Genomic DNA, 57,381 nt, shown 5'->3' with positions numbered 1-57,381 from the left:
GCTATCCCGGCCACCAAGCCATCATCAAGGCCTTGCTCAACGACTTCAACCTGAAGAACCGGCGCGAGGTGCTGAAGGACCTGTTCGAGCACGCCTTGCCGGCGACGCTTCAGGACGTGGTCATCGTCTTCGTGACCGTCTGCGGCTGGCGCGAGGGCCGCTACCTGCAGGAGACCTACGCCAACAAGGTCTATGCCGGCGTGGTGGCCGGGCGGCGGATGAGCGCCATTCAGATCACCACCGCCGCCGGCATCTGCACGGTTCTCGATCTCCTGGCCGAGGGCGCGCTGCCCGCGCAGGGCTTCATTCGGCAAGAGGAGATCGAGCTTGCCGCCTTCCTCGCCAATCGCTTCGGCCGGGTCTACGGGCAGGACGCGTTCGACCAGAGAAAGGCCGGGTGATCCGCCTCACGGGTCCGGCCGCGAGCCCTCCGCCGGGCGGCGGCTCTCAGGAATTGGTCTCCAGCCGGTAGCGGCTTCCGGGGTAGAGCAGCCGCACCGTGGAGACGAGCCCGGCCTCGCACCATGTGCGGCGCCGGACCAGAAGGCAGGGCTCGGTCTTGCCGATGCCGAGAAGCTTGCATTCCCAGGGGTAGGCGGCGATCGCCTCGATGAACTGCTGCGCCCGCACGATGGGCGCGACGGCCGAGAGATAGCTGTTGGGCGTGATCGCGGTGAAGTCCTGGGTGAGATAGTCCGGCGCGAGGCGGGGATTGACGAACCGGTCCTCGATCTGGATCGGCAGGTCGTCTTCCCTGTGAAGGATCACGGAGTGGACGACGCGCGCGCCGATCTCCAGCTCCAGAACGTCGGCCAGTTCGGGGCCGCAGATCTCCTCCTGCAAGAGGACGACCTGGGGCGAATGCGCGCCGCCACGCGCGCCGATCTCGTCGGCGATGTTGGGCACGCCCTGGAACAGCGAGCTGCGCTTCTTCGGAGCGACGAAGGAGCCCTTGCCGCGAATGCGCACGACGACGCCCTCCGCCGCCAGCTCGCGCAATGCACGGTTCACGGTCATCCGGCTGATGCCGAGCATGTCGACGAACTCGTTCTCGGAGGGCACACGATGGTCCGTCTGCCATTCGCCCGTGTCCACGCGGCTTCGGACATAGTCCTTCAGCTTCTCGTAGAGCGGGACCTGCTGCTCCGACTGGTTTTCACGCGCCCCTTCCGTCGACAGATCGATGTCCTCCCCGCGCCTCATGCGTCGATTCATATAGAGACAAGTCGGCAGGTTTTGACCAGCGCCCGCTTGCGACGGACATCGAAATGCGCAATGTTGTATAGGCAACTTCTCCTGGCGCTGGAGCTTTCATGCCTTCACCGACCTCGCGCTTCCATTGTCCGATCGCCCTCCTGCCGGGAGGCTGGGCGCGCGATGTCGCGATCGAGGTGGGCGCGGACGGGCGGATCGCCTCGGTGTCGTCGGGATCGACTGCCGAAGGGGGCGAGCGCCTGCGCGGGCCCGTGGTTCCCGCCCTCGCCAACCTGCATTCCCATGCCTTCCAGCGCGCCATGGCGGGTCTGGCCGAGCGGGCAGGGCGGGGCGACGACAGTTTCTGGACCTGGCGCGCCGAGATGTATCGAACGCTTGGGCTGATGACGCCGGACGACATCGGGGCCATCGCCGCCAAGCTCTATGTCGAGATGCTGAAGGGCGGCTTCTCGCGCGTCGCGGAGTTTCATTACCTCCATCACGGGGTCGACGGCGCGCCCTATGCCGATCCCGCCGAGACCTCGCGCCGCATTCTCGCGGCCGCCGCCACGGCCGGGATCGGCCTCACGCATCTTCCCGTCTTCTACGCCCATTCGAATTTCGGCGGCGCCGCGCCGGGCGAGGGCCAGCGGCCTTTCCTGCACGATGTCGACGGCTTCCTGACGCTCCTCCAGACGCTCGCTCCCGCCTGCGAGGCGTCGGGCGCGACGCTGGGTCTGGCGATCCACTCGCTGCGCGCCGCGACGCCCGAGGAAATCCGCGCGATTTTGGCGGAGGAACGCAGCGGAGGCCCGATCCACATTCATGTCGCCGAGCAGGAGCGCGAGGTCGAGGAATGCCTCGCCTGGAGCGGACGGCGGCCGGTGGAATGGCTCTTGGACGAGATGGCGGTGGACGCCCGCTGGTGCGCCATCCATGCCACGCACATGACACCGGAGGAGACGGCGCGCCTCGCCGCGTCCGGCGCCGTCGCGGGCCTTTGCCCGGCGACCGAAGCCAATCTCGGCGACGGCATCTTTCCCGCCACCCGCTATCTCGCCGCCGGTGGGCGACTGGGGATCGGAACCGACAGTCATGTCGCGACCGGCCTCGCCGAGGAGTTGCGGCTTCTCGAATACGGCCAGCGGCTGCGCGATCGCCGGCGCAACCGCCTCGCTTCCGGCCCGGGCGCGTCGGTCGGGCGCACGATGTTCGAGGCGGCGCTGGCGGGCGGGGCGCAAGCGACGGGCGTCGCGGCATCCGGCATTCGCGTCGGCGCCCCGGCCGATCTGGTGGTGCTCGACGGCGCGAACCCGTTCATCGCCGCGGCCGCCGAAGGGCGCGAGGGCGACGCGATCCTCGACCGCTGGCTCTTCGCCGTCCCGGACGTGGTGCGCGACGTCGTCGTCGGCGGCCGGTTCGCGATCCGCGAGCGCCGCCATGCGGCCGACGAGGCGATCGACGCCGCCTTCGCCAAGGCGCTGCGGAGGCTGCAATGACGGCGGCGGCACCTTCTGCGATGGTCCATCTCGACCGGCCCCTGTCTCCCGCCGAGATCGCCCGCGTGGCGCGTGGGGCGCCGCTCGCGCTGACGGAAGCCGCTCGCGAGCGCATCGCCCAAGGCCGGCGGATCGTCGTGGCTTTGTCCGAAAAGGGCATTCGCGGCTACGGCATCAACACCGGCGTCGGGGCGCTTTGCGACGTGATCGTGGATCGCCCGCTCCAGCAGGCGCTGTCGCGCAATCTCCTTTTCAGCCACGCCTGCGGGCTGGGTGAGCCGCTGGGGCGCGAGGAAACGCGCGCCGTGATGGCGGCCGAGATCAACGGTTTCGCCCACGGCGCCTCGGGCGTGCGGCTTGAGGTGGTGGACGCGCTGATCGCTCTGCTCGACGCCGACATCCTGCCGCTCGTCCCCTCGCGCGGCTCGGTCGGCTATCTCACCCACGCGGCGGCGATCGGCCTCGTGCTGATCGGGCACGGCGAGGCCATGGCCGGGGCGGAGCGGATCGACGGCACGGAAGCGATGGCGCGGATCGGCCGCGCGCCGCTGGTTCTGGAAGCCAAGGAAGGCTTGAGCCTCGTCAACGGAACGCCCTGTTCCACCGGGCTCGGCTGCCTCGCCCTCGCGCGCCTCGAAGCGCTTCTCGACTGGGCGGACGCCGCCGCCGCGATGACCTACGAGAATCTGGGAAGCCAGGCGGGCACGTTCGACGCCGAGACGCTGGCCTTGCGCCGCTGCGAAGGGCTGCAGGCGGTGGGGCGGCGGATGCGCGAGCTGCTCGCCGGCAGTCCGCTCCTGGCGGAGCGGGCGGGGCGTCGCACGCAGGACCCTTTGAGCCTGCGGGCGGTTCCGCACGTTCACGGCGCGGCGCGCGACGTATGGTCGGCGACTGAGCGCGCTTTGGCGGACGAGCTGGCGAGCGTGACCGACAATCCGGCCGTGTCGGGCACGCCGGAACAACCCGTGGTGCGATCCGAGGCCCATGCCGTGGCCGCCGCGCTGGCGCTGGCGCTGGACGGGCTGGCTGTCGCCGCCGCCGAGGTCGCGGCGATGGCCGAGCGGCGGATCGACCGGCTGGTGAACCCGCTGGTGAGCGGCCTTCCCGCCTTTCTGGCACAGGAGGGGGGCGTCTTCTCCGGCTACATGATCGCGCAATACACCGCCGCCGCGCTCGTCGCCGAGAACCGGCGTCTTGCCCAGCCCGCGAGCCTCGACGGCGGCATCACCTCCGCCTTGCAGGAGGATATGCTGACCCACGCGACACCAGCCGCCACGAAGCTTCTCGCGATCCTCGATAATCTCGGCGACATTCTGGCGATCGAGCTTTTGTGCGCTAGCCAGGCCTACGAGCTTCAGCCGATCGCGGACCGTGCGCCGGGCACGCAGACGCTCTACCGCCGGGTGCGCGCGGTCGTGCCGCCCTATGCCGACGACCGGCCGATGAACGCCGACATCGCGGTGATGCGCGCGCTTCTTCGCGCCCCGGCCTTTCCAGAGGACTCCGCATGAGCCAACTCCTGACCAATGCGCGGCTGGCGACGCTGCGCGAGGATGCCGACGGGCTGGGTGTCGTCGAGGACGGCGCGATCCTGATCGAGGCGGGGCGTATCAGCTATGCCGGCCCGCGCGCCGCGCTTCCCGGCACCGAGGGCGCGGACGTGGTGGATCTCGGCGGGCGCTGGGTGACGCCGGCCCTGATCGACTGCCACACCCATCTCGTTCATGGCGGCACCAGAGCGCGCGAATTCGAAATGCGCCTCGCCGGCGCGAGCTACGAGGAGATCGCCAGGGCAGGGGGCGGCATCGTCGCCTCGCTTGCCGCCACGCGCGCGCTCTCGGTGCGCGAGCTGGCCGAGACCGCGCTGCCGCGCCTCGACGCGCTCCTGGCGGAAGGCGTCTCGACGGTGGAGATCAAGTCCGGCTACGGGCTGGAAATCGAGGCGGAATGCCGGATGCTGGAGGCCGCGCGGCTGCTGGCGAGCCTGCGCCCGGTGCGGATCGTGACGAGCTGGCTCGCCGCCCACGCGACGCCCGCCGACTACAAGGGCCGCAACGCCGACTATCTCCGGGAGGTCGCGATACCCGGCCTGCGCGAGGCGCATCGGCGCGGGCTGGTGGATGCGGTGGACGGGTTCTGCGAGGGCATCGCCTTTTCGGCGGAAGAGATGACCGATGTCTTCGAGGCGGCGCGCGCGCTGGGCCTGCCGGTGAAGCTTCATGCCGAGCAATTGTCCCATGCCGGCGGCGCGGCGCTGGCGGCGCGCTTCGGGGCGCTTTCGGCCGACCATCTCGAATATGCGACGGCGGAAGACGCGGCGGCCATGATGGCCAGCGGCACGGTCGCCGTGCTCCTGCCCGGCGCCTATTACTTCATTCGCGAGACGCAGGCGCCGCCGGTGGACCTGTTCCGCCAGGCCGGCACGAAGCTGGCGCTGGCGACCGACTGCAACCCCGGCACCTCGCCGCTGACATCGCTGCTTCTCACCATGAACATGGGCGCGACGCTGTTCCGGCTGACGGTGGAGGAATGTCTCGCCGGAACGACGCGCGAGGCGGCGCGCGCGTTGGGCCTCCTGGCCGAGACCGGCACGATCGAGCCCGGCAAGTCCGCCGATCTCGCGGTCTGGGATGTCGGAAGCCCGGCCGAGCTGGTCTATCGCATCGGCTTCAATCCCCTCCATGCCCGCTATTTCCAAGGAAAGAGGTTCGGTCGATGAGCGTCTTCGAACGGCACCAGGGCACCTCGCCCGTCGTCATCGCGTTTCCCCACACGGGAACGCTCGTTCCCCCCGAGATCGAGGCCAAATTGAACGCGGAAGGGCGGCTCCTCCGCGACACGGACTGGCATATCGAGCGCCTCTACGACGGGCTTCTGCCCGGTGCCACGACGGTGCGGGCGACCTTCCATCGCTATGTGATCGACGCCAATCGCGACCCGTCGGGGGCGAGCCTTTATCCCGGCCAGAACACGACCGGCCTCATACCGGTCATCGATTTCGACGGCCAACCGATCTGGCGCGAGGGCGAGGAGCCGGACGAGGCGGAAACGGCGCGGCGGCTCGCCGCCTTCCACAAGCCCTATCACGAGGCGCTGTCTACCGAGATCGAACGGGTCAAGGCGCTGCACGGCTACGCCATTCTCTACGACTGCCATTCCATCCGCTCGCACATTCCGTTCCTGTTCGAGGGACGGCTGCCGGATTTGAACATCGGCACGGACGAGGGGCGAACCTGCGCCCCCGAGATCGAGCAGGCGGCACGCGAGATCTGCGCTGCGGCAGACGGCTTCTCCAGCGTGCTCAACGGGCGCTTCAAGGGCGGCTGGACCACGCGCCATTACGGGCGGCCCAAGGAGGGCGTCCACGCCATCCAGATGGAACTGGCGCAAGCCACCCATCTCGAAACGGAAGCCCCGCCCTTCCGCTACGACGAGCGACGGGCCGAGCGGCTGCGCGCTGTGCTTTCCACGCTTCTCCACCGCATCGAGGCGCTCGGCGCCACTCTGAAAGGCTGATCGGCCATGTCGCTCCCGAACCCGCGCCACAACGCCCGCACCGTCCGCGCCGCGACCGGCACCGAGCTCACCGCCAAGAGCTGGCTCACCGAAGCGCCTCTGCGCATGCTCATGAACAATCTCGATCCCGATGTGGCGGAGAACCCGCACGAGCTGGTTGTCTATGGTGGCATCGGCCGCGCCGCGCGCACCTGGGACGATTTCGACCGCATCGTCGCGACGCTGCGCGACCTGGAAGCGGACGAGACGCTGCTCGTCCAGTCCGGCAAGCCGGTGGGCGTCTTCCGCACGCACAAGGACGCGCCGCGCGTTCTCATCGCCAATTCCAACCTCGTGCCGCATTGGGCCAATTGGGATCATTTCAACGAGCTGGATAAGCGGGGGCTGGCCATGTACGGCCAGATGACCGCCGGTTCCTGGATCTATATCGGCACGCAGGGCATCGTGCAGGGCACCTACGAGACCTTCGTGGAGGCCGGGCGCCAGCATTACGGCGGCAGTCTCAAGGGCAAATGGGTGCTGACGGGGGGCTTGGGCGGCATGGGTGGAGCGCAGCCGCTCGCCGCCGTCATGGCCGGCGCCTCGTGCCTTGCCATCGAGTGCAACCCGGACTCGATCGAGTTCCGCCTGCGCACCCGCTATGTCGACGAGAAGGCGGAGACGCTGGACGAGGCCATGGCGATGATCGAGCGCTGGACGGCGGCGGGGGAGGCGAAATCGGTCGGGCTGCTCGGCAACGCGGCCGAGATCCTGCCCGAGATGGTCCGGCGCGGCATCCGCCCCGACATCGTCACCGACCAGACCTCGGCGCACGATCCGATCAACGGCTATCTCCCCGCCGGCTGGACCATGGGCGAATGGCGGGCCAAGCGCGAGAGCGATCCGAAGGCCGTCGAGAAGGCGGCCCGCGCCTCCATGCGCACCCATGTCGAGGCCATGCTCGCTTTCCACCAAGCCGGCGTGCCGACGCTCGACTATGGCAACAACATCCGCCAGGTGGCCAAGGACGAGGGGCTGGAGAACGCCTTCGACTTCCCCGGCTTCGTGCCGGCCTATATCCGCCCGCTCTTCTGCCGGGGCGTCGGCCCGTTCCGCTGGGCGGCCCTGTCGGGCGACCCGGAGGACATCTACCGCACCGACGCCAAGGTGAAGGAGCTTCTCCCCGACAACGCCCATCTCCACCGCTGGCTCGACATGGCGCGCGAGCGCATCGCCTTCCAGGGCCTGCCGGCGCGCATCTGCTGGGTGGGCCTGGGCGACCGGCACAGACTGGGCCTCGCCTTCAACGAGATGGTGCGCAATGGCGAGCTGAAGGCGCCGGTCGTGATCGGCCGCGATCACCTGGACTCCGGCTCGGTCGCTTCGCCCAACCGCGAGACGGAGGCGATGCGCGACGGGTCGGACGCGGTGTCCGACTGGCCGCTGCTCAACGCGCTGCTCAACACCGCGTCCGGCGCCACCTGGGTCTCGCTCCATCACGGCGGCGGCGTCGGCATGGGCTTCAGCCAGCATTCCGGCATGGTGATCTGCGCCGACGGCAGCGAGGACGCTGATCGGCGCCTTGCCAACGTGCTCTGGAACGACCCCGGCACCGGCGTCATGCGCCATGCCGACGCCGGCTACGAGATCGCGCTGGACTGCGCCCGCGAAAAGGGTCTGCGCCTGCCGGCGATCCTTCGGTGAGCGAAGGCGGCATCCTGCGCGCCGCCGATCATCGGCGCATGCCCTGGAAGAACGGCGGCGGCGAAACCATCGAGATCGCCGTCCATCCGCCGGGAGCGGGCCTTGCCGATTTCGACTGGCGGATCAGCATGGCTGATGTCGCGAGCGACGGCCCTTTCTCGCGGTTCGAGGGCATCGATCGCACGCTCTCGATCCTCGCCGGCCACGGCATGGATCTCGAGATCGAGGGGCAAGGGCACTGGCGCCTGACGGCGGGATCGTACCCGCTGTCCTTTCCCGCCGACGCGCCGACATTCGCCCGCCTGCATGACGGGCCGATTCGCGATCTCAATGTCATGACGCGGCGCGGAGCGTGCACGCATCGCGTTTCGTTCGTGCCGAGCCTCGGCCCCGCCATCGAGCTTGGTGGGCGCTGGGGCTTCCTGATCCCGCTGAGTCCTTGCCGGGTCGTGATGGACGCTGCGGAAGTCGAGGTCGTGGCGGGCGACGCGATCGCCCTGTCGGCGCCCGCCCTGTCGCTTCGCCTCTCGGCCTCGGCGCCCGTTCCCGCCTACCTCGTCGAGATCGACGACTGACACCCGGCGCTCCGCCGCCGATCGAACGAACAAAAAGGGGCGCCGCGATGCGACGCCCCTTTCGTTTGTCTGCCATCGGAACAAGCTCAGTCGAGCTTGTGCGTCGCGAGCCACTCGCCGGCCACCACATCATAGCTTTCCTGCGACGCGAGGCGGCCGTTCATTTCGATCAGGTCCTTGGTCGTCAGGGCGGCGGACACCGCGTCGAGCGTCTTGGTGACGGTGTCGTCGACCTTGGCGGCGGCGATGACCGGAACGATGTTCTGGGCTGGGAACAGGTTCTGATTGTCGTCCAGCGCGACGAAATCGTTCGCTACGATCGCCGGGTCGGTCGAGAACAGGTCGGCGACCTGGACCTGGCCGTTGGCGAGCGCGGTCACGGTCAGCGGACCGCCGACGTCGAGCGCCTTGAACGACTTGAACTCGAGGCCGTAGACGTCCTTCAGGCCGACGACGCCTTCCTTGCGGGTCTTCCATTCCGGCGGCCCGCCGAGCACCAGGTCGCCGGCATGGGGCTTCAGGTCGGCGATGGTCTTGAGCTTGTACTTGTCGGCGGTGGCGCGCGTCACGGCGAGAACGTCGCCGTCCTGCGCGGGCGAGGGTGTCAGCATCGAGACGCCCTTGGGCAGCGCGGCCTTGAGGGCGGCGGCGACATCCTGCGGCGAATGGGCGGTGGCGTTCTTGTCGAGATAGCTGAGCGTGGCGCCGGCATATTCCGGCAGGAGGTCGATCGAGCCGTCGAGGAGCGCCGGCATGTAGACCTCGCGGCTTCCGATGCTGGCGCGAATGTCGGTCTTGAGGCCCTTGGCGGCGAGCGCCTTGGCATAGATCGTCGCCAGTAGCTGGCTTTCGGGGAAGTCCGCCGAGCCGACGATGATCGTGTTGGTGTCGGTTCGCGCCGGAGCGTCGGCTGCGAGCGGATTGCTCTGCGCCAAGCCGGGCAAGGTGGAAAGGGCCATGAGCGCCAGCGCGCCGACCGCGGGCATCATTCGGACTGCCATGCTTGGGTTCTCCTTGTTGCTGAGGAAGTGCGGCTTGCGGCGCCGATGTCAGGAGCGCGCGCGAACGATGCGGCGGGTCAGGCCCGGCGAGACCGACAGGCGCGAGACGATGCCGATCAGGAGATCGACGCCGAGCGCCAGAAGCCCGACCAGAACCGCGCCGGCGGCCATCTGGTAATAATCGTTCTGGGCGCGGCCATCGATGATCAGCCGTCCGAGCCCGCCGAGCGAAACGTAGGCGGCGATCGTCGCCGTCGAGACGATCTGAAGCGTCGCGCCGCGAAGCCCCGAGAAGATCAGCGGCAGGGCGCAGGGCAGTTCGACCCCGAAGAGGATGCCCAGCGGCCGGTGCCCCATTCCGCGCGCCGCGTCCACCGCCGCCGGATCGACGGCGGCGATCCCGGCATAGGTGCCGGTCATGATCGGCGGCACGGCGAGCAGAACGAGAACGATGAGGCTGGGAACGATGAAGGCGAGATCCGACGCGAAGACCGGACCGAAGAGGATTACCAGGAGCACGATAAGCCCCAGGCTGGGAAGCGAGCGGAGCGCGTTGGCGAGACCCGCGATCACGACGACACCCTTGCGGGTGTGACCGACATAGAGCCCGATCGGCATCGCGATCAGAGAGGCGATGAGGAGGGCCAGGATACTATAGGTGAGATGCTGAACGAGGAGGACGGGAACGCCGTCCGGTCCGCTCCAATGGGTGGGATCGAGAAACCAGGCCAGCATGGGTCAACGTCCTTTCGGCTGCCATGGCGTCAGCCGGTGCGCCACGAGAAGCACGAGCGCGTCGAGAAGCGCGGCGAGAAGCAGGCAGAGAACGATGCCCGCGATGATCGGCGTCAGGAAGCGCAGTTGAAGACCCTGCGTGAACAGGAGGCCGAGCTGCGGCGTGCCGACCAGCGCGGCAACCGAAACGATGCTGACATTGGACACGACGGCAACGCGCAGGCCCGCCGCGATGACGGGCACCGCCAGGGGAAGTTCGACAAAGAGAAGACGCGGCAGGCGGCGATAGCCCATCGCACTCGCCGCTTGCAGAACGTCCGGCGAGACGGAGTCCAGCCCGTCGCTCACCGTTCGCACCAGCAGGGCAAGGGCGTAGATGGTGAGGGCGACCACGACGTTGAGCGGGTCGAGGATGCGCGTTCCCAGAACCAGCGGCAGCAGCACGAAGAGAGCGAGCGAGGGAATCGTATAGAGAAGTCCGGCCGCGCCGAGGAAGGTGGAGCGGAAAAGCCCGGAGCGCTGCGCCAGCCAGCCCAGCGGCAGGGCGAGGAGAAGGCCGATCAGCACGGGCAGCACCGAGAGCCCCAAATGCCAGAGAAACAGGTCCGCGATGCGCCCGGACTCGCGCCAGAGCCAGTCGAACTTCATGAGCCTGCCTCCGAACGGCTCCGCCGGGCGCCCTCCACGGCGGCGACGACCTCGCTCAGCGTCGCCGTTCCCACGAGTTCGCCGCCCGGTCCGACGACGACGCCGCGCCCGGACGGGGCGCTCAAGGCCGCATCCAGAACATGCCGCAACGTGCTCCCCTGCGGCGCCAGCGTACCGCTGAGATTGAGGTCGCCCTCGCGCACGGGGCCCGTCAGAGAAGCGCTGTCGGCCCAGCCGAGAGGCCGGCCCGCCGCATCCGCCACCAGAACCCACCGGTCGATGGCCGCCGCCCGCACGGCCTCGGGCGTTGCGCCCAGAGTCACGGTGGGCTCGGCGCAGAGCGACAGAGCGGCGTCGAATTCGGCGAAAGACAGGAAACGGTAGCCACGGTCCCGGCCGACGAAATCGGCCACGAAGGCGTCCGCCGGCCGCGCCAGCAGGGTCTGCGGCGTCGCGACCTGGGCCAGGGTTCCGCCGGTGCGCAGCACCGCCACCTGATCCCCCAGCTTCAGGGCCTCGTCGATGTCATGGGTCACCATGATGATCGTCTTGCCGATCTCCCGCTGGAGCCGCAGAAACTCTTCCTGCAACTGCCCGCGAACCACCGGGTCGACCGCGCTGAAGGGCTCGTCCATCAGCATGAAATTCGGGTCGGAGGCGAGCGCACGCGCCACGCCGACGCGCTGCTGCTGTCCGCCCGACAATTGCCAGGGATAGCGATGGGCGAAGGCCTGCGTCAGCCCGACGCGCTCCAGGAGTTCATGAGCGTCCTTCAGCGCCTTGGGCTTGGCGACGCCGTTCAGCCGCGCCGTCGACGCGATGTTCTGAACCACCGTCAAATGCGGAAACAGACCGGCGTGCTGGATGACATAGCCAATCCGGCGCCGGAGCAGGGCCACGTCCATCCGGTCGGTGGGCTCGCCGTCGAGGAGGATCGTGCCGGAGGTCGGCGTGATCAGCCGGTTGACCATGCGAAGCGACGTCGTCTTGCCGCAGCCCGACGGGCCGACGAAGACGGTCAGCTTGCCGTTGGGCGCCTCCAGCGAAAGCCCGTTCACCGCGATGGCGGCGCCGGGATAATGTTTGCTGACATTGTCGAAAACGATCATGCCAGCCACCGAACTTGGGCATGGGTGCGGATGCTGCCGCGGGCAGCCGTGCCACTTGGAGAAACGTCGAGCGTCATGGCGCCTCACGAGACAGCTTGTCTATACATGCTGGCACGATCGCGAGATGTGAGCAAGCGCCCCTGGCTATCAAAAAAGCGGAGGCGTTGGCTGACGCGATTTTAAGCTGGGACAGCGCCGATGCGCGAACTCGGCGGAGACGCAACAAAGGCCGCAGCCTCAATGGTCACGGTTGAGGGGGTTTCGTCGGCTACGATGGGGTGGCGATGTGCTCATGCCAGCGCTTCGCGTATTGCACGGAGGTCGAGCAGGCCGTGCGGCGCTTCACAGGCTATCATCGTCGCCGGATCGATCGGCTCGTCGCGGACGGGTGCGAGCCCGGCTCCCTTGCCGACCGATGGCCCGATGCCAGCCTCGACCGACTCGCCATCGGGTCGGCAGCCACCATCTGATCGGGCACGTTCTCCGAGCGCCGAGACAAGGGCGACGCCTGCGCCCGTTCGCCCGTCTGAGCTTCGCCGTCAGGACGGAAAATGGCAGGCCGCCAGCGTGTTTCCGCCCTTGGCCTCCAGCAGGGGCCGCGTCGTCCGGCAAACATCGCGCGCCTTCGGGCAGCGGGGCTCGAAGCGGCATCCGGGCGGCGCCTTCAGCGGGCTCGGCAACTCGCGCACTGGCGCAGCGGCGCGATCGCGTGTCTTGCGACCGCGCGCGTGCGGCTCGGGAATCGCGTCGAGAAGCATGCTCGTATAGGGATGGCGCGGGTTCTCGAAGAGGGAATCCACCTCGCCGATCTCCACGATGCTGCCGAGAACCATCACCGCGACGCGGGTCGAGATCTGCCGCACCACCGCCAGATCGTGGGCGATGAAGACATAGGTCAGGTTGTGGCGATCGCGAAGATCGCAGAAGAGATTGACGATCTGCGCCTGGACGGAGACGTCCAGCGCCGACACCGCCTCGTCCGCGACGATGAGCTTGGGCTTCAGCGCCAGCGCGCGGGCGATGCCGATGCGCTGGCGCTGGCCGCCGGAGAGCTCGTGGGGATAGCGCCGGGCGAAGTCGGCGGGGAGTTCCACGCTGCGCAGAAGCTCCTCGAGCCGGCCCTCGATCTCGCCGCCCTTGGCAAGGCCATGGACCCGCAGCGGCTCGGCCAGCAGATCGCCGATGCGCCGTCGCGGGTTGAGCGAGGCGTAAGGGTCCTGAAACACCATCTGGAGCCCGGCCCGCAGGGGGCGCAGGCGCGACAGGGATAGGTCGCCGATCTCGGTGCCGTCGAATTCGAGCCGCCCTTCGGATAGATCGTGAAGCCGCGTCAGGCAGCGGCCGAGCGTGGACTTGCCGCAGCCGGATTCGCCGACGAGCCCCAGCGTCTCGCCGGGCATCACGTCAAAGGAGACGTTGTCGACGGCGGTCAGGACGCGGCGCCGCGCGGCGATCAGGGACTGGCCGACCGTGTATCGCTTGGTGATGCCGCTGGCGCGCAGCAGCGGGCGGGGAAGGCTGGGAGCGGGCGTAGCGCCGACGGGGCTCATGCGGCGAGTCCTTGGTCGCGCCGGAAGCGCGCCTTGGCGGCGTCCGGCAGGAAACAGGCGACGCTCTGCGCCCCTTCGGGCACGAGCGGCGGGCGCGCCGCGCAAGGCGCGAAAGCGTAGACGCAGCGGGGCGCGAAGGCGCAGCCTTCGATCGGCGCGCCGTTCGAGGGCGGCAGGCCGGGAATGCCCGTCAGGCGCGGCGGGCGCGGCCCGCGCAGCGGCGGGATCGAGTTGAACAGACCATGCGTGTAGGGATGGCGGGGCGCGGAGAAGAGCGCTTCGACCGGCCCGCTTTCCACGATCCGCCCGGCATACATCACGGCCACGCGGTCGGCGATCTCCGACACGACGCCGAGATCGTGCGTGACGAAGACGATGCCGGTGCCGTGGTCGCGGCGCAGCCGGTCGAGAAGCGCGAGGATCTGCGCCTGCACCGTCACGTCGAGGGCCGTGGTCGGCTCGTCCGCCACGATCAGGCTCGGCTCGCAGGAGACCGCCATGGCGATCACGACACGCTGGCGCATGCCGCCCGAGAGCTGGTGCGGATAGCGCGCGAAGACGCCGACAGGGTCGGGGATGCCGACTTCGGCGAGAAGCGACAGCGCCTTCTCGCGGGCAGCCTTGGCCGAGAGGCCGGAATGGGCGCGGATCTGTTCCACGATCTGCGCGCCGACCTTGTGAACCGGCGTCAGCGCCGTCATCGGGTCCTGAAAGATCATCGCGGCCTTGGCGCCCCGGATGCGGCGCAGGCGCCGAGGCGCCATGCCCACCAGTTCCTCGCCGCCGAGCCGCACGGAGCCGGACAGCTCGGCATTGGGGTCGAGGATCAGGCCGAGGATCGACAGGAGCGTCTGCGTCTTGCCCGAGCCGGATTCGCCCACGAGCCCCAGCACCTCGCCGCGCTCGACGTCGAAGGACACGCCGTCCACGGCGCGGACCAGCCCGCGCTCGGTGCGGAAGGCGACCTTCAGGTCGCGGATCGCCAGAAGCGGCTCAGTGGGCATCGCGGACCCTCGGATCGATCACGGCATAGAGGGCGTCCACCAGCGCGTTGGCGGCCACCACGAAGAAGGAGGCGTAGAGAACGGTGGCGAGGATCACCGGCAGATCGAGCGTCTGGAGCGCGTCGTAGGTCATCTTCCCGACGCCGCGCAGGCCGAAGACCACCTCCGTCAAGAGCGCGCCGCCGCCGATCAGCGCGCCGAAATCGAGGCCGAACATGGTGACGAAGGCGACCAGCGAGGAGCGAACGCCGTGGCGCAGGAGAATGCGCCCTTCCGAAAGGCCCTTGGCGCGCGCCGTGCGCACGAAGTCTTCCTGCATGGTCTCGATGAGATCGGCGCGAAGGATGCGGCCGTAAAGGCCGATATAGAGAATGGCGAGCGTCACCCAGGGAATGAGCAGCGCCTTGAACCAGCCGACGGGATCGGTGAGCAGCGGCTTGTAGCCGAGCGGCGGCACCCAGGAGAAGAGAAACGTGTGATGCAGCCGGCTCTGCGAGAGGAGGTTCATCACCTCGCCGACCCAGAAGACCGGCATGGACACGCCGACGAGGCTGATCGCCATCAGCGCCTTGTCGGCGACGCTGCCGCGCATGGCGGCGGCCGCGACGCCGACGACGAGGCCGCCGAAGACCCAGAGCACGGCGGCGCCGAGAACCAGCGAAAGCGTGACCGGAATGGCCTTGGTCACGGCGGGCACGACCTTCTGCCCGCGATTGACGAAGGAGGTGAGGTCCTGCGTGATGAAGAGCCGCTTCATCATCAGCCCATATTGAACGGGCAGCGGCTGATCGAGCCCGAAGCTCTGACGGACCTGTTCGAGCGTCTGAGGCGAGGCGTTGCGCCCGGCGATGCGGGCGGCGGGGTCGGCGCCGGGCGTCGCGAAGAAGATCAGGAACACGATCACGCTGATGCCGAACATCACGAAGACGAGCCGGCCGAGGCGGGAGAGGATCGCGAAGAGCATCAGGCGATCCTCACCTTGGCGCGTGGATCGAAGGCGTCGCGCACTCCGTCGCCGAGGATGTTGAGCGCCAGAACGGTCAGCGCGATCGCAAGGCCCGGCGCCAGCGCCACGATGGGCCTGGAATAAAGAAGGCCCTGCCCATCCTGGATGATCGTGCCCCAGGAGGCGTCCGGCGGCTGAACGCCGATCGACAGAAAGGACAGGGAAGATTCGGTGATCATGTTGAGCGCGAGCAGGATCGGCACCATCACGATGACGCGCGGCACGACGTTGGGCAGGAGGTCCTTGAAGAAGACGCGCCAGGGCGGCACACCCAGCGCGGTGGCGGCGGCCACGAATTCCGACTGCATGAGGGACAGGGTCTGGCCGCGGATCGGGCGCGCGACATAGGGCACGTAGACGATGCCGATGATGGCGATCGGAAGCCAGAGACTGCCGGCCTTGACCTCGATCGGGCCGATCGTGACGCCTTGCGCGATGAGCACGATCGAAAGCGAGATCGCGAGGAGATAGATCGGGAAGGCCCAGAGCACGTCCAGAATCCGGTTGAGGACGCCGTCCACGATCCCGCCGAAGAAGCCGCAGGCGAGCCCCACCACGACGGCGAGCGTGAGGGTGAGGATCGTCGCCGTCCCGGCGATCAGCAGCGAGTTGCGCCCGCCGTAGAGCATGCGCGCGGCGATGTCCCGCCCCTGGTTGTCGGCCCCCAGCATATACGGCCCCCAGCGCCAGGTCGGGCCGATCGGCGTCATGCCGAGGCCGAGCCCGGTGGTGGAAGGCTCCAGAACCGGCCGCGCCTGTCCGTCCAGCCTGATCTGGCCGTTGAGATTGGTGGCGAAGGGATTGGTGCCCGACACATGCGAGGCGTAGAGCGGCGCGCAGAGGCAGGACAGCGCGACCAGAACGAGAACGAGAAGCGCGACCATCGCGGCGCGGTCCCGCTTCAGGCGCCGCCACGCGATGGCCCAGGGACCGGGCGAGGCGACGGGAACTGGCGCCTGCGCGAGGCCGGCGGCGGGAACGGGATGGGGAAGACTGCGATCGGTCACGGAGCGCCGGAAAATAGGAGGCGAATGGGCGCGGCTCGTCCGAGCCGCGCCTTGGGTCGGAGGATTTACTGAACCGCGAGCTTGGAGAAGATCGCGTAGAACTGCGGGCTGAAGGTGAAGTTCTGCACCCGCGAGGAGACGAAGTCGACGCGCTTGGGCGTGAAGAGGACGGCTGCGGGCGCGGCGTCGGTCACCATCTTGTCGACTTCAGTCCAGACCGGCAGGGCGGCCTTGGCGTCGCTCACCCCGGCGGCGAAGGCCTCCTTCATCTTGGCCTCGACCGCCTCGTCGCAGAATCCCGCGATGTTGACCGACGCGTCGGAGCCGGGATGGAACGAGGCGCAGGAGAACAGGACGTTCAGGAAGTTGGACGGCGAGGGGTAATCCTGAAACCACTGCGAGATCGAGATCTGCACCTTGTTGTTGGTGTTCTGAATGTAGGTGAACTGAAGGTTCTGGGAGATCGGCTGGACGCTCGCCTTGTATCCGAGTTCGGTGAGCACGTCCTGGAGATAGACACCGACGGCGCGGGACACGACCGTGTCCTCGGCGATGATCTTCACCTCCTGACCGGCGGTGCCGCTTTCGGCCACCAGCGCCTTGGCCTTTTCCATGTCGGGCGCCGACCATGTGGTGCCGGGCGCGGCGGTGTAGGGGCAATAGGGCGTGTAGCCGGGGAAGCCGGGCGGCAGGATCTGGCAGGCCGGCTGGGCGAGGTTCGCGCCGCCGAAGAGCTTCACCAACGCGTTGCGATCGATGGCGAAGTTCACCGCCTGCCGCGCCTTGGCATTGTCGAAGGGCGCGAGGCGCGTGTTCATCGGCGCGTACCACATGGCCGACAACGGATGCAGCGACACTTGGGCCGCATATTGCGTGCCGATCTCGGCCAGACGATCGGGCGGGGGCGCGTCGAACATCCAGTCGGCGTCGCCGTTCTGGATCGCGGTCACGGCCGCTTCCTCCGTCAGGCCGAAATCGTAGGAGATCTCGTCCACCATCCCTTCGGGCTGCGCCTCGGCGCTCCATTCCTTGAAGTTCGGGTTGCGCGCGAGCTTGAGCGCGGCGTTCGGATCGTAGGACTGGATGGCATAGGCGCCCGTGCCGGGGATCGGCGTCGTGCCCTGGTCGCTCGAAGCGGTTCCGGCGGGCACGATATAGGCATGCGGCACGGCGAGCTTCTGGAGGAACTCGCCGTCCGGCGCGCTGAGATTGATCGTGACCGTGCCGGCGGCCTTGTCGGCGACGACGCCGCCTTCGAGCGTGCAGTCGGCGGGCGCCGCCAGACACTTATCGGCCCCGACGATGCCGTTGTAGAATGTGCCGGCGGTCGGTCCCGACACTTTGAAGATGCGCTGGAAGGAGGCGACGACATCGTCCGTCGTCAGATCCTGCCCGTTGGAGAACTTGATGCCCGGCCGCAGCTTGAACCGGTAGGTCTTGCCGTCGTTCTCGGGCGTCGGCAGCGCCTCGGCGAGATCGGCCACCACCTCGAAGCCCGTCTGGTCTCCGGCCTTGCGGAAGGTCACCAGCCCGTCATAGGCGATGTAGAAGATCTGCCATTGCTGCAGCGTGTAGTTGATATGGGGATCGATCGTGCCGGCGGCGGCGCGGGCGAGAAGCCGCAGCGTTCCGCCCTTTTCCTGGGCGAGCGTCGGGGAGGCGCCCCAGGCCGTGAGGACGGCTCCGCCCGCGAGCAGGGCGGCAAGAACACGAGGTCTCATCAACGACATCGCCGATCTCCTTATCCTGAAGCCCGGCCGTTTGGCGGGCGTCGAAGCTGATCGCAGCGTGGAGCCTGGAGCGACCTCGCGCCAGCTATCAAAACTCATAGGGTGCCGGAGGGCTTAAGAGGCCGCACCCAGAAGCCGGTAATGGGCCGCGCGGGCGACGGCCTGGAACCGGTTGCGCGCGCCGAGCTTGCGCCCGGCGCTGTTGAGATGCAGCGTCACGGTCGGCACGGAGCGATCCAGCCGCCGCGCGATCTCCTTCGCCGTCAGGCCTTCCGCGCAAAGGCTGAGGCACTGAATCTCGCGCGGCGACAGGCGCATGGCGCGCGAGCGGCGCGTGTCCGGCGAGAACCCGGTCTGGACGATGTCGTGGAAGGTCTGGCCGAGAAGCCCGATCGCTGGCGCAAGGCGCGCTGCCGCTTCTCCGAAGTCGCGCTCGGCATCGACGCAGATCGCCGTGAAGGTCGCCAGATCCCCGCCGGGATGGTGGATCGGCACCGTGACGCCGCAGGAAAAGCGCATGTCGCGCATATAGCCGAGAACCGGCCCGTGCCGCTCGCACAGGACCGTTTCCATGATCCGGCTCTGCGGCCCGAAGGCCGACCAGACGAAGGGCGCGGCCGAAGACAGGGCGGCGTCCTGCACGGGGTCGAGCTGGTAGAACCCGTCCCGCCACAGGCGCATCATGTCGTCCGGCACCCGGCGCGCTTCCAAGATGTTGGGCGTGATGAGAACGCCGTCATGGCTGCGCGGAACGGGCGTGTAGTCGTAGATGACGGAGGTGAAGCCCGCGCGCTCCACCAAGTCCAGGGCGGCGTCCAGCGCGGGATCGAAGCCCATGCCGGGCAGGAGGCGGTCGGAAAGATCGGACAGGATCGACATGAACCGATGGTGGCACCGCGATCACATGCCCGTCAATTGTGCGCGCTCATTTCGAGGGCATATTTCCGCGCCCGAGGGCTTGGGACCCTCTTCTTTTCGATAGGTGTCGGACGGCTTTCCAAGCGGCGTAGGATCGGCTCGCTTCAAAGAAGGAAGGCGCCATGTCCGTCGCAGCCGACACCGTTGAGGGTTTTGCCGATTACGGTCCCTACAAGACCTGGTACCGCGTCACCGGCGATCTCGATGCCGCCCCCCTGCCGCTGGTGATCGCCCATGGCGGGCCGGGCTGCACGCACGACTATGTCGACAGCTTCAAGGAGCTGAGCGCCAACGGCCGGGCCGTGATCCATTACGACCAGATCGGCAATGGTCGCTCGACCCATCTGCCGGACAAGGGCGGCGACTTCTGGACCGTGGACTTCTTCCTTGGCGAACTCGACAACCTCCTCGACCATCTCGGCATTCGGAGCCGCTACGCTCTCCTTGGCCAGTCCTGGGGCGGAATGCTGGGGTCGGAGCACGCCGTTCGCCGACCGGCCGGGCTGAAGGCGCTGATCCTCGCCAACTCGCTGGCTTCGATGGACCTTTGGGTCGCCGGCGCGGCGCAGCTGCGCGCCGAACTGCCGGCGGAGGTGCAGGAAGCGCTCGACCGGCACGAGGCCGCCGGCACCACGCAGGACCCGGAATACCTGACGGCGAGCCGCGTCTTCTACGACCGCCATGTCTGCCGCGTCACCCCCTGGCCGGACGAGGTGGCGCGCACCTTCCTGGCGGTGGAAAGCGATCCCACAGTCTACCACACGATGAACGGGCCGAACGAGTTCCACGTCGTCGGCACCATGCGCAACTGGACCGTGATCGATCGCCTTCCCCTCATCGAGGCGCCGACGCTGGTTTTCCGGGGCGCCTATGACGAAGCGACGCCCGAATGCGTCCAACCCTTCATCGACCGCATTCCGAGCGTGGAATCGGAGGTCTTTCCCCAGTCGAGCCACATGCCGCATGTGGAGGAAAAGGACGCGTGTCTCGCCCGCGTCGAAGCCTTCCTGCGAAAACACGACGGGTGAGGGGCCGCGCGGAGCGTTTAAGGAGTCTGCCGCCTTCGGCTGACGGTTCCCTCTAGAGACCGCAGCCGAAGGCCGCGCCCATCGCGACGAAAGTATCGAGGCGCTTTTCGTCCTCGATCAGGCGGGGCGCCGGGCCCGAGCGAAAGAGTCAGTGCGCGAAGTCGGGCTCAGAGCGCAGGAGCTGGCGCTTGACGCTTTCCAGATGGAGGCGGGCGCTTTCAGGATCGCCCTCGCGCATCTGGCGCGCGGCACGGGCCGCGATCTCGGGCGCGATGGGCTTCAGCGGACGGCCGAGCGACATGGCCTTCACCTGCACTTCGGCCGCGCGTTCGAGATAGTAGAGATCGTCGAAGGCCTCAGCGATCGTCGGCCCCAGCACCATGACGCCGTGGTTCTTCAGGAAGACGATATCGGCATCGCCCATCGCGGCGGCGATGCGATCGCCCTCGCTCTCGTCCAGCGCCAGACCGTTGTAGTTTTCGTCCACAGCGGTGCGGCCGTAGAATTTCAGCGAGGTCTGCCCGGCCCAGACCAAGGGCTGGCCTTCCACCATGGAAAGCGCGGTGGCGTTCGGCATATGGGTGTGGAAGGCGGCGGTGGCGCGCGGCAGCGTCTTGTGCAGCCGGGCGTGGATATAGAAGGCCGTCGCCTCGGGCTGGCCCTGGCCGGCCACGACATGCCCCTCGAAATCGCAGATCAGAAGCCGGGAGGCGGTGATCTCGTTGAAGGCCCAGCCATAGGGATTGACCAGGAACAACTCGTCATGGCCTGGCACCATGGCCGAGAAATGGTTGCAGATGCCCTCCTGAAGGCCGAGCCGGGCGGCCATGCGGAAACAGGCGGCGAGATCGACGCGGGCCTGGCGCACCGCCTCGTTGTCCAGCGACTGGTTGCGCAGAAGCGCGGGCATGGCGGTCTTGAGGTCGAGTTCGTGAGCCAAGGGCAAACTCCTGGAAAACAACAATAGGCGGCATCGTGCGTGCCTGGCATGACAGCTGGATGCGGCAGGAGGCGGGCAAGCCACCCGGCCTCGGTGCGGGGAAGCCTAGAGCCGGTTCATGACGCCGGCGAAAGTACCGACCCGTTCGGGATGGACTCGGCCTCGATGGCGTCGAAGCCACGGCGCGGCAGATTCGTGGACGGCGCGCTCGGGCGTTTCGAAGCCTTCGCCATGATGCCGGCTTTCGAAGCCGACCTGACGGCAGGCGGTGTCACGAAACCGGTTCGGCTTCGCGGCCGACGTCGGAAAAGGTGGGACCCGCCTCGGGCTCCAGCGTGCCGCGATAGGCGACGACCAGTCCGACGAGCGGCGCGCGGATCGTGATGTCGAAGGCGAACCGGCCGTCGATCTCGGTCTCGAAGCTCTCGCCCGAAGGCAGCAGGGGTTTCGGCATCGGGATTTTCCAGACCGACCACCGTCGCGGCACGAAGAAGAGCCGATTGCCGGCCCGAACCAAGGCTATCGAATAGCGCGCGACCCCGAACCGCTCGATCAGCAGATATTCGTCGCGTCCGGTCCCGACGGATTGATGCGACCGGAACGTCGACCCGCCGATGGTCCGCGTCCACCGCTCGCCGTCCCGCTCCGGGGCAAACGTAACCGTTGCCGGCGCTCGCTCGGCCGTTGCCGGGAAGCCGAAAGCCGCGCAGAGAAGGCGGGCGAGGATGCCGCTTCCCCGCCGCACGCTGGCCGACCCGGTCCAGCGTCGTTCCGCCGAGCCCGAATGCAGGTCGCGGACGGGAGCGGGCAACTCGTCGAGGGCCGGCCCCAGGATGCTGCGATAGATCGTGCCGCCGTCATGACCGTCCCGAAACCCGGAAACAATGGTGCGGCGTTGGAAAACCGCCTCGTAATCCTCCAGTTCCAGCGCGCGAACCGCCGAACGGGCCCCGCTTTCCGGTCGCTCGCCGCTCATCCGCTTTCGAACGAGCGCCTCGATCGCCATGGACGGAATGAGCGGGCCGTCGTCTCCTTCAGCCAGAAGATGCCAGCTGCGCACGACATCGCGCCCCGCCGCGCGGCCATGCGCGCGCACGATCATTCCGCCGCGATGCTCGCCGAAGCGAAGCCGGTTCAGGACCGCATGAAACAGTTTCGCAAAGGGCGTGAGAGGCGGCAGTCCGAAGCGCGCCCTCGACTTGGCCAGGATGTTGAGCATCCGGTGCAGGACTTCCGGCAGGGGGGCGGCCCCCATCCAGATGTCTCCGATCGACGGATGCTCGGGCGGGATGACCTGAAGATCCGGCACGTCGACCAGCGAGAAGCGCAGGTTTCGCAGCGGCAGGCGACCCGGCACGGCCACCGTGAAGCGGCGGCTTTCCGTGAGGCCCGGGGCGCTGGAAGCCTTGCCGTCGCGCAGCAGCTTCACCGGCCCGCCGGCATAGCCGACGACGGCGCGCATGACGTTGAGCCCGATCCCGGCATAGGGCGACGGCGCGATGCCACCCTCCACGGCGTGGATCTCCATCGTCGCCGCCATCTTTCGAAGAACGGCGGCGGTCAGCACGGGAAAGCTGCTGACACCGGATAGAACGGCGACGCCCGCCGCCTTCGCCCGCTCGTCGAAGGCCGAGACGCCGAAGACGAAATCGGCCCCGTCGGCGAAATCGAGATAGTCGATCCCCGCCGCTATGCAGCACTCGATCACGTCATAGGGGTCGGAACCGTAGTCCTGAAAAGGACCCGAAGCGTCCACCACCAGGTTCGGTTTCTCCGCGTGCAACGCCTCCGAAATATCCGTCCGGTCGAGCGCGAGAGGTCGGACGCGAGCTAAGCCTCGATACGACGCGCAAAAAGTCTGCGCGCGCTCCAGGCTGCGCCCGCAGACGAGCATCTCCACGCCGTCGACATCGCCGAGGAGCTCGACCAAACGTCCGCCGAAGACGCCGTAGCCGCCCAGGATCAGAACTTTCATCGATGCGCGTTCCCGCCTGGAAAAATCTGCGGGAGACCGCGTGCGGAACGCTTCACAGGATGCGGTCCCTGTATCGTTGCGGAGCCACCCAGCACGTGTCCCGCCGGCCGAACAGGCGATAGCGATGGCGCGCGACGAGGAGGTAGACGGGGTCGCGCAGCGCGGCGGGCACGATCCGAAACACCCGCACGAGCGACCACGGGAACCCGAGCCGTTCGTAGATGCTGAGGACGGCGTCGCTGTCCCGGCGCATCCGCTCCCCGTCCACGACGAGCAAGCTGGCGGGATCGTTCGGGTCCATCCCGTGCCGGCGATAAAGGGACCGCCCGACCTCGCCCTGCATGGAGGCCAGACGGAACACGGCCTTTCGGTCCCGCTCCAGGACGAACCGGGCGTTGGCCGAACACAGGACGCATTCGGCGTCGAAAAGGATGATGGGACCGGTGGCGGGCGTTGCTGGGCGGGGCGTGGTCATCGTGCCCGACCTATAGCCGATTTCGGCGGCATGAGAGAAGTGGACCTCCCTAACGTCCCCGCTTGTCGCCCCATCGCCGGAGGCGGCCCGTCAACGGATCATCCGAGCCCATCGGCCGCCAACGGCGAAGCACAACCTTCGAACCGGGGCCGGCGCCGCCGATGTCGTTACGCCGAGAGCGCTGCCGGCGGCGGCTGGTCCTGCGCCAATCGCGCCGGCTTCCCGACTAGATAGCCCTGGACGGCGTCGCAGCCGATGTCGCGCATGAGTTGGAGCTGCGCCTCCGTCTCCACGCCCTCCGCCAGGATCGCGACGCCGAGGCGGCGGGCGATATGGGTGATGCCCTCCAGCACGGCCAGGGAGTGCGGGTCGGTCTCGGCGGTCGCGACGAACGAGCGATCCACTTTGATGCGGTCGAGGGGGAAGTCGCGCAGGTGCGCCAGCGAGGAGTAGCCCGTCCCGAAATCGTCCATCGCCACCGTGACGCCGAGCCGGCGGATGGCGTTCAACGTCTGGGCGATACCGACGCCGTCGCGCACGATCGCGGTCTCGGTCAACTCGATTTCCAGCCGCCGGGCCGGCAGGCCGCTTTGCGCCAGCGCCTGCGTCAGATGGGTCAGGAGAAGCGGCGACTGGAACTGGACGGGCGAAACGTTGACCGCGACATAGATCTCGTCCGGCAGGTCCGCCGCCTGCCGGCAGGCCTCCTCCAGCACCCAGGCGCCGATCGCGACGATCTGGCCGGTTTCCTCCGCCAGCGGAATGAAGCGCGCCGGCGAAAGCGCGCCAAGCATTGGATGATCCCACCGGATCAACGCCTCGTAGCCGATCAGCCGGTCGTCACGCAGCGCCAGGACCGGCTGGTAGACGAGATGCATCTCGCCGCGCTCGATGGCGTGCCGCATGTCGGCTTCGAGCTGCCCCCGCTCGGTGATCGCGTCCAGCATGCCGTGCGTGTAGCAGCTCACCAGGCCGCGCCCCTGCCGCTTGGACTCGTAGAGCGCGACATCGGCGAACTGCATGAGATCGGCAGCGTCGCTGGAGTCCTCGGCGCAGCCAATGCCGATGCTGCACCCGATCTCGACCGTCAGCTCGTCGATGCGGAAGGGAGAGGAGATCGCGGCGATGACCGCGCCGGCCACCGCGAGGCCCTGCGGCTTGTCGCCATAGACAAGGACGGCCATCTCGTCGCCGCCCTGGCGCGCCACGAAGCCGATCTTCCCGGCGATCTCGGTCAGGCGCTCGGCCACCTGGATCAGGAGCTTGTCGCCGACCGCATGGCCATGCGTGTCGTTGACCGACTTGAAGCGGTCGAGATCGATCAGAAGCAGATGGAAACGCCGCTTGGCGGAGACGTCGCGCTCCAGGCGCGCGCTCAGCGCGCGGCGGTTGGCGAGCTTGGTGAGCGGGTCGCTGAAGGCGAGTTGCGCCACATGGCGCTGCGCCTCGCGCTCCTTGGTCACGTCGTCGAAGGTGATCACCGTGCCGCCCTCGTCGAGCGGGCGGATCTCGAGTTGCATGATGCGACCATTGTCCATGGGATAGTCGATCTGCGTGAAGCGGGCGAGGCTGCGCCATTTGTCGAGACGCGCGCTGGCCTGCTCCCGCCGCGCCGCCGACCAGCCGTTGCCGTCGGCCACCCGCGCCACGATCTCGTTCACCGTCAGGCCGGTGAGATCGGTGTCGGGCTGGAAGCCGAACACTTCGAGATAGCGCCGGTTGTAGAGGCGCGCGCGGCCATTCGCGTCGAGAAACAGCAGGCCGTTCGACATATTGTTGAGCGCGGTCCTCAGAACGGCGGAGTGGGCCTGCTCCTGCGCCTCGAAGCGCTTCGCCATGAGGATCGTCAGGAAGGCCCCGAGAAACACGACGCCGGAACCGATGCCGACGAAGACGCTGAGCGTGATGTTGTCGTGCGGCCCATTCCCCGCGCCCGCGACGCAGTCCAGCCGCGTTCCGGCAAGGGCCATAAAGTGAGTCCCGGCGACGGCGGTGGTGAAGAGCGCGCAAACGGCAAAGGACGCTCTCGTGCGGGGAGACAATCCGCAGGCCATCGCCATGCAGCCGACCCCGATCGCGGTGCTGAGGCTGCCGATGAGAGAGGAATGCGTGACGACACAGAACTGGACCGCCGCCATTCCGGCGTGATGCATGGCGCCGATGCCAAGTCCCGCCGCCGCTCCGGTGAGAACCCGCAGGCGCCGGGATTTGCAAAGCGCGGATAGGGCAAGCGGGGCGCCGACCAGCAAGACGCCGAGGACGACGGAGAGCATCGTCATGCGCCCGTCGAAACCGGCGTCCCTGTCGGGCCGCCAGCCGAGCATGGCGATGAAATGCGTCGTCCAGACACCAAGTCCGGCCACAAGGGCCGTTCCCGCCAGCCAGCGCCTCCGGGGGCCGGGCCGGGCCTGCGCAACGCCGCGCATCAGCTTGGCGACGAGCCAGCCGGCCACGATGCACAGGACGAGGGCGGCGAGGACGAAGCCGAACGAATGGTCGCCGGCCAGTCCGACGAGGGCTGGGATCATCGCCGAGCTATGGACGACGATCCCTCGCATTCGCGTAAATTAATAGGATGAACAGATGGTTCGTCTTCCAGACGGTCTCTGTCGGTGACGAACCCTTTCCGCGACATGACGCAATCAACGGCCTTTCATGGCGCGTTCGTCCTGTCCCATGGCGGGATCGAGGCTCAAACTCCCGCGATCGGGTTCGGAATGGGTCCGACCTTATCGATCCCGTTTTGGCGCCCCGCAAGGTGTCGGGACCGAGGTCGGACCGATCCGTCCCGATCGGAGGAAGGGAGCAGACAGGTTTTCGAGGCAGCGTCCGCCGGACCCACCGGGCCGAGGCTCGCTGACATCATCGAACAGGCGCGGACGGCGGAGCCTCGTGTCTCCGCCCGCGCGTTCGCAACATCGGTTTGAAAGAGGATTGTATGGCCGTTATTTCAGGAAACGACGTGTTCTCGCATGCGATGATCGGCGCCGCCGACGTCGCGGTCTCGACGAAGTTCTACGACGCGGCGCTGGGCGCCCTAGGCGTCAAGAATCTAGGACCGTTCGGCAATGGCTGGGTGCTCTACGGCCGCGACAAGCCCGCCTTCATCGTGGCGCGCCCGGGCAATGGCGAAGCGCCGACGAGCAACGGCGTGACGATCGGCTTCGCGGCCGCCACCACGGCGGAGGTCGACGCCTTCCATGCCGCCGGCCTTTCCGCCGGCGGCACGGACGAGGGCGCGCCCGGTCCGCGCGGCCATCTGCCCGGCGCCTATGCCGCCTATCTCCGCGACCCCGCCGGCAACAAGCTCTGCGCCTACACGTTCACCGACGGCAACTGAGCCACGGGGGTATTCGTTGGGGCGGCGGGCGGTTCGATTCCGCTTGTCGCCCCGGCCGGGCCGAGCGAGCCCGATCATCGCCCAAAATTATGGTCCCGGCTAATGGCGGGAAGGCGGCCTTAAGAGTCTCGTGCCTAGACTTCGCTCGCAAAGACGGCGGGTTACACGCGAGGCGATGGCATGAAGCTCGGCATGAAATTCATCGCCTGCATCGGGGCCGGGCTGGCCGTGACGCTGCTTCCCAGCGCCGCCTATCTCGCCAACGCCGCGCGCGAAAGCGCGGTGGAGAACGCGCAGCGCACGATCCTCAGCGAAGCCAACAGCGCCGCCCATGTCGTGGAAACCGAACTCTACCAGTATAGCGGCGGCCTCGTTTCGGCCTCGGTTCTCCTGGGCGAGCGCCATGCCGGCGGGCAGCTTGGCCGCCCCGAGCTTCTGACGGCTCTCAAGCGCAATCTCGAAGTCTTCCCGACCGCCTTCGGCAGCTGGTTCATCGAAAGCCCCAAGGCCTTCGACGGCCGACAGGACGACGTGCGCGACAACAAGGAGCTCGGCGCCAACGCCAACGGCATCCTGGCCGCCTACTGGACGCGCGACAACGCCACCAGCATGAGCTTCTCGACCTTCAAGGACGACTACAAGGCCGACTGGTGGACGGCCTCCGCCAGCACTGGCAAGCTCGCGATCTCGTCCCCCTATGTGGAAAGCTCGACAGGGCGAGGGGTGCTGATTTCCTCGCTTTCCGCGCCGGTTTCCTCCGCCGGCAAGCTGATCGGCCTGCTGGGGCTCGACGTCGATCTCGGCGGCTTGTCCGCCCGTCTTCTCACCTTGAAGCCCTTCGGGGAGGGGGCCGTGACGCTCCTGTCCGGCAAGGGAGACTGGATCGCCAATCCGGACGCCAGCCTTCGCACCAAGCCCTATGGCGAGGGCCAGGGCAGCGCCGAACTGAAAGCGGCGCTCGCAAGCCGCACCGCCGTCACCGCCGCGTCCATGGTGGGCGCGGACGGCGCCGTGTTCCAGCGCCTGTTCCTGCCCTTCGACATGCCGAACCTGAACGCCAGCTGGGTGATGGTGGTGGACGTGCCGCAGGCCGCGATCCTCGGGCCGGCGAACCGCCAGGCGCTGACCATGCTGGCGGGCATCGCCCTCAGCCTCGTCGTGGTGGTCGGTCTCGTCGTTCTTCTCAGCCGCCGCCTGATCTCGCGCCCCTTGCGCAACGCCGTGGAGGCCGCGAACGCGATCAGCCTCGGCGATCTGTCCGGCGTCGTCTCTCCCGAGGGCAAGGACGAGGTCGCCGAGCTTCAGCGCGCCATGGCGGCGATGACCGCCAAGCTGCGGGAGATCGTGTCGGACGTGACGAGTTCGGCGCAGCTGGTCGCCTCCGGCTCCACTCGCTCCGCCGCCACGGCCGAGCATCTCTCCTCCGGCTCCACCGAGCAGGCCGCCGCCAGCGAGCAAGCCTCGGCGGCCGTGGAGCAGATGACCGCCAACGTCCGGCAGAACGCCGAAAGCGCCGCCCAGACCGAGAAGATGGCCAAGCACGCCCGTGTCCTGGCGGAAGATGTCGAGCACAACGCCTCCGAAGCCGCGGCGGCCATGAGCCAGGTGGCGGCGAAGGTCCGCGACGTGCGCGAAATCGCCCGCCAGACCGACCTTCTGGCGCTGAACGCGGCGATCGAGGCCGCGCGCGCGGGCCAGCACGGCAAGGGCTTCGCGGTCGTCGCCTCCGAAGTGCGCAAGCTCGCCGAGCGGGTGCAGAGTTCCGCGATCGAGATCGAGAAGCTGACGGAGGGCACGCTGGTTCTGAGCTCCGCCGCCGGCCAGAAGATGAGCGAACTGGTGCCGACCATTCAGCGCACCGACGAACTCGTGTCGGAGATTTCGGCGGCCTGCCGCGAGCAGTCCGTGGGACTGGAGCAGATCAACCTCGCCATCGTCCAGCTGGATCAGGTGACGCAGGCCAATGCAGGGTCGGCCAACGAGATGGCGGTCACCGCCTCGCAGCTGTCGGAAGAGGCGAGCCGGCTGGCCGAGCGCGCCGGTTTCTTCCGCACCGGCCCCGCCCGTCCGCGCGCCGCCATGGCGAGCGAGGAACGCAGCCAAGCGGTTCGCGCGCTTCAGGAGCGCGTCAGCGCCTTCGGCGCCAAACACGCCGCCAAGCCGCGCGCAGCCGCCCCGCCCGCCAACGAGGGCATCGCGCTCGACCTGGACGGCGAGTTCGAGCGCCAGAGCGCGTGAACCAGGGATAAGTCGGCCAGCCTCACGTAGCCTGCCGACACATCGCCATCTATGTTCCATAACGCATATTATGAGCTACGAATTCTATCCGCTTTTTCAATAGGATAGACTGCAAATCGGCGGAGCCAGTTGTCAGCGCACGCCGCGCTCGGACAGTCCTAAGCGTCTTGGGCTCCCCACCCTTCCTCGGCCGTCGCGCAAACTCCTTGAACGCTTGGCGCCAGCCCCTTCCGGTTCCTCGACCACCCCACGAGGTCAGCGAAGATCGGCTTCAGGGCGTAGGCGGCCCCGGTCAGTTCGTAGTCCACCCGAGGCGGGATGGTGGCGAAGGCGGTTCGACCGACGAGCCCGTCCGCTTCCAGCGCCCGGAGCTGCGAGGTCAGCATGGTCTGCGTGATGCCCGGCAAGAGGCGGCGCAGCTCGCCGAACCGTCTCGGGCCGGCGAGGAGGACGAACAGGATGTCGATCTTCCACTTGCCGATCACCGTGTTGACCACCCGGCGGAACTCCGCGACCTCCTCGACGGAGGGAATGCAGACGGGTTCGCGCCCGGAAACGCCGATCGTATCCATTTTCAAACTAGGTCCGATTTTCTTGCCTACTTGTGAAATCGTACCTCGCATCGGAAATCGGAGCCATCCCCGCGTCGCTCCAGCGACCTTGCCCCAGATGGACACCTCCGATGGCTCGCACCATGATGATCCTGCTCGCCTGCCTTTCCCTGGCGGGATGCCAGACCGCAGGCTCCGGCCACCGGTCCGGCCACGCCGGCACCTACCCGTCGGCGCCCCCGCTCGCGGCCATGGCGTTCTGACGCGATGCCACCTCAGGAGAGGGTTCTCGTCCGCGTTCATGCGGCGGGCCTGATCCCTGTCCACGACGAGATCCGGCAGGGCAAGCTGACGCTGGTCGTCCGGTGGTGGCCCCTCCCCTTCGTGGGAAACCTTGCCGCCGCTGCGACGCGCAAGCTCTCAGGCCGGATGCTGTTGAACGCTGAGGCCGCCGTCCACGGTGAGGCAGGTCGCGTTCATGAAGGGGCATTCGTCGGAAATCATGAAGACGGCGGCGAGCGCGATCTCGTCCGGCGTCGCGATGCGCCCGCCGGGGTGAAGGCGCAGCGTGTCCGCCTGGGCCGCCGCGGGGTCCGGAAAGGAATTCCAGTAGTCGATCACCTTCTGCGTCGCGACATAGCCCGGCGCCAGCGCGTTCACGCGCACGCCCTTGGCGGCGTATTCGAGGCCCAGCGCCTTGGTCATCCCGAGCAGTGCGTGCTTGGCGAGCGGATAGGGAAAGGTGTGCGGGATGATGGTGAAGGCATGGGTGGAGGCGATGTTGAGGATCGCCCCGCCGCCCGCCTCGATCAGCCCCGGTAGAACCGCCCGGCAGCAGTTCCACGCGCCCTTGAGGTTCACGTCGAAGCAGCGGTCCCAGTCGGCGTCGCTCGAGGCCAGCGGCTCGGCGAAGACGTTGATCCCGGCATTGTTGACGAGCGCGTTGATCGGCCCGAGCTCGCGCCCTCCCCGCTCCACCGCCGCTTTGATCGCGAGCGCGTCCGAAATGTCGGCGCCGACCAGAACGAGGCGCGCGCCCTCGCCCGCCAAGGCTGCGCCCGCTTCCCGCAGAAGCGCCTCGTCCCGATCGAGAAGCAGGAGCGCGGCGCCCTCGCGGGCGAAGGCGCGCGCCAGCGCCGCGCCGATGCCCTGGGCCGCGCCCGTCACCATGATCCGCTTGCCCAGAAGCCGCTCGCCCATCGCCCCGCCTCCCTTTCCCCGCCTTCGACCCGTCACCATTCCGCGAAGCTGCCGTCGGCATGGCGCCAGACGGGGTTGCGCCAGCGGTGCCCCTCGGCCGCGCGGCGGACGACATAGTCCTCGTTCACTTCGATGCCGAGCCCCGGCCCTTGCGGGATGGCGACGAATCCGTCCTCGTAGTGGAAGACCTCGGGGGTGGAGATATAGTCGAGAATATCGTTGCCCTGGTTGTAGTGAATGCCGAGGCTCTGCTCCTGGATGAAGGCGTTGTAGCTGACCGCGTCGATCTGCAGGCAGGCCGCGAGCGCAATCGGCCCGAGCGGACAATGCGGCGCAAGCGCCACGTCGTAGGCCTCCGCCATGGCCGCGATCTTGCGGCATTCCGTGATGCCGCCGGCATGGCTGAGATCGGGCTGAATGATGTCGACATGGCCGTCCTGGAGCACGCCCTTGAAGTCCCAGCGCGAGTAGAGCCGCTCGCCCAGCGCTATCGGCACCGAGCAGTGCTTGGTGAACTCGGCCAGCGCCTCGCGGTTTTCCGACAGGACCGGCTCCTCGATGAACATCAGCTTGTAGGGTTCGAGCTCGCGCGCCAGGACCTTGGCCATGGGCTTGTGGACCCGGCCGTGAAAGTCCGCGCCGATGCCGATATGGGGGCCGACGGCCTCGCGCACGGCGGCCACCGCCGCGACAGCCCGCTCCACCTTGTCGAACGTGTCGACGATCTGAAGCTCCTCGCAGCCATTCATCTTGACCGCCTTGAACCCCTGCGCGACCGCCTCGCGCGCCTTGGCCGCGACATCCGAGGGCCGGTCTCCGCCGACCCAGGAATAGACCTTGATCCGGTTGCGGCACTGGCCGCCGAGCAGCTGATGGATCGGCTGGCCGAAGGCCTTGCCCTTGATGTCCCACAAGGCTTGGTCGATGCCCGCCAGCGCGCTCATATGGATGGCCCCGCCGCGATAGAAGCCGCCGCGATAAAGTACGTTCCAGTGATCTTCGATCAGCAGCGGGTCCTTGCCGATGATATAGTCGGCCAGTTCGTGCACCGCCGCCTCGGTGGTCAGCGCGCGCCCTTCCACCACCGGCTCGCCCCAGCCGGTGATGCCCTCGTCCGTCTCGATCTTCAGGAAGAGCCAGCGCGGCGGCACGATGAAGGTCGAAAGCTTGGTGATCTTCATGGGCGATCGGTCTCCGCAGGCGGCGAGAAAGGGGTGAGGCGGATCGTGCCGGCGAGCGTTTCGCCGGGCGCCAGCGGGGCGAGACCGCCGAGATCGGCCCGATCGTGCCCGCCCGGCAGATGCGTCATCGGCTCGAAGCAGAACCAGTCCTGCGCAGGCGAGAAGGCTTGGTCGGGCAGGAACAGGAAGGCATGGGCGAAGACGGGATCGACTGATAGCGCGAGGCCGGCGCGGCGCTCCGGCCAGACCACGCTGGCCCGCCCGCCCCAGCCCTCCAGCGCGTTGTTGACCCAGCGCGCCGGCAGCGGTGCCGGGGCGGCGAAGTCGAGATCGGCGGGCAGCGGCGCGGGCGCGCCGGGCAGATGGCCGGGCGCTTCGGTCCAAAAGCCCTTCGCATCCGTTTGAAGCCGCGTTCGCGGCGTGCGCGGCAGGAAGGGATGCCAGCCGAGGCCAAAGGGCATGGGCGCCTCGCCCGCATTGGTGATCGACAGGGCGATGTGGAGCCCGCCGTCGCGGATGCCGATCTCCTGGCGCGCGTCGTAGCGATAGGCCTCGCCCTCGTGCCGAAAGGCGAGATGCGCCCTGTCCGGACCTGCCTCCTCCAGGCGCCAGTCCGCCAGCCAGCCGTCGCCATGGAGATAGAACGGATCGGGCGTGTTAGGGCGGAACCGGTGCTCCCGGCCCTGGAAGCGGAAGGCGTTTCCGGGCAGGCGGTTGCCGAAGGGCAGGAGCGCGAAGGCCGAGCGCGCCTCCGGCCCCGCGCCCTCCGCCGCCGGGCAGAGCAGCGACGTGCGCTCGCCCCCGTCGTGGCGCCAGTCGAGGCCGAGGATGCGCCCGCCCTTCGTGGAGACACGCGCCTCGAGACCCTCGCGCGCCAGCTGGAGGACGCCCACCGGCTCAGCGCCTTCCCAGCGTGCGCGAGCGCAGATTGTCGAGCAGCACGGCGAAGAGCAGGATCAGGCCGCGCACGACATATTGGTAGAAGGCCTGGATGTTGAGGAGGTTCATGACGTTTTCGGCGATGCCGAGAATGAGGACGCCGACGATGACGCCGCTCATCGTCGCCCGGCCGCCGACCAGCGAAACGCCGCCGAGCACGCAGGCCGAGATGACGGACAGCTCCAGCCCCGTCGCGGCGTTGGGCTGGCCGCTGGTGATACGCGAGGCGAGGAGAATGCCGGCGACGGCGCAGACGAGGCCCTGCAGCGCGAAAATGCCGATGCGCCCCCAGTCGACATCGACGCCGGCCAGCCGCGAGGCCTCCGGGTTGCCGCCGATCGCCAGCGTGTTGCGGCCGAAGACGGTTCGATTGAGCACGAAGGCGAAGACGGCGAAGAGCGCCAGCATGATCCAGACCGGCGTCGGCACGCCGAAGAAGCGGCTGAGCGCCAGCTGGTAGAAGGCGGGATCGTTGATGCCGACGGCACGCCCGTCGGAGGCGATGAGGGCGAGGCCCCGCACGATCTGCATCGTGGCGAGCGTGGTGATCAGCGCGTTGATGTGCAGCTTGGCGATGACGATGCCGTTGACGAAGCCGACGAAGCTTCCCGCCAGGAGGGCGGCGAGGAGCCCGAGCGGGATCGAGCCCGTGGCGTTCGACACCATCACCGCCACCATGCCGGAAAAGGCGACGATCGAGCCGACCGACAGGTCGAAATCGCGCGAGGCAAGGCAGAACATCATCGTGCAGGCGACGATGCCGATCGTCACCACCGACTGGAGCAGGCCCAGAATGTTGCGCTCGGTCAGGAAGTTGGGGACCGTCAGCGAAACGAGGGCGAAGGCGAGCGCGAAGAGGACGAGGAGCCCCTGCTCGCCGAGCAGGACGCGTTTGATCGTGGCGGTCATGAATCAGGCCTTTTCGGCGAAGCGGGGCGTGGTCTGGTCCGGCAGGGCGGCGGCGAGAAGCGCGGCCTCGGAAAACTGGGGGCGCTGGAACTCGGCCGCGATCCGCCCCTCGCACATCACCAGGACCCGATCCGAGATGCCGATCACCTCCGGCAGTTCGCTGGACACGACGACGATGGCGATGCCCTTGTCGGCCAGCGCATAGAGGATCTCGTAGATCTCGGCCTTGGCGCCGACATCGATGCCGCGCGTCGGCTCGTCCACGATCAGCACCTTGATGTCGGGCTCCGACAGCCAGCGGGCGAGGATCACCTTCTGCTGGTTGCCGCCCGACAGGTTCACGATGTCCTGCCGGCGCGAGGGCGTGCGGATGCGCAGGGTCTCGATGAAACGGTCGGCCGTCCCGGCCTCGCGCGCCGGGCGCACGATGCCGAAGGGCGAATGGTGGCGGCGCGAGGAGATCGCGATGTTCTCGGCCACCGAGCGGCCCTGCACGATGCCGTCGGCCTTGCGGTCCTCCGGGCAGAGCACCAGCCCGGCGCGGATCGAGCGGCGCGGGCTCGGCGCCGCGAAGGCCTCGCCATCCACGACGACACGCCCGCCACTCGCGGGGTCGGCACCGTAGACCAGCCGCATGAGTTCGGAGCGGCCCGCGCCGACGAGGCCGAAGAAGCCGGTGATCTCGCCCGCCCGCGCCTCGAAGCTCTGGGGCTCTGGCACGCGCGCGCCGCGAAGGCCCTCGACGGCAAGGCGCGTCGGCCCGATCGGGCGCGGTCGCCAGCCCCAGATGTCGGCGATCTCGCGCCCCACCATCTCGGACACGAGGCGCTCGCGCGTCACGCCCTCCATGGTGGCGTGATGGGCGGCGAGCCTGCCGTCTCGCAGCACCGTGCACCCGTCGCAAAGGCGGAAGATCTCGTCCAGCCGGTGCGAGACGTAGAGGATCACCTTGCCGGAATCCCGCAGCCTGCCGATCAGCCGGAACAGGATCTCGCTCTCGCGCGAGGACAAGGAGGAGGTCGGCTCGTCGAGCGCGATGATCCGGGCGTCGATCATCACCGCCTTCGTGATCTCCACCATCTGGCGCTCGCCGATGGAAAGGCCGGAGACCTTGGCGCGCGGATCGACGTCGATGCCGATCTCGGCGAGCGTCGCCCTCACCTCCTCGAACAGGGTGCGAAAGGACACGACCCCGCCCCGGTTCGGAAACCGGCCGAGCTTCAGGTTCTCGGCGACCGAGAGGTTCGGGACGAGCTGCAATTCCTGGTGCACCACGACGACGCCGGCGTCGAAGGCGTCGCGCGCCTGGCCGAAGCGCTGCTCGGCGCCCTCGATGCGGATCGCGCCCTCATCCGCCCGCGCGTCGCCCGAGAGGATGCGGATGAGCGTCGACTTGCCCGCGCCGTTCTCGCCCATCAGGCCGTGGACATGCCCGGCGGGGATCGAGAAGCCGACGCCCGACAGCGCCCTGACGCCGGGATAGGATTTCGAGATGTCGGAGAATTCGAGAAGGGCCATGGCCGCGCCGCGTTGGAGTCTGTTGTGGACCGGGAAGAGGCTTGGCACGCTCGCCGGAAGGGTCGGACGAGCCACACCATCGCCGGGCGAGCCGCGCGATGCGAACACGGCGGACCTTTGCCGGGCAGCCCGGTCTTCGCCCATCCGGCACGGAGACCGGACCGGCGGGCCTGACGCCCGCCGGCTCGACGGGCGCCGGCGGGGCCTTTACTCGATGCCGAGATCCTTGCGCACCTTGGCGTAGTCGGCGCGCGTCGCCAGCTCGCCGCTGGTCAGGATCAGCTTGTCCGGCTCGCGGCCGTTGGCGATCCAATCGTACATGTTGGAGGCCGTCTCGTAGCCGTGGCGCTTGGGCGAGATGATGACGGTGCCGAAGAAGCCGGTGTCGGTCGGCTTCTTGAACTCGTTGATCGCCGATTCCGCGCCGCCGATGCCGACGCCGATGACGTTGGCCGCCGGAATGCCGACGCCCTCCGTCGCGCGCACGGCGCCCAGCACCGCCTCGTCGTTGAGGCCGACCGCGACCCAATGCTGAATGTCGGGATGGGCGTTCACCACCGTCGTGGCCGCGTTCAGCGCCGCTTCGGTGTCGGTCTTGGCCTGCGGCGCGTTGAAGATGTTGGCGGCGGGAAAGCCGCTCTTCTCCAGAACCGAGGTCGCCCCGGCGACGCGGTCGACGGCGGTCGGCAGCTGGTCGTAGGAGACCTTGATCGCGCCGACCTTGGCCATGTCCCAGCCGCGCTTCTTGATTTCGTCGACGATGCCCTGCCCCACCGTCTCGCCGATCTTGGTGGCGGAAATGCCCATATGCGGCACGGTTTCGATCGGCTGGCCGGCATTGTCCACCAGCCGGTCGTCCACCGTCATGACCTTCAGATCGTTGGCCGCCGCCTTGGCGACGATGCCGGGGCCGAGCTTCACGTCCGGCGTGCAGATGACGAAGCCCTGCGCGCCCTGCGCACCGAGATTGTCGATCGCGGCCTGGACCTTCTCGCCGTCCTCGGCGCCGATCTCGACCAGCGTAAAGCCCTTCTCCTTGGCCGCGGCCTGGGCGAACTTCCATTCGTCCTGAAACCACGGCTCCTCGGGCTGCTTCACGATGAAGCCGATCTTGACGTCCTGCGCGGCCGCGGCGCCCAGCGCCAGCAGCATCGCCGCGCCTGCCAGAATTGCCTGTTTGGTGAATGCCATCTTCGCCTCCCGGTGGACTGGCGCCGCTCCCACAGCGCAAGCGCATCCTAGAGAGATTCTGTCTGACCGGTCAATCGCAATGTATGACATAAATCCGTGGTTGTCTGACCCACCGAAATGGATGACAAGCGAAGTTCAATGCGGAGACCGAGCATGCCCGTTGCGCAGGAAGAGAGTGTCGCGCCCGCTTCGCGCGCAAGGTCGAAGCCCGGGTCGAAGCCTGGGCCGAGACCGAGGGTCGGGCGCGATTTCGTTGCCGCCCTGGCGCGGGCCATCGCCGAGGGGCGGTTCGCCGAAGGCTCGACCCTGCCGAGGGAGCAGGATCTCTGCGCCGAGTTCTCGATCAGCCGAACCGTGGTTCGCGAAGCCTTGAAGACGCTGGAGTCGAAAGGCGTCGTGCGCTCCCGCGCCCGGGCCGGCACGCTGGTTCGCGCGCGCGCGGACTGGAACCTCCTCGACGCCGACCTCCTCGACTGGATGGGGGACACGGTGGTGGACGCGGCCTTTCTGTCGGCGGTGCTGGAGGCGCGGCGCGCGGTCGAGCCCTTCGCGGCGGAACTCGCGGCCGAGCGCGCGACGCTGACCGACATCGCGGCCCTCAACGCCGCTTGGGAGACGATGCGCGCGTCCGAGCGCGGCCATGACGCCGCCTTCACGGCGGCCGACGCCGAGTTCCACCGCATCCTCCTGCGGGCCAGCGGCAATCTCGTCTTCGCGCAATTATCCGCGGTCATCGACGCCGCCCTCACCCGGGCGCTGGACCGTTCCAACAGTTCGGTGGCGTCGCATCTGGAAGCGGTCGCGGTGCATGGCCGGCTGGTGGAGGCCCTGCGCATGCGCGACGGCAAGGCCGCCCGCGCCGCGTCCGAACAGATGCTGGACACCGCCGCGCGCGACCTGAAGCGCCTCGTGCGGGACAGGCAGGGGTGAACCGGATGCTGCACACCCGGCCTCGTCCGGGTCGAGCCTGCAAGCACCGGCAACTTCTGGATTCGCTGCCCGGTCGAGGGGTAGAAAAAACACGCCGACGAGGGTCGCTATTCCAGTCTTTAGGGTGCGAGCGAAGAAGCGCGCGGCATCGTCGCCGCTAGGGTCCTCTTCGGCACAGTGATTCCAGCCATTCTCGTAAGTTCTTCTTACAGACAATTTTATCTGTACGTTAGAAGGTTGTGCGTAGTCTCCCCAAGATTGAAGCCATGTCCGGCGATCATCCTGACGAGATCATAATGTTCCCAAATTTTTCTTTCAGGCACAAGCTGATCGGCAGCATCGGCGTCGCACTTTGCCTCGCCCTGATTCCCTTGACCTTGGTCCTCGGACATCAAACCAAGGTTCAGTCGCACGAGAGCGCGGAGCGCGTGATGCTCGGCGAAGCGGGCAAGGCGACGAAAAGTATCGAAGCCTCGATCAACCGCCTGTCGGCCGCCGCCGGCGCGATGGCGCGCATCGCGGGCAGCGCGCATGCCAGCGGCAGCCTGTCGCGCAAGGAGCTGATCGTCGACCTGAGGGCCGCGTTCGAGCCGATCGATCTCGCCATCGGCTCGTGGTTCCTCGAAGCGCCCAGGGGCTTCGACGGGCGCAAGGAAGAGTTGGCCGGCCACGCCGAGGAAGGCGCCAACGCGAACGGCACCTTCGCCGCCTACTGGAGCCGCGACGAAAAGGGCGTTCCCCAATATGCGGCGATCGACGAGGACTACACGGCCTCGTGGTGGACGCTGCCCGCGCAAACCCAGAAGAGCGGGCTGACGCCGCCCTATTTCTACCCGGAAGGCCCGGCCAACCCGATGATGGCCAGCATCGTCTATCCCGTTCATTCGGGAGACCGGTTCATCGGCGTCGCGGGCATCGATCTCGGGGTGGACGAACTCACGCGCTTTCTCTCCGAGATGCGTCCCTACGGTGTCGGGAGTGTGCGTCTTCTCTCGTCCGACGGGCTTTGGACTGCCCATCCCGATCGCCAGCGGCTGCTCAAATCCTACGGCACCGGCGAGGGGCGCGCCGAGTTCGATCAGGCCGTCACGACCGGCACCCCGCGACTGGTCGCGGGGCTCCCCGGCGAAGACGGCGAGAGCGTCTATCGCCTCTTTGCGCCCTTCCCCCTGCCGGATCTGAACACGACCTGGGTCGCGGTGGTGGACGTTCCCGAATCCGTCATCACGGCGCCCGCCCGCCATCAGCTGATGGTTCTGGCCGGCAGCGCGCTCGCCAGCTTCCTGCTCGTGCTGGTCGGCGCGATGCTGGTGACGCGCTACGCGCTGACGAGGCCCCTTCGCCGCGTCGCCGGGCTCGCCCGTTCGATCGAAGCGGGCGACCTCTCGCGGCAGACCGACACGCACGCCCTGCCGAACGACGAGATCGGCCAGCTCGAGCGCACCATGAACACGATGAGCCATCGCCTCGCCGAGATCATGGGCGGCGTGCGCCAGTCCTCCCAGCAGGTCGCCTCGGGTTCGTCGCAGTCGGCGGTCACGGCGGAGCAGCTGTCGTCGGGCGCGAGCGAACAGGCCGCCGCCTCGGAGCAGGCCTCGGCCGCGGTGGAGGAAATGACCGCCAATGTCCGGCAGAACGCCGACAACGCCACCACGACGGAGAAGATCGCCTCGCAGGCCTCGCGAAACGCCGAGAAGACCGGCGAAGCCGTGGGCGCGTCCGTGACCGCCATCCGCACGATCACCGAGAAGATCGGCGTCATTCAGGAAATCGCCCGCCAGACCGATCTTCTGGCGCTGAACGCCGCGATCGAAGCCGCGCGCGCGGGCTCGCACGGCAAGGGCTTCGCGGTGGTGGCCTCCGAGGTGCGCAAGCTTGCCGAGCGCTCCCAGGTCGCGGCGCAGGAGATCGCGCATCTGTCGGGCAAGACGCTGGTCGTCTCCGAGGACGCCGGCCAGATGCTGGAAACGCTGGTTCCCGATATCCGCCGCACGTCGGAACTCGTCTCGGAAATTTCGGCCGCCTGCCGCGAGCAGTCGGTGGGCATCGAGCAGATCAACCAGGCGATCGGGCAGCTCGATCAGGTGACGCAGACCAACGCGGCCGCCGCCAACGAGATGGCGGCCACCGCCGGCCAATTGTCGAACGAGGCGCAGCAACTCCAGGTCGGGGCGTCCTTCTTCCGCCTGACGCAGGGCGAGGCCGAGGCGCCGAGCGCCGTGTCGGATCGCGCCACGCCCACCGTGGAACAGGCCAAGCGTCGCCACCCCGGCCCCAGCCTTCTGACCGACGAAGCGGCTTGAAAATCGAGGGCGCGGCTTTCTCAAGCCGCGCTCCGGTCCATCCCTCCCCTGTAGCGCCGCTCCCCGGTCCGGTGGCGGCCCGCTCGGTCGGGGCCGCCATCGGGCGGGATTCGACCCTTAGGGTCGAACGATCTCGGCCTTCCCCGGCATGGTGACGAGCGTCGCCGCGTCCTTCTCGATCACGGCGCGGGTGCCGTCCGGCGTCGGCGCGCCGGTCGCAAGGAAGGACAGGATGTCGTCGGCCACTTGGTCCGGCGCGTCCCATTGCACGTTGTGGCCGATGTCGCTGGTCTGGGCGCCGGAGGCCGGCAGGGGATCGACGCCGTACTGCTTCCAGACCACGGGCGTGCCATGCGCTCTGGCAGCCTTGCCCAGCACCTCCATGAGGCCGGACTGATCGGGATCGCGGGTGAAGATCGCGTCCTGCGTTCCCCAGAGCACGAGGGTCGGCACGCGCAGTTCGCCCAGCCGCTCGGTGTTGTCGACGTCGAGCAGAGCCTGCGTCGCGCCGCGCCATGTGCCGAGGCGGACATGCGCGGTTTCCTTCGTGATCGCCTGGACGAGAGCGGGGTCGGCGGCGGGATCGACATCCCAGTTGGCGGCGATCCAGGTTTCGGCGTTCGGGTCGGCGTCGAGCGGCGTCGCGCTCCACACGGCCATCGGGTCCGTCAGGCCCTTGGCGTCCAGGCCGGCCTTCCAGCTTCCGAGCACGGGCTCTTTCAGGACATAGTCGGCCAACACGGCATTCCCGGCGGTTCTGTTGCTGGACGCGACGAGAACCGTGGCCTCGATCCGCTCGGGATGCTCCAGCGCGATCTCCTGCGCCACCATCGAGCCCATGGAATGGCCGGCGAGGCTGGCCGTGCCGATCCCCTTCCCGTCCATGAACGCCAGGACATCGTCCGCGAACAGCCTTGGCGTGAAGCAGAGTTTGGGCTCCCGCGCGCAGGTCTCGGCGGCTGGCATGGCGCTTTGCCCGTGCCCTCTCAGGTCGAGCGCGACGATGTGCAGGGCCGGGTCCTTGGCGTGAAGCGCGGCCATGGTCTGCGACCAGGAGCGGGCGCTGTCCGTCAGGCCGTGGAGAAGAAGGACCGTGCGCCCGCCCGAAGGGCCGACCTCGACATAGGCCATGCGGATGCCGGTCGGCAGATCGACGAAGCACCTTGCGCCGTCGATATCGGTGCAGGCCGCCGGCGTCTCGTCGGCCCAGGCCGGCCCCAGGCCGCCGAGCTGCGGCACTACCGCAAGGCCTGAGAGGATCGCGAGCAGTCCGGTGGCATGGTTCCGCGAGCGCATGTCGGCCTCCAAGGGATCGGTGTCATGAGGCTGACATGTTTCGCGTCATCCTGTCACGGGCCATTCCCGACATCCCCTGGCATGCTGGATCGGGCGCTGAGGGCGCAAACACGCGGCAAGACGGCCGACGAGCCATTGGCCGTCCCTCCGTCGCATCCGTCACGGCCCTCCCGCGCCGCATCGCTCGCTCATCGGAAATTCCCACTCGGACCCGTGCCCGACCGAACTGGGCCACCGCTCTCCATGCTCGGATAGAGAAAACATGATGGGATCGGCCCCTTATTTTATGTTTCCGTCAATTCGTTCCTGCGCATGTACAAGTAACACATTTTCGGAGTAATGTAAGTGCGCCTAACTATCAGATCGAAAATGATCGCTGCATTCGCGGGCGTCTTGGGAATGATGGGGGCGAGCGGATATTATGGCGTCCTTAGTCTTCAGTCTTCCAACGAAAATATGCAGACCTTCGTGTCTCGGCCCTATGTACAGACCAAGCGCGCCGAGGACGCCGCGCGCAACATGCAGAGCCTCGGGCGCAGCATCAACCGGATGCTCGCGTCCAGGGATGACGCTGAGATGGCGGAAATCCGCGCGCAAATCGACGAGGGCGTCGTCCACGGGCTCAAGGTGATGGCGGACTACCGCGCCAGCCTCGGGGCCGAGACGCCCGGCGCGATCCAGATCGCCGACAGCGTGATCACGGACATGCACACCTGGCAGGGCATGGCCAACACGATGATGGACATGATGCAGAGGAACCCGACGACGCGGGCCAACGAGCTTTATGCCGGCGACGCCGTGCCTTTGATCGATGCGCTCGCCACCGACTTCTCCGAAACGCTGGAGAAGATCGACGGCGGCCTGTCGGTTCCCCCCGAGCTGCGAAGCTCGTTGGTCGCGGCTCGCCTGTCCCTGCCGCAGACCATGTATCGCCTCCTGGCCACGATCGCGGAGACAAACGAGACGCGTCTCGCCGTGGCGACGCAGAGTTTCGAAAACAGCCTCAAGAGCCTCGACATCTCCATCACCGCTTATGTCGCAGCGGCCATGGGATCGCCGATTGAAAGCGCGGCGAGCGCGCAGGCGGCGAATTGGCGCCGTCTCCAGCCAGTGATCGAGAAGATCGCCGCCTACGGGAAGGCCAACGAGGAGGCCAAGGCGAACGCGTATAATGCCGCCAAGGCGCGTCCCTTCCTTCTCGGTATCGACAAGCAGATGGACGAGATGATCGCCTCGGAAACCAAGTTCGCTCAGAGCCTGGCCGACGGCACACAGAACGAGTTCACCTCCACGCGCCATACCATGATCGTGCTGGTGGCGCTCGCCCTCCTGATGGGCGTGGGCGCCGCCATCTGGATCATCCGGTCGATCTCGAGCGGCCTCAACCTCGCCAAGCATCACGCCCGCAAGATCGGCGACGGCGACATTTCCGAGAAGATCGAGGTCAAGCACGACGACGAGATCGGCGATCTCCTCACCACCATGTGCCAGATGCGCGGCAAGCTGAACGAGACCATCGTCGCGATCCGCGAATCCTCCGCCCAGGTCTCGTCCGGCTCGACCCAGTCCGCCGCCACCGCCGAGCAGCTTTCCTCCGGCGCCACGCAGCAGGCCGCCGCCTCCGAGCAGGCCTCTGCCGCGATCGAGCAAATGAGCGCCAATGTGCGCCAGAACGCCGACAATGCCGGCACCACGGAGAAGATCGCAGCCCAGGCCTCGGTGAACGCCGAGAAGTCGGGCGCCGCCGTCGGCGCCTCGGTGGTCGCCATGCGCACCATCGCCGAGAAGATCACCGTGATCCAGGAGATCGCCCGCCAGACCGACCTTCTGGCGCTGAACGCCGCCATCGAGGCGGCCCGCGCCGGCAGCCATGGCAAGGGCTTCGCGGTGGTCGCCTCGGAGGTGCGCAAGCTCGCCGAGCGCTCCCAGATCGCCGCGCAGGAAATCGGGCAGTTGTCGACGCAGACGCTTCTGACCTCGGAAGAGGCGGGGCAGATGCTGGACGCGCTGGTGCCCGACATCCGGCGCACGGCGGAACTGGTGACGGAGATTTCGGCGGCGTGCCGGGAGCAGTCGATCGGCATCGAGCAGATCAACCAGGCGATCGGGCAGCTGGATCAGGTGACGCAGTCCAACGCCGGGGCGGCCAACGAGATGGCGGCGACGGCGAGCCAATTGTCCGCCGAGGCGGGGCGCCTGGAGGACAGCGCGGGCACGTTCAAGCTGGAGGAGACCGCGGCGGCGCGGATCGCGAAAACCGGCCGTACCGCCAGCGTCATCGAGTTGCGTCAAGCCGGGCAGACTTTGGGCGTCGGCTCCGCCACACCGAACGAGGCGCCTTCGCGCAACGCCCCTTTCAGGTCGGCTGGCGCGCTCGACACGACGCCGGACGACCGCGACGATTTCCATCGTCTGACCGCTTAAGGCGAAGCACCATTCGAAAAGGGCGGATCAGCGACCGGCTGCTCCCGGGCGGAGATGGCGCAGAACCGCCCTTTCAGCTTCCGCCTCTTCGATCCGCCCGGCAGTCTTTCCACAGCCTCTTTCCGCTCAAGCCAAAACCCAAGGGTATGTTCAGTCAATTTCAATCGTTTCCAAACTATAGGTGAGCCATCCAAACACGGAGTGCGTGCATGCGTCTCACGGTTACCGCCAAGGTTCTCCTGGCCGCCAGTGCCGTGATCGCGCTGACCGTCGGAGCGGTCACCGGCTGTCTTGCCTGGCGAAGCCTCACGGAAACCCGGGTCGCCATGCAGACGCAGGTCGACACCGGTCTTCAGCTCGCCGCCCAGGCCGTGATCTCCGAGCTTTCGCCCGTTTCCGCCAGCGCGCGCACCATGGCCAAGGTGCTGGGCGAGCGCCACGCCGCCGGGAACCGCGACCGCGCCGAACTCATCAACCAGGTCAGGATCGGCTTGGAAAGCTTCCCGCTTTCGGTCGGAAGCTGGTTCATGGAACTGCCGAACAATGCGTTCGACGGACAGTCCATCCCGGATCGGCCCGATCTCGGCTCCAGCCCCACCGGCGCGTTCACGCCGAACTGGACACGCGGCCCGGACGGCAAGTCCGTTCAGGCCCCCTACCCCATCGACTATGCCAGCCCCGCCTGGGACATCACCTATGCCGGCGGCAAGCCGGCCATGCTGGAGCCGATCATGGACCCCAGCATGCCGGACCCGATCTTCCTGACCAGCGCCATGTTTCCGGTCATGTCCGGGGACCGGCAGATCGGCGTGACGGGCATCGATCTCGGCCTCAAGGCGCTGAGCGAGACGCTCGCCCACATGACGCCGCTCGGCTCGGGCCGGGTCATGCTCCTGTCCGACAAGGGGCAGTGGATCGCTCATCCCGACCCCGCCCGCCTGACCAAGCTCTACGGGTCCGAGCCCGGCTCGGCCGAGCTGGCCGAAGCGCTTTCCGCCTCGAAGCCGACATTCGCCGAGGGGATCGACATGCCGGGGCTGGGGCCGGCCCGGCGCACCTTCCTGCCGATCGCCCTTCCCAACGTCGCGGATCGCTGGGTGGTGGTTCTCGACGTGCCGAACGCCACGCTGAATGCCCCGGTGCGGACCCAGATCGACGCCCTGATCGTCAGCGGCCTCGTTATCCTCGTGGTGACGCTGGCGCTTCTCTGGCTGCTTCTGGATCGCATCGTCCGGCGGCCCGTCGCGCGGTCGCTGCAACTGGTCGAGGCCATCGGCGCGGGCGATCTGACCCAGAGCTTCGACGTTCGCTCGAAGGACGAGATCGGCAATCTCCAGCGCTCGCTCGGCACGATGACCGATCGGCTGCGGGATGTGATCGGCAACGTCACGGCATCGGCCGCCGAGGTTTCGGCCGGGGCGGCGCGCTCCGCCACCACGTCCCAGCAGCTGTCCTCCGGCTCGACCGAACAGGCGGCGGCCTCCGAGCAGGCTTCGGCCGCCGTGGAAGAGATGACGGCTAATATCCGCCAGAACGCCGACAATGCCGCCGAGACCGAGAAGATGGCGGCCAAGGCCGCGCTCAGTGCGGCGGCCAGCGGCGAGGCGGTGGCCGGCTCGGTGGGCGCCATGCGCACGATCGCCGAGAAGATCGCCGTGGTGCAGGAGATCGCACGCCAAACCGACCTTCTGGCCCTCAACGCCGCGATCGAGGCCGCCCGCGCCGGTAGCCACGGCAAGGGCTTCGCCGTGGTGGCCTCCGAGGTTCGCAAGCTCGCCGAGCGCTCGCAGTCCGCCGCGCAGGAGATCGGGCGTCTGTCCGTGGAAACCCTCGCCTCGTCCGAGGACGCGGGGCGGATGCTGGAGCATCTGGTTCCCGAGATCCAGCGCACGGCCGAACTCGTGACCGAGATTTCGGCGGCCTGCCGCGAGCAGTCGATCGGCATCGACCAAATCAACCAGGCGATCCAGCAGTTGGATCAGGTCACGCAGACCAACGCGGGCGCCGCCACCGAGATGTCGCAGGCCGCCATGCAGCTTTCCGCCGAGGCGAACGGGCTGGAGCAGAGCGCGGCCTTCTTCAAGCTGGCGCGGCGCGACGCCAAGCCCATGAGCCGCGCCGATCGGCAGGCCTCCGTCCAGGCGCTTCAGGCCAAGGTCCAGGCTTTTCGCGAAACCCATGTCCGCGAAACCCATGTCCGCGAGCCTCAAGTCGCCAAGCGCCCCGCGCCGGCCACCCGCGAGCCGGCCCCCTCCCCCGCCGGCTTCGCCCTGGCGCTGGACGATGACGGCTTCGAGAAGCTGAGCGCCTGATCGGTCTGCTGCAACCGCGTCAGCCCGCCATCGCCTGAACCGGGCCGCCTCACGAGGCACGCCCGGCCGCGATCCGATCGCAAGCCTCGCCGGACAAACCATTCCCGTGCGGCATGACAGCACGCCCGACTAGGTGCCGAACGGGAGCGAGGCCTCTCATCCCCTGGCGAGGCCGATGCGCCATTGGTCGAGGGCAGCGTTTCCTCGACCGCAAAGCGGCCGACGATCCGGTCCTTATGGAGGCGCGGTTTTCGGGACGAGAGCGTGCGGGCGTTTTGCCAGTGCCGCTCCAGCGCGGCGGGCTTGCGCGTGGCCGAGGCGTCGAGTGCGTCGCGTGCGTCGAAGACGATCTTGGAAACGTCGGGCACCGGACCGGACACCACCGTCAGCGCCTGGGACACGTCGAGTTCGGCGATGGCGATGGCGCGCTCCTCCGCCTCCTCGCCGCCGGCGAGATGGAGCTGGAAGATCCGCTCCACCCTGCGGGCGACCTGCAGGACGGTGGCGCCCGCCATATAGGCGTTTGCAGGAATGCGCCCGACGGACCTGCGGGTCCCGGGACGAGCGTGATGCCGTCCTCGCCCGCTAGCCCAACCCGGAGGCCGGCGTTACAAACCGGCGAGGCGAACAGGGGCGGTGCGGATGATCTGGCGAGTTGGATGGCTGGCCCTGGCGATGATCGGTCTCGCCGCTCCATCGGCGAAGGCCGACGCCTGCGCGCCGGACCGTTTCGAGGACGCCGACTATGTCGTCTGCACGATCGACCCGGCCGTGTCGGACCTGCGCCTGTTCTGGCGGGACCGCGACGGCGCGCCCTTTCGCAGCTTCGGCAATCTGGCGCGCTCAGTGGAGGCCGAGGGAAGGAAGCTCACCTTCGCGATCAATGCCGGCATGTACGGGACCGACTTCACGCCCGTCGGCCTTTATGTCGAGAACGGCGAGGAGCTGCGGCCGGCGGACACCACGACGATGGACCGGCCGGCGCGCGAGGTCCCGAATTTCTACAAGCAGCCCAATGGCGTCTTCTTCCTCGGCGAGAAGGGCGCGGGCATTCTTCCCACGGCCGAGTTCACGCGAAAGCCGCCGAGCGCGCGCTTCGCGACCCAGTCCGGCCCCATGCTCGTCATCGAGAGCGAGTTGCACCCGGCCCTCATTCCCGGCTCCACCGACCGGACGCGGCGCAGCGGCGTCGGCGTCTGCGACGGCGGGCAGGTCCGCTTCGCGATCAGCGAGACGGGCGTGAACTTCCATGATTTCGCGCGGCTCTTCCGCGATCATCTGGCCTGCCCCAACGCGCTGTTTCTCGACGGCGGCAACGGCGCCGGGCTCTATTCCCCGACGCTCGGGCGCAACGACGCCTCCTGGCATGGCGGATATGGACCCATCCTCGGGCTGGTGGAATAGCGATCGGCTCGAAGGCACAAGTCGGATGGCCGTGTGATGACGCACTGCACAATCGGATGATGAAATAGGCAGCTAACGGACAGCGCCGGAGCAGCGAGGCCCCGCGAAAGCGGCCTCGCGCTCTTGGCACGGTGCTTGCACTCCACCGTTGTATGCAAGACGCCTCGCCCTCTTCCCTCTCGCCGCTTTCGATCGACGCCACGATTCTGGGCTCGATCCTGGCGCGCCGCCTGCGCCCCGGCTCGCGCCTCGGCGAGGGCGAGATGGCGGCTTTGTTCAGCGTGTCGCGCACCCTGGTGCGCGAGGCGATGATGCGGCTGGAAGCACGCCATATCGTGGAGGTGCGCCCCCGGCGCGGCTGGTTCGTGTGCGAGCCCTCGGCGGAAGAGGCCAAGCGCGTGTTCGAGGCGCGCCGCGCCGTGGAGGCCGGGCTGATGCGCATCATGCCCCCGCTCGGGGCCGCGCACCGCGCGCGGCTGCACTCGCATCTCGCCGAGGAGCGCGCCGCCATGGAGGCGGGCGACCATCCCCGCCTCGTCTGCCTGATGGGCGACTTCCACATCCGCCTCGTGGAGATCACCGGCAACCCGGTGCTCAGCGAGATCCTGCGCGACCTCACCGCCCGCACGATCCTGATCTCGATGCTCTACCAGTCGCGAACCCATGCCGAGCAGTCGCATCTCGGTCATTGCCGCATCGTCGAGGCGCTGGAGCGCGGCGACCGCGAGGCCGCCTGCGACCTCGCCCTGCGCCATCTCGACGAAGTGGAAGCCGGCCTCGACCTCGACCTCTCGGCCGATCCGCTCGCCGACCTGCGCCGCTCTCTAGACCCCGGCGGCAGCCTCGCCGCCCCCTCCCCTTCCTCCCTTCCCCGCTAGAAAGGCACCCTTCATGATCCACCGCCGCTCGCTTCTCGCCGCCGGCCTCGCGCTCGCCGGCCTTGCCGCCTTCGCCCTGCCGGCCTCGGCCGACGCGCTCACCGACATCCAGAGCCGGGGCACGCTGCGCGTCGCCGTGCCCCAGGATTTCCCGCCCTTCGGCTCGGTCGGCCTCGACATGAGCCCGCAGGGCTACGACATCGACACGGCCAAGCTGATCGCCGACAAGATGGGCGTGAAGCTCGAACTGACGCCCGTCACCTCGGCCAACCGCGTGCCCTTCCTCCAGACCGGCAAGGTGGATCTCGTGATCTCCTCGCTCGGCAAGAACCCGGACCGCGAGAAGGTGATCGACTTCTCCACCGCCTATGCCCCCTTCTACAACGGCGTGTTCGGCCCGGCCGATCTCGCCGCGCCCGACGCGGCCGCCCTGTCGGGCAAGGTGATCGGCGTCACGCGCGGCGCGGTGGAGGATCTGGAGCTGACCAAGATCGCCCCGGCCGACGCGGTGCTGAAGCGCTACGAGGACAACAACGGCACGATCTCGGCCTTCCTGTCGGGCCAGGTGCAGCTGGTCGCCACCGGCAATGTGGTGGCCGCCGCGATCATCGAGCGCAACCCGCCCAAGCGCCCGGAGATGAAGTTCCTGATCAAGAACTCGCCCTGCTATATCGGCCTCGCCAAGGGCGCGGACGCGCTGAAGGCCAAGGTGGACGAGATCGTCGCCGAGGCCAAGGCCGACGGCTCGCTCAACGCCATCGCCCAGAAGTGGCTGAAGACCGACCTGCCGGCGGACCTGTAACCCCGCGCCGCCGCCCTCCTCTCGCCGATCCGCGCCCGCCCGGCGCGGGTCGGCCCCTCCCGTCTTCGTTCGAGCCCAGAGGCCCCGCCTCATGCCCTATCAGTTCGACTTCTCCTGGCTGGCGGAATATTGGCCGGTGCTTCTTCACGGCGTGCGCGTCACGCTCCAGCTCATCCTGGTCGGCGGCGCGCTCGGCATTTCGGTCGGCATCGCCTGCGCCTGGGCGCGCGCGCTCGGCCCCAAGGCGCTACGCTGGCCGGTCTCGGCCTATGTCGAGCTGATCCGCAACACGCCCTTCCTGATCCAGCTCTTCTTCGTCTTCTTCGGCCTGCCGGGCCTGGGGCTGCAGATGAGCGAGATGAGCGCGGCCTATCTCGCCATGACGATCAATCTCGGCGCCTACGCCTGCGAGATCATCCGCGCCGGCATCGAGGCGACGCCCAAGGGCCAGTTCGAGGCGGGCGGAAGCTTGGCCATGACGCGCTTGCAGACCTTCCGCCATGTCGTGCTCGTGCCCTCGCTCCAGCGCATCTGGCCGGCGCTCTCCTCGCAGGTCGTGATCGTCATGCTGGGCTCCGCCGTGGTCTCGCAGATCGCCGCCGAGGACCTGACCTTAGCCGCCAACTTCATCCAGTCGCGCAACTTCCGGGCCTTCGAGACCTATCTCGTCTCCACCCTCGTCTATCTCGCGCTCGCCATCCTGGCGCGCCGCGCCATGGGTCTGCTCGGCACGGCGCTGTTTCCCAAGCGGAGGCCCGCATGATCGAGTTTTCCACCTGGGACATCCTGCGCAATCTCCTGCTCGCAGCGCGCTGGACCGTCGTGCTCTCGCTCGTTTCCTTTTTCGGCGGCGGGCTGGTCGGGCTTCTCGTCCTGTTCGGGCGCATCTCGCCGGCCCGCGCGGTGCGCCGCGCGTCCCTAGCCTATATCGAGCTGTTCCAAGGCACGCCGCTGCTGATGCAGCTCTTTCTCATTTTCTTCGGGCTCGGAATGTTCGGGGTGGACGTGCCGGCCTGGCTCGCCGCCGGCTCGGCGCTGACGCTCTGGAGCGCGGCCTTCCTTGCCGAGATCTGGCGCGGCTGCGTGGAAGCGGTCGCCAAGGGACAGTGGGAGGCTTCGGCGAGTCTCGGCATGGGCCGCCTTCAGCAGATGCGCCACGTCATCCTGCCCCAGGCGCTGCGCGTCGCCGTGCCGCCGACGGTCGGCTTCTCCGTGCAGGTGGTGAAGGGCACGGCGCTCACCTCCATCATCGGCTTCACCGAACTGTCCAAGGCCGGGACGGTCGTCACCAACGCCACGTTCCAGCCCTTCACCGTCTACGGGCTCGTCGCGCTCATCTACTTCGCGCTGTGCTGGCCGCTGTCGAAATCCTCGCAGATCCTCGAAAGGAAGCTCAATGTCGCTCATCGCGGTCACTGAGGTCAAAAAGCGCTTCGGATCGAACGAGGTCCTGAAGGGCATCAATCTCGACGTGCAGCCCGGCGAGGTCATCGCCATCATCGGCAAGAGCGGCTCGGGCAAGTCCACCCTGCTTCGCTGCGTCAACGGGCTGGAGACGATCGACGAGGGCTCGATCCTGGTGGCCGGCGCGCAGCTCCTGCCGGACGAGGTGCATCTCAAGGCCCTGCGGCTGAAAGTCGGCATGATCTTTCAGCAGTTCAACCTGTTCCCTCACCTCTCGGCCGGGCGCAACGTGATGCTGAGCCAGAGCGTGGTGAAGAAGACACCCAAGGCCGAGGCCGAGGCGATGGCCCGGCGGCAGCTGGAGCGGGTGGGCCTCGCCCACAAGTTCGATAGCTATCCCGACGAGCTTTCCGGCGGCCAGCAGCAGCGCGTCGCCATCGCCCGCGCGCTCGCCATGCAGCCGATCGCGCTCCTGTGCGACGAAATCACCTCGGCGCTCGATCCAGAACTCGTGGCCGAGGTCCTGGCCGTGGTGCGCGAACTGGCGGCCGAGGGCATGACGCTGATGATGGTGACGCACGAGATGAAGTTCGCCCGCGAGGTCGCCTCGCGCGTCGTCTTCATGCACGAGGGCCGCGTCCACGAGATCGGCCCGCCGGAGGAATTGTTCGGCCAGCCGCGCACGCCGGAATTGCAGCGCTTCCTCGGCGTCGCGCAGGGGTGAAGGTCGCGCCGGCCCTTAGGCGGAAGGGTCAGGCCGCGTCGTCGTTGAGTGAAGAGGCCGCGACGGCGACGATCCGGTTTCGCCCGGCGTTCTTGGCCTCGTAGAGAGCAAGGTCGGCGTCACGCATCAGGCTTTCCTGGTGGTGCCGCCTCCCCTCACCGAGACTCGCCGTCACGAGGCCGACGCTCAGCGTGACCCGGTCGGCGACACGCGAGCCGGGGTTCGACAGGTTCATCCGGTCGAGATCCCGCATCAGGCTCTCGACCGCGCGCGTGGCCGCTTCCGCCCCCGCGCCGGGCAGGAGAGCCAGGAACTCCTCGCCGCCGATCCGTCCGCAGACGGCGCCGCTCGTTCGGGCGAAGTCCGAAAACAGCGAGCCGACCGATCGCAGCGCCTCGTCGCCGGAGGCATGGCCCAGCGTGTCGTTGAGCTTCTTGAAGTCGTCGATGTCGATCATGGCGACCGACAGCACCGTGCCCGGGCGCGCTTCCCCGATCAGCCGGGCGAATTCGTCGGTTATGGCCTTGCGGTTGCGCAGGCCGGTCAGCGCGTCGGTATGCGCCATTTCTCTCATCAACCGCTTGCTGTGAGCCTCTCTCAGCCTCGACAGGGTCGCCCGGATCTGCCGGCGGTTGATCTGATATCGCGCCCAGATGACGACGACGCTGATCGCGCTGCAATAGAGCGTGAACAGGAAGCCCGACGCGCCGTCCACGGCGGGGTTGATGGACTGGCTGACCACGAAGCAGACGTTGAGGACGAAGGTGACCAGGGCCATCCAGGGCGTGGTCAACGGCAAGAGAACGAGACCCGTGGTCATGCCGAAGAAGCCGACGAGAACGAAGCGTTCGAAGTTCGGGCCGCCGACCCGGTGCCCTGTCATGATGGCCGCGATCATCACCACGAAGGCGAACAGGGAGGCGGAGGCGTTCTGCATCCATTCCAACCGGGGATGGCGCCAGGCCCGCAGTGCCAAGGCCAGCGCCAGCGTGGTCAGAACCCCATGCCCGGCGACGATAGCCGTGACGGCATAAGGGGCGAGACTGTAGTCGAACGGGATCGACAGCCACATGATCACCGTCACGCACCAGAAGAGATGTGTGGCATCCTGGCGGTTGTCCCGCCAGGCGACCAATCGGCAGATCGCGGCGAGCGGCGCCGACAGCCTGGAGATCCTTCCGCCTTCCTGGCTTTTTCGCTCGAACTCGCTCCAAAGCCCTTCGGCCGCGATGCGCCGAAGCGCGGCCTCGACGCTCAAGCCGTTCGCGAGTTCTTTGCGATCGACAGCCGAATCCTCGGCCTGCGAAGGCGTGATCAAGGACGAGCCGGCAGCAGCTGACATCGATGCGCATAACCCCTGACGATTTCCACTTGAGGTAGCCGAGCGAGCTTAATATTTCGGTCACAGCTAACCTGTGTCCCGTCCCACCCAGTCGCGCGCCCAGGCGCGCGCCATTCGCCGGGCGAGGCCCTCCGGTGGGACCGACCGGGTTCAGAAGACCTTGCGTCTCGAAGCGATCGACGTCCACCAATCGGTCCACCACACCCCGCGTGTCGGCGAGCGAGATACTGCGGTCGATGCGCAGAACATGAAGCATGTTCCCTCGGCGGACCTGCTGGCCTTCCGACACCTTCGGCTCCAAGAGCCAGCCGGGTTGAGAGGACAGCGGTTCAGGCCACGGGAAAGTGCCGCGTGTCTGGACCAGAGGCGCGAAGCAGACGAACACAGACGACGAAGGCGAGAGAAGCCGAGGCAACGCTCTGGATTAATATCGAGCATAGGACGCCGACATTCCCGAGCCAGGGGTGCCGACGCAGGCTTGAAGGTTCACGGGCCGCGCCGGCTCAAGGAAACCGTTCAATTGCACCGTACTTTATCAATTGGAACAGGCTTCCGGAATTTAAAAATAACCCGATCACATCAACTGGTTATTTCTCGAAAGAAGTTGATATTTATTGTCAATAAATGGGATATTTACTTGTATTTATATATGCGTCATTGGAAGGGCCGAACTGCTTTTAGCACCTCAATGAGGACCTGACGACCTTATGTCAGCGAAGTAGCTCAGCAGCCTGCCTCTTGTCTGACTATAGCCAGGAGCCTCGTTCTAACACGTTTGTCCTAATTCGCTTTGGAAGGCAGGCACTTCGTTCGCGAGACGAGATCACACGTGATCGACAGCGTTAGCGGCGGCATGCTGCTCCGGAGCGTACGACGATTGGTCGAGTTCGATCCCAACATCTGCCGATCGGAAATCGATCACCCCGGATCGTGGGCCGGATAAGCTAGAGAAATTGCGGCATTCCGAAAGCCGGCAGCGGCAACAGCTGATGCAAGTAGGTCTCTAACTGAGAGAGCGAAGCGATGATGAGACGACTAAACGTTAAAACGCAGGTCCTCGGACATCAGCCCGAACCATCTCGTCTGGAGCGAAGAGGACTCTCTCGTTTCGGCTGACGTGGGGATCACTCACACGCCGAGGGTTAAACGATGGCCTAGAGATGAGAGGTCGAGCGCAGACGCGGAGTCCGACAGCCTCGGCAGACTCGGATCGAAGTCTTACATTGGCAACGCGAACCAAGCCCCTACTGCCCTGCCCTCCGGCTTAGTCGAATATCATGCTGAATTCTGGTAGCGCGCTTCCACATCTCGCTGGCGATCCGGCCGGATACGAAGAAGGCGCGTCCGTCCCCTTTCCACCAACGAATGGCCCGGGTGCGTCTGGCCTTTCACAGGGTCGCGGATCAGCCATGGTGGGACAGCCCTTCGCTTGACCAAACCGGCGCACCTTCGTAGCCGCCCTACCCGCCGAAAGATCAGAGCTCAAACTCCCCTCGTATAGCTCGAGCTCTTCGGAAGAGACTTGTCCGTCGCAGAGATAAATCGCGCCTGCGCCGGATCATGGGCGAAGCCGCATCGAGGGCTTCCCAAGATATCCTCTCGGGCCACCCACCTGAGCATGGGCGGATAGCTGGCGTGCAGTGCCCTGCAGGCTTCCCGGAGGGTATATCACTATTGCCTAACTTCAGGCCCTAGACCGGACATGGACGATTAGATGGGATGCGACTTGCGCCATTGGCAGCGTCTGCGGATCGTGTCTTTCATGTCGGGTCCGGTGGCTGACAATCACCGTTGAAGCACATGGGCAGGCAGTGGCCAGGAAAAGGAGAAGTGCGATCAAGCGCTGGGCACTCTCAGAACAGACGTGGTCACTCTCTTTCATGCGCGCGACATATGCCGTCAATCGACCGAAGCAGTTCATCATCGCCGATAGAAAAGCTGACAACGCTCCGAACCTCGGCTTCGCCGCAAAGCTATGGCGGTGGGGCCGCCCCAATTTTCGAGTTTGGGAAAGGCACCGCGGGCCGTACTAGAACATATGAGTGCTGTGCCAGTCGCGACATCGGAGCAGGCCGTAAGCCTTATGACTTCCTAACTGGCAATCACATTCGAGCAGCGCAACCGCAGCGTAAGATGCCCGGGGCGCCTCAGATATGTTCCGGCTGTTTGACCCGCCATCGGCACTGAGCTGGCACTGTCGCCAACTGAACCTGGCTTCGCATAAGGCTGGCCCGCTTCGCGGGTTTTGGGACTGGCCCGCCCTTCCAGCTCAACCGAGTCTTAGCGCGAGACTTGAGCGGATCTACCAGCTCAGGCCGGACCAAAACCTTGGCAGCTGCCAAGGTTGTCCCGTTTCAGCGATCGCCGCGCCGCGTCTGCCAAGCCTCGAACCGACGGGTGAGATCGGGCAGCTCGTCGCGCAGGAAGCGGTCCCAGTCGTCGGCCATCGCCTTTTCAGCGGTCAGCTGAAAATTGCCTCGGCCGAACTGCGCCTTGGCGAGAAGCCGGCCTTTCGCGTCGCGCAGATCGACGGACTTGTCAGCCGTCGCAACTGCGTCGCGGAGCAGCGTGAGCGCCGTTTGGAGACGGCCGTCGGAGGTGGAAACCTTGGCAGCTGCCAAGGTTTCGGGGAGACGGGCGAGACGAGCAGGGCGCTCGGCCGCCAGTTTGGCAATTTCCACCCAGCGCGGACGCCCGGCCTTGGGCGCGCGGCCGATCAGGCGAATGGTCTCGGGCGGCAGGGCGCGCAGCACGGCGCGAAAGCGTGCAAGTTCCGGGTCGTCGATGCCGAGTGCGGCGCGGATATCGCGCGCCTTCAGCCCAGCCCGGTCCAGAGTCGCGGCGAAGCTCGCGCGCTCGATCCAGGTCAGATCCTGCCGTTCGGCATTCTCGATGCCTTGAGAGACCGCGACCTCGGCGTCGGTCTTCTCCACCACGATGGCGCGCAGCGGACGGCCGAGATCGGAAGCGGCGCGCCAGCGGCGGTGCCCATAGACGAGCTGGAAGCGGCCGGGCTTGCTCGGATGCGGACGCACTTCGGCCGGAACCTTCTGCCCTTCCTCGGCGAAGCGCGCGCGAAAGCGCACGAAGTCGGCCTCGTCGTCTTCCGGCATGCGGTCCTGAAAGGGCGAGGGGTCGATCAGGGCAGTGTCGATCTCGCGCGCGCCCCCCGCCTCGACCAGCGCCTGAAGCCGATCGCGCTCCTCCCTCAGTTCGGCGATGGAGCGCTGCGTTGCGCCTATCACCGAAGCGCCGACGCGCTGAGCCAAGCCGCTGACCGGCGGCGTCACGGCTGCGGTCGGGGAAGGGGGTGAAGCCGTCGCGACGGTTGGGGCGGGAGCAGCTGGCGCTGGCCCCTGAACCGATCCCCCGCGCTCGTCGCCGGCAGTCCCGGTCGCGGGCGCTGTGACCTCGGGAGCTTTCGGCTCCGTGCCGAAGGAGGCGAAATTGGCGATGATGGATTTGCGCGGTGGCTTGGTCATGCCCGGCCCCAGGACTGCGTGATGAGTTCGAGAATGCGCTGGTTGACGGCGTCCATGGATTCCCGCGCGCGTTTCACCGTGCTTGCGCCGATATTGCCGGGCTCCAGTTCGTAGAGCGTGCGTTTGGCAAGGCCCGCCGTCTCGATCGCCGCGCTCTCCACGGCAGTTGGCAGCAGCACGTCCTCGCCGAACAGGCTGCGCAGCATGGCGACGACATGAACCTGCGACTGGTCGTTGGGGTCATGGCGCGTAATGAGATAGCGCAGGAAATTCTGGCTGAGGCTAGCACCGGCATCCCGCACCACGCCGATGAGATCGCCCATCATCAGAAGAAACTGGCTCATGGACATGACATCCAGCATGGCGGGATGAACGGTAACGAGCAGGCCGGTCGAGGCGTAGATAGCGCCGAGCGTGAGAAAGCCGAGGGAAGGGGGGGTATCGAGAAGCACGATGTCGTAATCGTTTTCGACCTCGCCGATCGCCAGTCGAAGCCGCTCGAAGAAGACGGTCTGCGCGGCGCCCGCGCCGCCCGACAGCGAGCGCGGCGTCTCGTGCTCGTATTCCATCACCTCGATATTGCCGGGCACGAGGTCGATACCGGTAAAGTAAGTCGGACGAATGATCTCGCGCATGGGCCGGCGCGCCTCGTCGTAGCGCAGCGTGGCATAGATCGTCTCGTTGTGGCCGACATCCATCTCCGGCTGAAAGCCGAACATGGCCGAAAGCGAGGCCTGCGGATCCAGATCGATCGCCAGCACGCGGTAGCCCGCGAGCGCGAGATAATGAGCGAGATGGGCGCTGGTGGTCGTCTTGGCGCTGCCGCCCTTGAAGTTGGCGATCGAGAGGATCTGGATCGCCTCGCCCTCACGCCGGCGCGGCTGAAAGCGCAGGGCCTCCGCCGGCTTCTGCTGGGCGAAAAGCTCGCGCAGCTCGTTCACCTGCGAGAGCGTATAGGCGCGGTGATTGTTCTCGAGCCGGGCCGGGGTCGGCCCCTTGCCCTCGATCGAGAGGGTGCGCAGCGTCGATTCCGGGATCGAGGTCAGTTTCGACACTTCATGCGTCATGAAGAACCGGAGGCTCTTGCGGGCGTCGGGCGGATACATCTGCTGGCGCCGGGCCTGCAGCTCGGCGGAGAGAATCGCCCCATGCCGGACAACCTTGTCGGCGGGATCTTCGTCGAGAATCGGGACGGCAGGCACGGTCATGGGCGGTAAAAGGTCCTTCTGACGGATCGTACCCAGTTTTTATAGCATATGCCGTCGAGACGTAAGGTCCGGACAGGCTGGGAAAGACGCGCCGCGCCAGCTTGGCGACAGGTTATTTGTTATCAACGGGTTAACGAGATTTTCGCCCCGTTTTGCGGCGCCGTTCGCGTCCGGTTTCTCCACTTTTTCTCCCCCATTTATGCCCCGACGGA

At 67.4% G+C, this 57,381-nt stretch carries 48 protein-coding genes (1 of these 48 only partly in view); 21 read left to right on the top strand and 27 right to left on the bottom strand.

Annotated features, from left to right (window positions below; translation table 11 throughout):
- On the top strand, positions 1-401 hold the end of the coding sequence (locus tag M673_RS21315; protein ID WP_061978753.1) for a saccharopine dehydrogenase family protein. It extends 703 nt beyond the left edge of the window; the window shows 401 of its 1,104 coding nt (coding positions 704-1,104); its start codon lies off the left edge, out of view; its stop codon occupies positions 399-401.
- 46 nt (positions 402-447) lie between these two features.
- Here the strand turns inward: M673_RS21315 and hutC are convergent, their stop codons facing one another.
- A complete protein-coding gene (hutC, locus tag M673_RS21310) occupies positions 448-1,203 on the bottom strand; it encodes a histidine utilization repressor (RefSeq protein WP_082639974.1) in 756 nt (251 codons plus the stop codon).
- 110 nt (positions 1,204-1,313) lie between these two features.
- Here hutC and hutF point away from each other — a divergent pair, with 110 nt between their 5' ends.
- Genes hutF through M673_RS21280 form a run of 6 tightly spaced genes read left to right on the top strand, consistent with a single transcriptional unit; the run spans position 1,314 to position 8,467 of the window.
- Positions 1,314-2,693: a formimidoylglutamate deiminase gene (hutF, locus tag M673_RS21305; RefSeq protein WP_061978752.1), complete on the top strand. Its 1,380-nt coding sequence runs from the start codon at positions 1,314-1,316 to the stop codon at positions 2,691-2,693.
- Positions 2,690-4,204, top strand: coding sequence for an HAL/PAL/TAL family ammonia-lyase (locus tag M673_RS21300; protein WP_244493101.1), 1,515 nt, complete (start codon positions 2,690-2,692; stop codon positions 4,202-4,204). The genes hutF and M673_RS21300 overlap by 4 nt, the downstream gene beginning before the upstream one ends.
- Positions 4,201-5,412 carry an imidazolonepropionase gene (gene hutI, locus M673_RS21295; RefSeq protein ID WP_061978750.1) on the top strand — a complete coding sequence of 404 codons (1,212 nt, stop codon included), beginning with the start codon at positions 4,201-4,203 and terminating at the stop codon, positions 5,410-5,412. Before M673_RS21300 ends, hutI begins: the two co-directional genes overlap by 4 nt.
- Positions 5,409-6,209, top strand: coding sequence for an N-formylglutamate deformylase (hutG, locus tag M673_RS21290; RefSeq protein WP_061978749.1), 801 nt, complete (start codon positions 5,409-5,411; stop codon positions 6,207-6,209). The genes hutI and hutG overlap by 4 nt, the downstream gene beginning before the upstream one ends.
- 6 nt (positions 6,210-6,215) lie before the next feature.
- Positions 6,216-7,892 carry a urocanate hydratase gene (gene hutU / locus M673_RS21285; RefSeq protein WP_061978748.1) on the top strand — a complete coding sequence of 559 codons (1,677 nt, stop codon included), beginning with the start codon at positions 6,216-6,218 and terminating at the stop codon, positions 7,890-7,892.
- A gap of 38 nt (positions 7,893-7,930) precedes the next feature.
- Positions 7,931-8,467, top strand: coding sequence for a HutD/Ves family protein (locus tag M673_RS21280; RefSeq protein ID WP_061978953.1), 537 nt, complete (start codon positions 7,931-7,933; stop codon positions 8,465-8,467).
- Positions 8,468-8,553: 86 nt separating this feature from the next.
- Here the strand turns inward: M673_RS21280 and M673_RS21275 are convergent, their stop codons facing one another.
- From M673_RS21275 to M673_RS21225, 10 genes are all read right to left on the bottom strand, one after another.
- Complete coding sequence (locus tag M673_RS21275; protein WP_061978747.1) at positions 8,554-9,468, bottom strand: ABC transporter substrate-binding protein; 915 nt, start codon at positions 9,466-9,468, stop codon at positions 8,554-8,556.
- A 48-nt stretch (positions 9,469-9,516) separates the two neighbouring features.
- Positions 9,517-10,203 carry an ABC transporter permease gene (locus tag M673_RS21270; RefSeq protein WP_061978746.1) on the bottom strand — a complete coding sequence of 229 codons (687 nt, stop codon included), beginning with the start codon at positions 10,201-10,203 and terminating at the stop codon, positions 9,517-9,519.
- Between the two features lie 3 nt (positions 10,204-10,206).
- Positions 10,207-10,851: an ABC transporter permease gene (locus tag M673_RS21265; RefSeq protein WP_061978745.1), complete on the bottom strand. Its 645-nt coding sequence runs from the start codon at positions 10,849-10,851 to the stop codon at positions 10,207-10,209.
- Positions 10,848-11,960 carry an ABC transporter ATP-binding protein gene (locus M673_RS21260; protein ID WP_061978744.1) on the bottom strand — a complete coding sequence of 371 codons (1,113 nt, stop codon included), beginning with the start codon at positions 11,958-11,960 and terminating at the stop codon, positions 10,848-10,850. Before M673_RS21260 ends, M673_RS21265 begins: the two co-directional genes overlap by 4 nt.
- A gap of 539 nt (positions 11,961-12,499) precedes the next feature.
- Positions 12,500-13,510 (bottom strand): ABC transporter ATP-binding protein, encoded by a 1,011-nt coding sequence (locus tag M673_RS21250; RefSeq protein ID WP_061978742.1) that lies wholly within the window; start codon positions 13,508-13,510, stop codon positions 12,500-12,502.
- Complete coding sequence (locus M673_RS21245) at positions 13,507-14,514, bottom strand: ABC transporter ATP-binding protein (protein WP_061978741.1); 1,008 nt, start codon at positions 14,512-14,514, stop codon at positions 13,507-13,509. The genes M673_RS21250 and M673_RS21245 overlap by 4 nt, the downstream gene beginning before the upstream one ends.
- A complete protein-coding gene (locus tag M673_RS21240) occupies positions 14,504-15,478 on the bottom strand; it encodes an ABC transporter permease (protein WP_061978740.1) in 975 nt (324 codons plus the stop codon). Before M673_RS21240 ends, M673_RS21245 begins: the two co-directional genes overlap by 11 nt.
- Complete coding sequence (locus M673_RS21235; RefSeq protein ID WP_061978739.1) at positions 15,478-16,527, bottom strand: ABC transporter permease; 1,050 nt, start codon at positions 16,525-16,527, stop codon at positions 15,478-15,480. Before M673_RS21235 ends, M673_RS21240 begins: the two co-directional genes overlap by 1 nt.
- 65 nt (positions 16,528-16,592) lie before the next feature.
- Complete coding sequence (locus M673_RS21230) at positions 16,593-18,248, bottom strand: ABC transporter substrate-binding protein (protein ID WP_061978952.1); 1,656 nt, start codon at positions 18,246-18,248, stop codon at positions 16,593-16,595.
- 123 nt (positions 18,249-18,371) lie between these two features.
- Entirely contained in the window at positions 18,372-19,136 is a 765-nt protein-coding gene (locus M673_RS21225) for a helix-turn-helix transcriptional regulator (protein WP_148640217.1), read from the bottom strand.
- Positions 19,137-19,297: 161 nt separating this feature from the next.
- On the opposite strand from M673_RS21225, the gene M673_RS21220 reads away from it, so the two are divergent.
- Positions 19,298-20,203, top strand: a complete 906-nt coding sequence (locus tag M673_RS21220) for a proline iminopeptidase-family hydrolase (protein WP_061978738.1) — start codon at positions 19,298-19,300, stop codon at positions 20,201-20,203.
- Between the two features lie 148 nt (positions 20,204-20,351).
- Here the strand turns inward: M673_RS21220 and M673_RS21215 are convergent, their stop codons facing one another.
- The 4 genes from M673_RS21215 to M673_RS21200 form a co-directional block, all read right to left on the bottom strand.
- Positions 20,352-21,143 (bottom strand): aldolase, encoded by a 792-nt coding sequence (locus M673_RS21215; protein ID WP_061978737.1) that lies wholly within the window; start codon positions 21,141-21,143, stop codon positions 20,352-20,354.
- A gap of 271 nt (positions 21,144-21,414) precedes the next feature.
- Complete coding sequence (locus M673_RS21210) at positions 21,415-23,118, bottom strand: SDR family oxidoreductase (protein WP_061978736.1); 1,704 nt, start codon at positions 23,116-23,118, stop codon at positions 21,415-21,417.
- A 52-nt stretch (positions 23,119-23,170) separates the two neighbouring features.
- On the bottom strand, positions 23,171-23,593 hold the full coding sequence (locus M673_RS21205; RefSeq protein ID WP_061978735.1) for a thiol-disulfide oxidoreductase DCC family protein: 423 nt from the start codon (positions 23,591-23,593) through the stop codon (positions 23,171-23,173).
- 167 nt (positions 23,594-23,760) lie between these two features.
- Positions 23,761-26,121 carry an EAL domain-containing protein gene (locus M673_RS21200; RefSeq protein WP_061978950.1) on the bottom strand — a complete coding sequence of 787 codons (2,361 nt, stop codon included), beginning with the start codon at positions 26,119-26,121 and terminating at the stop codon, positions 23,761-23,763.
- Positions 26,122-26,531: 410 nt separating this feature from the next.
- Here M673_RS21200 and M673_RS21195 point away from each other — a divergent pair, with 410 nt between their 5' ends.
- Both M673_RS21195 and M673_RS21190 read left to right on the top strand, forming a co-directional pair.
- The gene (locus M673_RS21195; RefSeq protein WP_061978734.1) at positions 26,532-26,933 is read left to right on the top strand and encodes a VOC family protein; all 402 of its coding nucleotides are present in this window, start codon (positions 26,532-26,534) and stop codon (positions 26,931-26,933) included.
- A gap of 180 nt (positions 26,934-27,113) precedes the next feature.
- Positions 27,114-29,171, top strand: a complete 2,058-nt coding sequence (locus tag M673_RS21190; RefSeq protein ID WP_061978733.1) for a methyl-accepting chemotaxis protein — start codon at positions 27,114-27,116, stop codon at positions 29,169-29,171.
- 158 nt (positions 29,172-29,329) lie between these two features.
- Here the strand turns inward: M673_RS21190 and M673_RS21185 are convergent, their stop codons facing one another.
- From M673_RS21185 to M673_RS21155, 7 genes are all read right to left on the bottom strand, one after another.
- Positions 29,330-29,743 (bottom strand): winged helix-turn-helix transcriptional regulator, encoded by a 414-nt coding sequence (locus M673_RS21185; RefSeq protein ID WP_082639971.1) that lies wholly within the window; start codon positions 29,741-29,743, stop codon positions 29,330-29,332.
- A 399-nt stretch (positions 29,744-30,142) separates the two neighbouring features.
- The gene (locus tag M673_RS21180) at positions 30,143-30,922 is read right to left on the bottom strand and encodes an SDR family oxidoreductase (protein WP_061978732.1); all 780 of its coding nucleotides are present in this window, start codon (positions 30,920-30,922) and stop codon (positions 30,143-30,145) included.
- A gap of 32 nt (positions 30,923-30,954) precedes the next feature.
- Positions 30,955-32,103, bottom strand: a complete 1,149-nt coding sequence (dgoD, locus tag M673_RS21175) for a galactonate dehydratase (protein ID WP_061978731.1) — start codon at positions 32,101-32,103, stop codon at positions 30,955-30,957.
- Positions 32,100-32,996, bottom strand: coding sequence for an aldose 1-epimerase (locus M673_RS21170; RefSeq protein WP_061978730.1), 897 nt, complete (start codon positions 32,994-32,996; stop codon positions 32,100-32,102). The genes dgoD and M673_RS21170 overlap by 4 nt, the downstream gene beginning before the upstream one ends.
- 4 nt (positions 32,997-33,000) lie before the next feature.
- Entirely contained in the window at positions 33,001-33,951 is a 951-nt protein-coding gene (gene araH, locus M673_RS21165; protein WP_061978729.1) for an L-arabinose ABC transporter permease AraH, read from the bottom strand.
- A 3-nt stretch (positions 33,952-33,954) separates the two neighbouring features.
- The gene (gene araG, locus M673_RS21160; protein WP_061978949.1) at positions 33,955-35,469 is read right to left on the bottom strand and encodes an L-arabinose ABC transporter ATP-binding protein AraG; all 1,515 of its coding nucleotides are present in this window, start codon (positions 35,467-35,469) and stop codon (positions 33,955-33,957) included.
- A gap of 207 nt (positions 35,470-35,676) precedes the next feature.
- Positions 35,677-36,660, bottom strand: coding sequence for an arabinose ABC transporter substrate-binding protein (locus tag M673_RS21155; protein WP_061978728.1), 984 nt, complete (start codon positions 36,658-36,660; stop codon positions 35,677-35,679).
- A gap of 153 nt (positions 36,661-36,813) precedes the next feature.
- Between M673_RS21155 and M673_RS21150 the strand changes: the two genes are divergently transcribed.
- Both M673_RS21150 and M673_RS21145 read left to right on the top strand, forming a co-directional pair.
- Positions 36,814-37,590 carry a FadR/GntR family transcriptional regulator gene (locus M673_RS21150; RefSeq protein ID WP_061978727.1) on the top strand — a complete coding sequence of 259 codons (777 nt, stop codon included), beginning with the start codon at positions 36,814-36,816 and terminating at the stop codon, positions 37,588-37,590.
- Between the two features lie 431 nt (positions 37,591-38,021).
- The gene (locus M673_RS21145) at positions 38,022-39,893 is read left to right on the top strand and encodes a methyl-accepting chemotaxis protein (RefSeq protein WP_244493099.1); all 1,872 of its coding nucleotides are present in this window, start codon (positions 38,022-38,024) and stop codon (positions 39,891-39,893) included.
- Between the two features lie 117 nt (positions 39,894-40,010).
- On the opposite strand, the gene M673_RS21140 is transcribed toward M673_RS21145, so the two are convergent.
- Positions 40,011-41,189: an alpha/beta fold hydrolase gene (locus M673_RS21140; RefSeq protein ID WP_082640041.1), complete on the bottom strand. Its 1,179-nt coding sequence runs from the start codon at positions 41,187-41,189 to the stop codon at positions 40,011-40,013.
- Between the two features lie 345 nt (positions 41,190-41,534).
- Here M673_RS21140 and M673_RS21135 point away from each other — a divergent pair, with 345 nt between their 5' ends.
- Positions 41,535-43,613, top strand: a complete 2,079-nt coding sequence (locus tag M673_RS21135) for a HAMP domain-containing methyl-accepting chemotaxis protein (protein WP_274534687.1) — start codon at positions 41,535-41,537, stop codon at positions 43,611-43,613.
- 209 nt (positions 43,614-43,822) lie between these two features.
- On the top strand, positions 43,823-45,925 hold the full coding sequence (locus tag M673_RS23830; protein ID WP_061978723.1) for a methyl-accepting chemotaxis protein: 2,103 nt from the start codon (positions 43,823-43,825) through the stop codon (positions 45,923-45,925).
- Here M673_RS23830 and M673_RS23825 read toward each other — a convergent pair.
- A complete protein-coding gene (locus M673_RS23825; RefSeq protein WP_082639964.1) occupies positions 45,820-46,440 on the bottom strand; it encodes a hypothetical protein in 621 nt (206 codons plus the stop codon). The genes M673_RS23830 and M673_RS23825 overlap by 106 nt on opposite strands.
- Positions 46,441-46,600: 160 nt before the next feature.
- Between M673_RS23825 and M673_RS21120 the strand changes: the two genes are divergently transcribed.
- The 6 genes from M673_RS21120 to M673_RS21095 all read left to right on the top strand — a co-directional run bounded on the left by M673_RS21120 (position 46,601) and on the right by M673_RS21095 (position 51,137).
- Positions 46,601-47,329, top strand: coding sequence for a phosphodiester glycosidase family protein (locus tag M673_RS21120; protein ID WP_061978948.1), 729 nt, complete (start codon positions 46,601-46,603; stop codon positions 47,327-47,329).
- Positions 47,330-47,481: 152 nt separating this feature from the next.
- On the top strand, positions 47,482-48,207 hold the full coding sequence (locus M673_RS21115; protein WP_061978721.1) for a GntR family transcriptional regulator: 726 nt from the start codon (positions 47,482-47,484) through the stop codon (positions 48,205-48,207).
- Positions 48,208-48,220: 13 nt separating this feature from the next.
- Positions 48,221-49,009 (top strand): transporter substrate-binding domain-containing protein, encoded by a 789-nt coding sequence (locus M673_RS21110; RefSeq protein WP_061978720.1) that lies wholly within the window; start codon positions 48,221-48,223, stop codon positions 49,007-49,009.
- Positions 49,010-49,100: 91 nt separating this feature from the next.
- On the top strand, positions 49,101-49,772 hold the full coding sequence (locus M673_RS21105) for an amino acid ABC transporter permease (protein ID WP_061978719.1): 672 nt from the start codon (positions 49,101-49,103) through the stop codon (positions 49,770-49,772).
- The gene (locus tag M673_RS21100; RefSeq protein WP_061978718.1) at positions 49,769-50,428 is read left to right on the top strand and encodes an amino acid ABC transporter permease; all 660 of its coding nucleotides are present in this window, start codon (positions 49,769-49,771) and stop codon (positions 50,426-50,428) included. Before M673_RS21105 ends, M673_RS21100 begins: the two co-directional genes overlap by 4 nt.
- Complete coding sequence (locus M673_RS21095) at positions 50,406-51,137, top strand: amino acid ABC transporter ATP-binding protein (protein WP_061978717.1); 732 nt, start codon at positions 50,406-50,408, stop codon at positions 51,135-51,137. The genes M673_RS21100 and M673_RS21095 overlap by 23 nt, the downstream gene beginning before the upstream one ends.
- A gap of 28 nt (positions 51,138-51,165) precedes the next feature.
- Here the strand turns inward: M673_RS21095 and M673_RS21090 are convergent, their stop codons facing one another.
- Positions 51,166-52,209, bottom strand: coding sequence for a GGDEF domain-containing protein (locus tag M673_RS21090; protein WP_187301364.1), 1,044 nt, complete (start codon positions 52,207-52,209; stop codon positions 51,166-51,168).
- Between M673_RS21090 and M673_RS24730 the strand changes: the two genes are divergently transcribed.
- Positions 52,208-52,498, top strand: a complete 291-nt coding sequence (locus M673_RS24730; protein ID WP_187301363.1) for a hypothetical protein — start codon at positions 52,208-52,210, stop codon at positions 52,496-52,498. The two genes, M673_RS21090 and M673_RS24730, sit on opposite strands and share 2 nt — an antisense overlap.
- A gap of 2,335 nt (positions 52,499-54,833) precedes the next feature.
- Here M673_RS24730 and repB read toward each other — a convergent pair.
- On the bottom strand, positions 54,834-55,961 hold the full coding sequence (gene repB / locus M673_RS21085) for a plasmid partitioning protein RepB (protein ID WP_061978715.1): 1,128 nt from the start codon (positions 55,959-55,961) through the stop codon (positions 54,834-54,836).
- Entirely contained in the window at positions 55,958-57,169 is a 1,212-nt protein-coding gene (gene repA, locus M673_RS21080) for a plasmid partitioning protein RepA (RefSeq protein ID WP_061978714.1), read from the bottom strand. Before repA ends, repB begins: the two co-directional genes overlap by 4 nt.
- Positions 57,170-57,381: the final 212 nt, after the last annotated feature.

The sequence above is a fragment of the Aureimonas sp. AU20 genome, from assembly GCF_001442755.1.
Lineage (GTDB): Bacteria > Pseudomonadota > Alphaproteobacteria > Rhizobiales > Rhizobiaceae > Aureimonas.
Note: the sequence above shows the minus strand (reverse complement) of the source record. Positions and strands in the feature narration are given on the sequence as shown.

What these genes read in the sequence shown, in the direction of transcription:
- hutC (WP_082639974.1), bottom strand. Translation starts at nt 1,203, where the DNA reads ATGAGGCGCGGGGAGGACATCGATCTGTCGACGGAAGGGGCGCGTGAA.
- hutF (WP_061978752.1), top strand. Translation starts at nt 1,314, where the DNA reads ATGCCTTCACCGACCTCGCGCTTCCATTGTCCGATCGCCCTCCTGCCG.
- M673_RS21300 (WP_244493101.1), top strand. Translation starts at nt 2,690, where the DNA reads ATGACGGCGGCGGCACCTTCTGCGATGGTCCATCTCGACCGGCCCCTG.
- hutI (WP_061978750.1), top strand. Translation starts at nt 4,201, where the DNA reads ATGAGCCAACTCCTGACCAATGCGCGGCTGGCGACGCTGCGCGAGGAT.
- hutG (WP_061978749.1), top strand. Translation starts at nt 5,409, where the DNA reads ATGAGCGTCTTCGAACGGCACCAGGGCACCTCGCCCGTCGTCATCGCG.
- hutU (WP_061978748.1), top strand. Translation starts at nt 6,216, where the DNA reads ATGTCGCTCCCGAACCCGCGCCACAACGCCCGCACCGTCCGCGCCGCG.
- M673_RS21280 (WP_061978953.1), top strand. Translation starts at nt 7,931, where the DNA reads ATGCCCTGGAAGAACGGCGGCGGCGAAACCATCGAGATCGCCGTCCAT.
- M673_RS21275 (WP_061978747.1), bottom strand. Translation starts at nt 9,468, where the DNA reads ATGGCAGTCCGAATGATGCCCGCGGTCGGCGCGCTGGCGCTCATGGCC.
- M673_RS21270 (WP_061978746.1), bottom strand. Translation starts at nt 10,203, where the DNA reads ATGCTGGCCTGGTTTCTCGATCCCACCCATTGGAGCGGACCGGACGGC.
- M673_RS21265 (WP_061978745.1), bottom strand. Translation starts at nt 10,851, where the DNA reads ATGAAGTTCGACTGGCTCTGGCGCGAGTCCGGGCGCATCGCGGACCTG.
- M673_RS21260 (WP_061978744.1), bottom strand. Translation starts at nt 11,960, where the DNA reads ATGATCGTTTTCGACAATGTCAGCAAACATTATCCCGGCGCCGCCATC.
- M673_RS21250 (WP_061978742.1), bottom strand. Translation starts at nt 13,510, where the DNA reads ATGAGCCCCGTCGGCGCTACGCCCGCTCCCAGCCTTCCCCGCCCGCTG.
- M673_RS21245 (WP_061978741.1), bottom strand. Translation starts at nt 14,514, where the DNA reads ATGCCCACTGAGCCGCTTCTGGCGATCCGCGACCTGAAGGTCGCCTTC.
- M673_RS21240 (WP_061978740.1), bottom strand. Translation starts at nt 15,478, where the DNA reads ATGCTCTTCGCGATCCTCTCCCGCCTCGGCCGGCTCGTCTTCGTGATG.
- M673_RS21230 (WP_061978952.1), bottom strand. Translation starts at nt 18,248, where the DNA reads ATGAGACCTCGTGTTCTTGCCGCCCTGCTCGCGGGCGGAGCCGTCCTC.
- M673_RS21225 (WP_148640217.1), bottom strand. Translation starts at nt 19,136, where the DNA reads ATGTCGATCCTGTCCGATCTTTCCGACCGCCTCCTGCCCGGCATGGGC.
- M673_RS21220 (WP_061978738.1), top strand. Translation starts at nt 19,298, where the DNA reads ATGTCCGTCGCAGCCGACACCGTTGAGGGTTTTGCCGATTACGGTCCC.
- M673_RS21210 (WP_061978736.1), bottom strand. Translation starts at nt 23,118, where the DNA reads ATGAAAGTTCTGATCCTGGGCGGCTACGGCGTCTTCGGCGGACGTTTG.
- M673_RS21205 (WP_061978735.1), bottom strand. Translation starts at nt 23,593, where the DNA reads ATGACCACGCCCCGCCCAGCAACGCCCGCCACCGGTCCCATCATCCTT.
- M673_RS21200 (WP_061978950.1), bottom strand. Translation starts at nt 26,121, where the DNA reads ATGATCCCAGCCCTCGTCGGACTGGCCGGCGACCATTCGTTCGGCTTC.
- M673_RS21195 (WP_061978734.1), top strand. Translation starts at nt 26,532, where the DNA reads ATGGCCGTTATTTCAGGAAACGACGTGTTCTCGCATGCGATGATCGGC.
- M673_RS21190 (WP_061978733.1), top strand. Translation starts at nt 27,114, where the DNA reads ATGAAGCTCGGCATGAAATTCATCGCCTGCATCGGGGCCGGGCTGGCC.
- M673_RS21185 (WP_082639971.1), bottom strand. Translation starts at nt 29,743, where the DNA reads ATGGATACGATCGGCGTTTCCGGGCGCGAACCCGTCTGCATTCCCTCC.
- M673_RS21180 (WP_061978732.1), bottom strand. Translation starts at nt 30,922, where the DNA reads ATGGGCGAGCGGCTTCTGGGCAAGCGGATCATGGTGACGGGCGCGGCC.
- dgoD (WP_061978731.1), bottom strand. Translation starts at nt 32,103, where the DNA reads ATGAAGATCACCAAGCTTTCGACCTTCATCGTGCCGCCGCGCTGGCTC.
- araH (WP_061978729.1), bottom strand. Translation starts at nt 33,951, where the DNA reads ATGACCGCCACGATCAAACGCGTCCTGCTCGGCGAGCAGGGGCTCCTC.
- araG (WP_061978949.1), bottom strand. Translation starts at nt 35,469, where the DNA reads ATGGCCCTTCTCGAATTCTCCGACATCTCGAAATCCTATCCCGGCGTC.
- M673_RS21155 (WP_061978728.1), bottom strand. Translation starts at nt 36,660, where the DNA reads ATGGCATTCACCAAACAGGCAATTCTGGCAGGCGCGGCGATGCTGCTG.
- M673_RS21150 (WP_061978727.1), top strand. Translation starts at nt 36,814, where the DNA reads ATGCCCGTTGCGCAGGAAGAGAGTGTCGCGCCCGCTTCGCGCGCAAGG.
- M673_RS21145 (WP_244493099.1), top strand. Translation starts at nt 38,022, where the DNA reads ATGCTCGGCGAAGCGGGCAAGGCGACGAAAAGTATCGAAGCCTCGATC.
- M673_RS21140 (WP_082640041.1), bottom strand. Translation starts at nt 41,189, where the DNA reads ATGCGCTCGCGGAACCATGCCACCGGACTGCTCGCGATCCTCTCAGGC.
- M673_RS23830 (WP_061978723.1), top strand. Translation starts at nt 43,823, where the DNA reads ATGCGTCTCACGGTTACCGCCAAGGTTCTCCTGGCCGCCAGTGCCGTG.
- M673_RS23825 (WP_082639964.1), bottom strand. Translation starts at nt 46,440, where the DNA reads ATGGCGGGCGCCACCGTCCTGCAGGTCGCCCGCAGGGTGGAGCGGATC.
- M673_RS21120 (WP_061978948.1), top strand. Translation starts at nt 46,601, where the DNA reads ATGATCGGTCTCGCCGCTCCATCGGCGAAGGCCGACGCCTGCGCGCCG.
- M673_RS21115 (WP_061978721.1), top strand. Translation starts at nt 47,482, where the DNA reads ATGCAAGACGCCTCGCCCTCTTCCCTCTCGCCGCTTTCGATCGACGCC.
- M673_RS21110 (WP_061978720.1), top strand. Translation starts at nt 48,221, where the DNA reads ATGATCCACCGCCGCTCGCTTCTCGCCGCCGGCCTCGCGCTCGCCGGC.
- M673_RS21105 (WP_061978719.1), top strand. Translation starts at nt 49,101, where the DNA reads ATGCCCTATCAGTTCGACTTCTCCTGGCTGGCGGAATATTGGCCGGTG.
- M673_RS21100 (WP_061978718.1), top strand. Translation starts at nt 49,769, where the DNA reads ATGATCGAGTTTTCCACCTGGGACATCCTGCGCAATCTCCTGCTCGCA.
- M673_RS21095 (WP_061978717.1), top strand. Translation starts at nt 50,406, where the DNA reads ATGTCGCTCATCGCGGTCACTGAGGTCAAAAAGCGCTTCGGATCGAAC.
- M673_RS24730 (WP_187301363.1), top strand. Translation starts at nt 52,208, where the DNA reads ATGATCACCGTCACGCACCAGAAGAGATGTGTGGCATCCTGGCGGTTG.
- M673_RS21090 (WP_187301364.1), bottom strand. Translation starts at nt 52,209, where the DNA reads ATGTGGCTGTCGATCCCGTTCGACTACAGTCTCGCCCCTTATGCCGTC.
- repB (WP_061978715.1), bottom strand. Translation starts at nt 55,961, where the DNA reads ATGACCAAGCCACCGCGCAAATCCATCATCGCCAATTTCGCCTCCTTC.
- repA (WP_061978714.1), bottom strand. Translation starts at nt 57,169, where the DNA reads ATGACCGTGCCTGCCGTCCCGATTCTCGACGAAGATCCCGCCGACAAG.